The organism is Streptomyces sp. NBC_00271 (assembly GCF_036178845.1).
In the GTDB taxonomy this organism is placed as follows: domain Bacteria; phylum Actinomycetota; class Actinomycetes; order Streptomycetales; family Streptomycetaceae; genus Streptomyces.
This window is the reverse complement of record NZ_CP108070.1, coordinates 7,119,690-7,175,626: the sequence shown is the minus strand read 5'-3', so window position 1 is coordinate 7,175,626 and position 55,937 is coordinate 7,119,690. Positions and strand designations below refer to the sequence as shown.

58 protein-coding genes and 1 riboswitch (2 of these 59 cut by a window edge) are annotated in these 55,937 nt (G+C 70.7%); of the genes, 33 read left to right on the top strand and 25 right to left on the bottom strand.

Going from position 1 to position 55,937, the window contains the following annotated elements; all coding sequences use genetic code 11:
• The 5 genes from OG798_RS32755 to OG798_RS32735 form a co-directional block, all read right to left on the bottom strand.
• Positions 1–267, bottom strand: the 5' portion of a protein-coding gene (locus OG798_RS32755; protein WP_095852970.1) for a hypothetical protein. Its footprint begins 129 nt before the window's first position; only the first 267 of its 396 coding nucleotides appear in the window; its start codon is at positions 265–267; the stop codon falls past the left edge of the window.
• Between the two features lie 120 nt (positions 268–387).
• Entirely contained in the window at positions 388–993 is a 606-nt protein-coding gene (locus OG798_RS32750) for a hypothetical protein (protein WP_121415235.1), read from the bottom strand.
• A 75-nt stretch (positions 994–1,068) separates the two neighbouring features.
• Positions 1,069–1,572, bottom strand: a complete 504-nt coding sequence (locus OG798_RS32745; protein WP_121415237.1) for a hypothetical protein — start codon at positions 1,570–1,572, stop codon at positions 1,069–1,071.
• Positions 1,573–1,695: 123 nt separating this feature from the next.
• Positions 1,696–2,436: a DUF4328 domain-containing protein gene (locus OG798_RS32740; RefSeq protein ID WP_267062664.1), complete on the bottom strand. Its 741-nt coding sequence runs from the start codon at positions 2,434–2,436 to the stop codon at positions 1,696–1,698.
• 104 nt (positions 2,437–2,540) lie between these two features.
• Positions 2,541–4,193 carry a beta-N-acetylhexosaminidase gene (locus tag OG798_RS32735; RefSeq protein ID WP_257016609.1) on the bottom strand — a complete coding sequence of 551 codons (1,653 nt, stop codon included), beginning with the start codon at positions 4,191–4,193 and terminating at the stop codon, positions 2,541–2,543.
• 357 nt (positions 4,194–4,550) lie between these two features.
• On the opposite strand from OG798_RS32735, the gene OG798_RS32730 reads away from it, so the two are divergent.
• From OG798_RS32730 to OG798_RS32695, 8 genes are all read left to right on the top strand, one after another.
• Positions 4,551–5,063 carry a 2-oxo-4-hydroxy-4-carboxy-5-ureidoimidazoline decarboxylase gene (locus OG798_RS32730; RefSeq protein WP_267062663.1) on the top strand — a complete coding sequence of 171 codons (513 nt, stop codon included), beginning with the start codon at positions 4,551–4,553 and terminating at the stop codon, positions 5,061–5,063.
• Positions 5,064–5,209: 146 nt separating this feature from the next.
• A complete protein-coding gene (sdhC, locus tag OG798_RS32725) occupies positions 5,210–5,590 on the top strand; it encodes a succinate dehydrogenase, cytochrome b556 subunit (protein ID WP_075028381.1) in 381 nt (126 codons plus the stop codon).
• 5 nt (positions 5,591–5,595) lie between these two features.
• Positions 5,596–6,087: a succinate dehydrogenase hydrophobic membrane anchor subunit gene (locus OG798_RS32720; protein ID WP_095852974.1), complete on the top strand. Its 492-nt coding sequence runs from the start codon at positions 5,596–5,598 to the stop codon at positions 6,085–6,087.
• 24 nt (positions 6,088–6,111) lie between these two features.
• Entirely contained in the window at positions 6,112–7,866 is a 1,755-nt protein-coding gene (gene sdhA / locus OG798_RS32715) for a succinate dehydrogenase flavoprotein subunit (protein WP_095852975.1), read from the top strand.
• Positions 7,866–8,645, top strand: a complete 780-nt coding sequence (locus tag OG798_RS32710) for a succinate dehydrogenase iron-sulfur subunit (protein ID WP_121415241.1) — start codon at positions 7,866–7,868, stop codon at positions 8,643–8,645. The genes sdhA and OG798_RS32710 overlap by 1 nt, the downstream gene beginning before the upstream one ends.
• A gap of 147 nt (positions 8,646–8,792) precedes the next feature.
• Positions 8,793–9,407 (top strand): hypothetical protein, encoded by a 615-nt coding sequence (locus OG798_RS32705; protein ID WP_097224992.1) that lies wholly within the window; start codon positions 8,793–8,795, stop codon positions 9,405–9,407.
• Positions 9,404–9,709 carry a hypothetical protein gene (locus tag OG798_RS32700; protein ID WP_143670763.1) on the top strand — a complete coding sequence of 102 codons (306 nt, stop codon included), beginning with the start codon at positions 9,404–9,406 and terminating at the stop codon, positions 9,707–9,709. Before OG798_RS32705 ends, OG798_RS32700 begins: the two co-directional genes overlap by 4 nt.
• 80 nt (positions 9,710–9,789) lie before the next feature.
• On the top strand, positions 9,790–10,479 hold the full coding sequence (locus OG798_RS32695; RefSeq protein ID WP_143670764.1) for a hypothetical protein: 690 nt from the start codon (positions 9,790–9,792) through the stop codon (positions 10,477–10,479).
• On the opposite strand, the gene OG798_RS32690 is transcribed toward OG798_RS32695, so the two are convergent.
• A complete protein-coding gene (locus tag OG798_RS32690; protein ID WP_183127203.1) occupies positions 10,441–11,343 on the bottom strand; it encodes a hypothetical protein in 903 nt (300 codons plus the stop codon). The two genes, OG798_RS32695 and OG798_RS32690, sit on opposite strands and share 39 nt — an antisense overlap.
• Before the next feature lie 202 nt (positions 11,344–11,545).
• Between OG798_RS32690 and OG798_RS32685 the strand changes: the two genes are divergently transcribed.
• The 8 genes from OG798_RS32685 (at position 11,546) to OG798_RS32650 (ending at position 16,185) form a co-directional block, all read left to right on the top strand.
• Positions 11,546–11,815 (top strand): hypothetical protein, encoded by a 270-nt coding sequence (locus tag OG798_RS32685; RefSeq protein ID WP_328758116.1) that lies wholly within the window; start codon positions 11,546–11,548, stop codon positions 11,813–11,815.
• The gene (locus OG798_RS32680; RefSeq protein WP_267062660.1) at positions 11,808–12,986 is read left to right on the top strand and encodes a M23 family metallopeptidase; all 1,179 of its coding nucleotides are present in this window, start codon (positions 11,808–11,810) and stop codon (positions 12,984–12,986) included. Before OG798_RS32685 ends, OG798_RS32680 begins: the two co-directional genes overlap by 8 nt.
• 48 nt (positions 12,987–13,034) lie before the next feature.
• Entirely contained in the window at positions 13,035–13,268 is a 234-nt protein-coding gene (locus tag OG798_RS32675; RefSeq protein ID WP_413253577.1) for a hypothetical protein, read from the top strand.
• A 4-nt stretch (positions 13,269–13,272) separates the two neighbouring features.
• Positions 13,273–13,686, top strand: a complete 414-nt coding sequence (locus OG798_RS32670) for a VOC family protein (protein WP_120985354.1) — start codon at positions 13,273–13,275, stop codon at positions 13,684–13,686.
• A gap of 109 nt (positions 13,687–13,795) precedes the next feature.
• Positions 13,796–14,206: a hypothetical protein gene (locus OG798_RS32665; protein ID WP_067366694.1), complete on the top strand. Its 411-nt coding sequence runs from the start codon at positions 13,796–13,798 to the stop codon at positions 14,204–14,206.
• Between the two features lie 5 nt (positions 14,207–14,211).
• Positions 14,212–14,718, top strand: coding sequence for a thiol-disulfide oxidoreductase DCC family protein (locus tag OG798_RS32660; RefSeq protein WP_095857836.1), 507 nt, complete (start codon positions 14,212–14,214; stop codon positions 14,716–14,718).
• A gap of 11 nt (positions 14,719–14,729) precedes the next feature.
• Positions 14,730–15,500 carry a TetR/AcrR family transcriptional regulator gene (locus OG798_RS32655; protein ID WP_267062659.1) on the top strand — a complete coding sequence of 257 codons (771 nt, stop codon included), beginning with the start codon at positions 14,730–14,732 and terminating at the stop codon, positions 15,498–15,500.
• Between the two features lie 76 nt (positions 15,501–15,576).
• Entirely contained in the window at positions 15,577–16,185 is a 609-nt protein-coding gene (locus OG798_RS32650) for a Uma2 family endonuclease (RefSeq protein ID WP_097224999.1), read from the top strand.
• On the opposite strand, the gene OG798_RS32645 is transcribed toward OG798_RS32650, so the two are convergent.
• A complete protein-coding gene (locus tag OG798_RS32645) occupies positions 16,178–18,586 on the bottom strand; it encodes an MMPL family transporter (RefSeq protein WP_267063904.1) in 2,409 nt (802 codons plus the stop codon). The genes OG798_RS32650 and OG798_RS32645 overlap by 8 nt on opposite strands.
• A 187-nt stretch (positions 18,587–18,773) precedes the next feature.
• Between OG798_RS32645 and OG798_RS32640 the strand changes: the two genes are divergently transcribed.
• The 3 genes from OG798_RS32640 to OG798_RS32630 all read left to right on the top strand — a co-directional run bounded on the left by OG798_RS32640 (position 18,774) and on the right by OG798_RS32630 (position 23,330).
• Positions 18,774–19,463 (top strand): response regulator transcription factor, encoded by a 690-nt coding sequence (locus OG798_RS32640; protein ID WP_054233711.1) that lies wholly within the window; start codon positions 18,774–18,776, stop codon positions 19,461–19,463.
• Positions 19,460–21,010: a sensor histidine kinase gene (locus OG798_RS32635; RefSeq protein WP_328758114.1), complete on the top strand. Its 1,551-nt coding sequence runs from the start codon at positions 19,460–19,462 to the stop codon at positions 21,008–21,010. The genes OG798_RS32640 and OG798_RS32635 overlap by 4 nt, the downstream gene beginning before the upstream one ends.
• Positions 21,011–21,188: 178 nt before the next feature.
• Positions 21,189–23,330 (top strand): sulfatase-like hydrolase/transferase, encoded by a 2,142-nt coding sequence (locus tag OG798_RS32630; protein ID WP_328758113.1) that lies wholly within the window; start codon positions 21,189–21,191, stop codon positions 23,328–23,330.
• 1 nt (position 23,331) lies between these two features.
• Here the strand turns inward: OG798_RS32630 and OG798_RS32625 are convergent, their stop codons facing one another.
• The 4 genes from OG798_RS32625 to OG798_RS32610 all read right to left on the bottom strand — a co-directional run bounded on the left by OG798_RS32625 (position 23,332) and on the right by OG798_RS32610 (position 27,148).
• The gene (locus OG798_RS32625) at positions 23,332–23,745 is read right to left on the bottom strand and encodes an ATP-binding protein (protein ID WP_328758112.1); all 414 of its coding nucleotides are present in this window, start codon (positions 23,743–23,745) and stop codon (positions 23,332–23,334) included.
• A gap of 130 nt (positions 23,746–23,875) precedes the next feature.
• On the bottom strand, positions 23,876–25,432 hold the full coding sequence (locus OG798_RS32620) for an ABC transporter substrate-binding protein (protein WP_121415249.1): 1,557 nt from the start codon (positions 25,430–25,432) through the stop codon (positions 23,876–23,878).
• A gap of 147 nt (positions 25,433–25,579) precedes the next feature.
• The gene (locus OG798_RS32615; RefSeq protein ID WP_267062656.1) at positions 25,580–26,845 is read right to left on the bottom strand and encodes a metallophosphoesterase; all 1,266 of its coding nucleotides are present in this window, start codon (positions 26,843–26,845) and stop codon (positions 25,580–25,582) included.
• 60 nt (positions 26,846–26,905) lie between these two features.
• The gene (locus OG798_RS32610; RefSeq protein ID WP_054233715.1) at positions 26,906–27,148 is read right to left on the bottom strand and encodes an SCO4848 family membrane protein; all 243 of its coding nucleotides are present in this window, start codon (positions 27,146–27,148) and stop codon (positions 26,906–26,908) included.
• 112 nt (positions 27,149–27,260) lie between these two features.
• On the opposite strand from OG798_RS32610, the gene OG798_RS32605 reads away from it, so the two are divergent.
• Positions 27,261–28,571 carry a D-alanyl-D-alanine carboxypeptidase family protein gene (locus OG798_RS32605; RefSeq protein WP_323138748.1) on the top strand — a complete coding sequence of 437 codons (1,311 nt, stop codon included), beginning with the start codon at positions 27,261–27,263 and terminating at the stop codon, positions 28,569–28,571.
• Here the strand turns inward: OG798_RS32605 and OG798_RS32600 are convergent.
• Genes OG798_RS32600 through OG798_RS32585 form a run of 4 tightly spaced genes read right to left on the bottom strand, consistent with a single transcriptional unit; the run spans position 28,525 to position 31,400 of the window.
• A complete protein-coding gene (locus OG798_RS32600) occupies positions 28,525–29,502 on the bottom strand; it encodes a YihY/virulence factor BrkB family protein (RefSeq protein WP_095852988.1) in 978 nt (325 codons plus the stop codon). The genes OG798_RS32605 and OG798_RS32600 overlap by 47 nt on opposite strands.
• Positions 29,490–29,936, bottom strand: coding sequence for a GtrA family protein (locus OG798_RS32595; protein ID WP_267062655.1), 447 nt, complete (start codon positions 29,934–29,936; stop codon positions 29,490–29,492). Before OG798_RS32595 ends, OG798_RS32600 begins: the two co-directional genes overlap by 13 nt.
• Complete coding sequence (locus OG798_RS32590; RefSeq protein WP_267062654.1) at positions 29,933–30,877, bottom strand: decaprenyl-phosphate phosphoribosyltransferase; 945 nt, start codon at positions 30,875–30,877, stop codon at positions 29,933–29,935. Before OG798_RS32590 ends, OG798_RS32595 begins: the two co-directional genes overlap by 4 nt.
• Complete coding sequence (locus OG798_RS32585) at positions 30,870–31,400, bottom strand: phosphatase PAP2 family protein (RefSeq protein ID WP_095852991.1); 531 nt, start codon at positions 31,398–31,400, stop codon at positions 30,870–30,872. The genes OG798_RS32590 and OG798_RS32585 overlap by 8 nt, the downstream gene beginning before the upstream one ends.
• Positions 31,401–31,542: 142 nt before the next feature.
• Here OG798_RS32585 and OG798_RS32580 point away from each other — a divergent pair, with 142 nt between their 5' ends.
• Both OG798_RS32580 and OG798_RS32575 read left to right on the top strand, forming a co-directional pair.
• On the top strand, positions 31,543–32,934 hold the full coding sequence (locus OG798_RS32580; protein ID WP_328758110.1) for an FAD-binding oxidoreductase: 1,392 nt from the start codon (positions 31,543–31,545) through the stop codon (positions 32,932–32,934).
• Positions 32,935–32,977: 43 nt separating this feature from the next.
• Complete coding sequence (locus OG798_RS32575; RefSeq protein ID WP_097225003.1) at positions 32,978–33,733, top strand: decaprenylphospho-beta-D-erythro-pentofuranosid-2-ulose 2-reductase; 756 nt, start codon at positions 32,978–32,980, stop codon at positions 33,731–33,733.
• A gap of 30 nt (positions 33,734–33,763) precedes the next feature.
• On the opposite strand, the gene OG798_RS32570 is transcribed toward OG798_RS32575, so the two are convergent.
• Together OG798_RS32570 and trpS are read right to left on the bottom strand one after the other, a co-directional pair.
• On the bottom strand, positions 33,764–34,348 hold the full coding sequence (locus OG798_RS32570) for a 2'-5' RNA ligase family protein (protein ID WP_097225004.1): 585 nt from the start codon (positions 34,346–34,348) through the stop codon (positions 33,764–33,766).
• Between the two features lie 198 nt (positions 34,349–34,546).
• Positions 34,547–35,560: a tryptophan--tRNA ligase gene (gene trpS, locus OG798_RS32565; RefSeq protein ID WP_095857838.1), complete on the bottom strand. Its 1,014-nt coding sequence runs from the start codon at positions 35,558–35,560 to the stop codon at positions 34,547–34,549.
• Between the two features lie 140 nt (positions 35,561–35,700).
• On the opposite strand from trpS, the gene OG798_RS32560 reads away from it, so the two are divergent.
• Entirely contained in the window at positions 35,701–36,369 is a 669-nt protein-coding gene (locus OG798_RS32560; RefSeq protein WP_328758109.1) for a hypothetical protein, read from the top strand.
• A gap of 13 nt (positions 36,370–36,382) precedes the next feature.
• On the opposite strand, the gene OG798_RS32555 is transcribed toward OG798_RS32560, so the two are convergent.
• Positions 36,383–37,879 (bottom strand): glycine hydroxymethyltransferase, encoded by a 1,497-nt coding sequence (locus OG798_RS32555; protein WP_121415258.1) that lies wholly within the window; start codon positions 37,877–37,879, stop codon positions 36,383–36,385.
• Positions 37,861–37,947: riboswitch (ZMP/ZTP riboswitch) on the bottom strand. Its footprint overlaps the gene before it by 19 nt.
• Before the next feature lie 124 nt (positions 37,948–38,071).
• Between OG798_RS32555 and rocD the strand changes: the two genes are divergently transcribed.
• Positions 38,072–39,280, top strand: a complete 1,209-nt coding sequence (rocD, locus tag OG798_RS32550) for an ornithine--oxo-acid transaminase (RefSeq protein ID WP_328758108.1) — start codon at positions 38,072–38,074, stop codon at positions 39,278–39,280.
• A gap of 34 nt (positions 39,281–39,314) precedes the next feature.
• On the opposite strand, the gene OG798_RS32545 is transcribed toward rocD, so the two are convergent.
• Together OG798_RS32545 and OG798_RS32540 are read right to left on the bottom strand one after the other, a co-directional pair.
• Complete coding sequence (locus tag OG798_RS32545; RefSeq protein ID WP_121415262.1) at positions 39,315–40,502, bottom strand: glutathionylspermidine synthase family protein; 1,188 nt, start codon at positions 40,500–40,502, stop codon at positions 39,315–39,317.
• Positions 40,503–40,578: 76 nt separating this feature from the next.
• Positions 40,579–40,938 carry a hypothetical protein gene (locus OG798_RS32540; RefSeq protein ID WP_095852999.1) on the bottom strand — a complete coding sequence of 120 codons (360 nt, stop codon included), beginning with the start codon at positions 40,936–40,938 and terminating at the stop codon, positions 40,579–40,581.
• Between the two features lie 142 nt (positions 40,939–41,080).
• Here OG798_RS32540 and OG798_RS32535 point away from each other — a divergent pair, with 142 nt between their 5' ends.
• Positions 41,081–41,932, top strand: a complete 852-nt coding sequence (locus OG798_RS32535; protein ID WP_095857839.1) for a DMT family transporter — start codon at positions 41,081–41,083, stop codon at positions 41,930–41,932.
• Positions 41,929–42,537 carry a hypothetical protein gene (locus tag OG798_RS32530; RefSeq protein WP_328758107.1) on the top strand — a complete coding sequence of 203 codons (609 nt, stop codon included), beginning with the start codon at positions 41,929–41,931 and terminating at the stop codon, positions 42,535–42,537. The genes OG798_RS32535 and OG798_RS32530 overlap by 4 nt, the downstream gene beginning before the upstream one ends.
• An 84-nt stretch (positions 42,538–42,621) precedes the next feature.
• Here OG798_RS32530 and OG798_RS32525 read toward each other — a convergent pair whose 3' ends face one another.
• Complete coding sequence (locus OG798_RS32525) at positions 42,622–43,401, bottom strand: DUF3050 domain-containing protein (RefSeq protein WP_328758106.1); 780 nt, start codon at positions 43,399–43,401, stop codon at positions 42,622–42,624.
• A 234-nt stretch (positions 43,402–43,635) separates the two neighbouring features.
• Here OG798_RS32525 and OG798_RS32520 point away from each other — a divergent pair, with 234 nt between their 5' ends.
• The 6 genes from OG798_RS32520 to OG798_RS32495 all read left to right on the top strand — a co-directional run bounded on the left by OG798_RS32520 (position 43,636) and on the right by OG798_RS32495 (position 51,685).
• The gene (locus OG798_RS32520; RefSeq protein ID WP_095857840.1) at positions 43,636–44,223 is read left to right on the top strand and encodes a hypothetical protein; all 588 of its coding nucleotides are present in this window, start codon (positions 43,636–43,638) and stop codon (positions 44,221–44,223) included.
• A 30-nt stretch (positions 44,224–44,253) separates the two neighbouring features.
• Positions 44,254–46,449 (top strand): aminodeoxychorismate synthase component I, encoded by a 2,196-nt coding sequence (gene pabB / locus OG798_RS32515; RefSeq protein ID WP_328758105.1) that lies wholly within the window; start codon positions 44,254–44,256, stop codon positions 46,447–46,449.
• A 2-nt stretch (positions 46,450–46,451) separates the two neighbouring features.
• Positions 46,452–48,017: an AMP-binding protein gene (locus OG798_RS32510; RefSeq protein ID WP_121418346.1), complete on the top strand. Its 1,566-nt coding sequence runs from the start codon at positions 46,452–46,454 to the stop codon at positions 48,015–48,017.
• Positions 48,018–48,092: 75 nt separating this feature from the next.
• Positions 48,093–49,664 (top strand): class I adenylate-forming enzyme family protein, encoded by a 1,572-nt coding sequence (locus tag OG798_RS32505; protein ID WP_328758104.1) that lies wholly within the window; start codon positions 48,093–48,095, stop codon positions 49,662–49,664.
• Positions 49,661–50,860, top strand: a complete 1,200-nt coding sequence (locus tag OG798_RS32500) for an FAD-dependent monooxygenase (RefSeq protein WP_121415274.1) — start codon at positions 49,661–49,663, stop codon at positions 50,858–50,860. The genes OG798_RS32505 and OG798_RS32500 overlap by 4 nt, the downstream gene beginning before the upstream one ends.
• A gap of 18 nt (positions 50,861–50,878) precedes the next feature.
• Positions 50,879–51,685 (top strand): aminotransferase class IV, encoded by an 807-nt coding sequence (locus OG798_RS32495; protein ID WP_328758103.1) that lies wholly within the window; start codon positions 50,879–50,881, stop codon positions 51,683–51,685.
• Between the two features lie 101 nt (positions 51,686–51,786).
• On the opposite strand, the gene OG798_RS32490 is transcribed toward OG798_RS32495, so the two are convergent.
• Together OG798_RS32490 and pdxR are read right to left on the bottom strand one after the other, a co-directional pair.
• Positions 51,787–52,278, bottom strand: a complete 492-nt coding sequence (locus OG798_RS32490) for a carboxymuconolactone decarboxylase family protein (RefSeq protein ID WP_267062646.1) — start codon at positions 52,276–52,278, stop codon at positions 51,787–51,789.
• Positions 52,271–53,794 carry a MocR-like pyridoxine biosynthesis transcription factor PdxR gene (pdxR, locus tag OG798_RS32485; protein ID WP_328758102.1) on the bottom strand — a complete coding sequence of 508 codons (1,524 nt, stop codon included), beginning with the start codon at positions 53,792–53,794 and terminating at the stop codon, positions 52,271–52,273. Before pdxR ends, OG798_RS32490 begins: the two co-directional genes overlap by 8 nt.
• A gap of 47 nt (positions 53,795–53,841) precedes the next feature.
• Here pdxR and OG798_RS32480 point away from each other — a divergent pair, with 47 nt between their 5' ends.
• Complete coding sequence (locus tag OG798_RS32480; RefSeq protein ID WP_097225014.1) at positions 53,842–54,372, top strand: carboxymuconolactone decarboxylase family protein; 531 nt, start codon at positions 53,842–53,844, stop codon at positions 54,370–54,372.
• Positions 54,373–54,412: 40 nt separating this feature from the next.
• Here OG798_RS32480 and OG798_RS32475 read toward each other — a convergent pair whose 3' ends face one another.
• Together OG798_RS32475 and OG798_RS32470 are read right to left on the bottom strand one after the other, a co-directional pair.
• Positions 54,413–55,369, bottom strand: coding sequence for an ABC transporter substrate-binding protein (locus tag OG798_RS32475; protein ID WP_095853007.1), 957 nt, complete (start codon positions 55,367–55,369; stop codon positions 54,413–54,415).
• Position 55,370: 1 nt separating this feature from the next.
• On the bottom strand, positions 55,371–55,937 hold the final stretch of the coding sequence (locus OG798_RS32470) for an ABC transporter permease (protein ID WP_328758101.1). 1,392 nt of this gene lie beyond the right edge of the window; 567 of the gene's 1,959 nt are visible here — the last part of the coding sequence; its start codon lies beyond the right edge, outside the window; the stop codon is at positions 55,371–55,373.

Genomic DNA, 55,937 nt, shown 5'->3' with positions numbered 1-55,937 from the left:
CCACTCGGCGCCGGTGCGCCGGACGACGACCTCACCGGCGTACGCGCCGAAGCCGCGCAGCACGGTGTGGACGGCGGCGTACGGCGCCCCCTCCCGGCGTATCTCCTCGATCAGCCGGTCGACGCGCCACAGGCTCTGCGCCGAGTAGTCGAGGCGCAGCCGGGCGCCCTCGCGCATCGTCGCGACGGTGTCCGCGGCCCAGCGCACGGGCTTGGTCGCGGCGGAGGGCCTGGTCGCCCGGATCGGGTTCGCACTCGTTGCGTTCACACTCGGAAGAGCGCCTTCCGGACGGGATTCGTCACGCGTCCCGGGCGCCTTCGCGACACCGGCCCAGGACCCCCATCTCCGGCCCCAGGACGGTCACAGGAACCCCTCAGGGAAACAGGTTTACGACCGTCCGCGCGCCCGGCGCGACACCACCGCGCGCAGGACGCGCCGCCCCTCCGTCGACACCTCCAGGGCGGGGCGCAGGCCGCCCGCGCCACGGCCCGCGAGCAGTTCCAGGACGGCGACCTGGCGGCGGAGTTCGGCCGCGACGAGGGGGCCGTCGGCGGCGACATCGAGGAGCCGGTGGATCTGCAGGGCCGCCGCCGAACAGGCGTCGGCCCAGGCGCGCAGGGCGGAGACGCAGGGGTCGTCGGGGGCGGTGCCGAGCATGCGGCGGGCGAGTGCGGCGGCGCGGTCCTCGTCACTCACGGAGGCCTCGGTCTCGGTCTCGGCCTCGGTCTCGGCTCCTGGGCCGGATCCGGGAGCGGATCCAGGGGCGGGGCCGGGGGCTGCGGAGGGGTCGGCGGAGTCCAGTTCCGCCCGTGCCTTGGCGAGCCGTTCGCCCCAGGCGTCGCCGTCCGCGCCGCCGTCCGCGAGGCTCGACCAGAGCGGCCGCAGGACCTCGTCGTCGCCGCCCAGCAGGGGCACGCACCGATCCAAACAAGCCAGCCCGCTCGCTGCCAGACCACGCTCGTCGGCCTGAGCGATCAGGTCCACCAGGCTCATCACGCCTCCCTCGACAGGGCGCTCCCGCTTACGGAGCCCGCACTTTCCCTTACTGCGTGCTCCGGAGCGTGAGTGTCACAGGGGCACCACTCCGAGCCGGTCGAGGAACCGGAAGAGCAGGTTTTCGGCCAAGGGGTCGGCGTCCGCGGTCAGCACGGCGAGCAGCGGCTCGGCGACCACCGTGTGCCCGGCCTCCGCGGCCCAGGCGACGGCCCGTGCGGCGGCGTCGGAGGGCTCCAGGAAGTAGTCGTCGACGGTGAGCCCCTCCTCGTTCTGCCCGAGGTGCGCGGCCATCGCCGTGCGCGCCAGACAGGTCGTCCACGCGCCGCTCCCGGGCCCGGCCGCCTCGACGACCACACAGTCGCTGTTCATGACGTACCCGAAGAGCGCGGGCGCGCCGGTCTCCCGGGCGAGCGTGTTCATGCTCCCGACGTCGCCGTCACCGCTCGGGTACTCCCAGACCTGCCAGCCGTCGGGCGCCGTGGTCCGCAGCACCATCCCGTGCGCCGCGCCCAGCGCGTCCAGCTCCGCGAGCGGCCGCTCGCTTCTGCCCACGACGTAGTAGCCCCAGTAGCCCATGCCGGTTTCCCCCCGGTGGTGTTTCGGTTCGGCCGCGCCGAATACACCACAGGGACAAGTGAATTGGCCAGGGAATCAGCCGAACCGGCGCGCCGCCTGCCTCCAACGACCCAACGCCGACGGTCAGCGGTGGTCCCGGACGACCGCCGGGACCGGCTCTCCGGGCGGCACCGGGCCGCGCAGGGCCTTCTCGTTCTGCATCCGGGTCAGGCGCAGGACGACGAGGATGGCGAGCACGGCGGCCACCACGCCGGTGACGTCCGCGAACAACACGTCGCCCGCGGCGACGTAGAGCTCTGTGGCGGTCTCGGCCTTGCGGTAACTCTCGAACCCGGCCCGGCCGGCAACCAGCGTGATGATCCACATCGCCCACCAGGCGTTGACGAGCCCGTGCGAGGTGCGGGAGCCGGCGGGACGGCTCGCGTCCCAGGTGTTCAGCATGATCCGGCGCGGGAACCAGAGGCTCACCACCGGCACGAACCAGCCCCAGCCCACCCAGGCGCGCCCCAATTCATGCCCGAACGGGTCGAACACCTCGGCGTTGATCCGCGTCCGGTAGAACCAGACGAGGTAGAAGACGACCGTGGCGGCCAGGGAGGCCAGCTGCACGACCCCGGCCGCGGCCATGACCGAGTCCGCGTGGTCCGCGTCCCGCTGGAGGGCCTCGCCGGCCCCGCCGTCCAGGATGGTGCCCGTGACGTCGTACACCTTGACGCCCGCCCGGATCGCGAAGAGATCCACGGCGACGACCACACCGAGCAGCACCGCGACCGCTCGCCCGAGGCCCACCGGCGAGCGCAGCCGGGCAACCCCGTGCGGGGGCACCATCGTGCCCCCGGGCACGGGCATGGGCGTACTGGACATGAAAACCCCCCGAATCACCGGCGCGTGAGACCGCGCCGGCACAAAAAGCCGGGCGCGCCCTCCCCAAGGCACACCCGGCACACGAATCACAGAGAAGATACGCCTCAGCCCAGCCGGTTCGCCAGATTCTTGAAGTCCGTCCAGGACAGCGCCGGCCGGCCCGGGTCCCAGAGTTTCTGGATCGTGGCGCGCAGCGGCATCCTGATCCCCGCCGCCACCTGGTCCTGGGTCTGGGAGTTCGCGCGGTCGGACCAGACGGCGAAGCTCCCGCCGAGGATCTGGCCGTCGTACTTGGCGGGGACCGGTGTGGTGCCGCGGACGACGAGCGGGGTCCACTGCTCGTAGATGCGCTGCCCGGTCGGGTAGACGAAGGTCTGCGGCTCACCGAGGACGTAGTAGAGGTACTCGTCGTTGTAGTTGATGAGTTCCCGGCCCGCGCTCAGGTACTCGACGGGCGGGCGCGCGCCGAGTTCCTTGCCCGTCCAGTACGCGACCTCCAGGTCCTTGTCCGCCTGGACCGTGCCGCCGCGGAAGAACCCGTCGTTCCAGGCCCGTGCGGTCCGGTCGTGGCCGCGCACCACCTGGGCGCGGGCGTTGAGCCAGCCGGTGGTGAGGTCCGCGACGGTGGCGCCGGGGCCGTAGGCCTGCTTGGCGGCGGCTGCGAGCTGAGGGTAGGAGGTCGACGGGCTGGCCACGGTCAGGGCCTGGTACTCGTCGCCGCCGAGGTGCCAGTACGGGCGGGGGAAGAGACCGGTGTACTCGCCCAGCAGGTCGTCGACGATGGAGGCCGCGGCGGGCTTGGAGATGTCGACGGTGCCGCGCGGGGCGGTTCCCGCGACGCTGCGCAGCTGGAGGTCGGGGTGGGCGGCGATCACGGCGCCGAGGTGGCCCGGCGAGTCGATCTCGGGGACCACATGGATGTGGCGGCTCTCCGCGAGGGCGACGATGTCGCGAACGTCCGTCTTGCTGAGGTGGTCCTTCGACACGATCTCCGGGTGGGTGTCCGACTGGATGCGGAAGCCCTGGTCGTCGGAGAAGTGCAGCCCCAGCTCGTTGTACTTCAGATCGCCCAGTTCCCGGATCCGGTCCTCTATCCAGGCCGCGGAGTAGGGCTTGCGCGCGATGTCGAGCATGAACCCGCGGCGCGGCTTGGCGGGCTGGTCGCGCACGACGCCCTCGGGCGCCGTACCGCCGCCGTGCACCTCCTGCTTGAGGGTGCGGGTGCCGTAGAAGACGCCCGCCTCGCCGGGCGCGGAGATGGTGACCCGGCGGTTCTTGACGGTCAGGGTGTACGACTCCGGGTCGGCGCCGCCGGTGTTCAGGCCGAGTTCGACGTCACCGTCCTTGGCCGCCGTCTGTCCGGCGTACGACATTTTCAGCTCGTCGGCGAGCAGCTTTCCCTCGTCGGCGAGGCCGGCGTCGCCGACGACCACGCGGGCGCCCGCCGCGGGACGCCAGCCGGGGCCGCGCGCCGGGGTGTGCTCGCGTACGGCGGGGATGGTGCGCGGGGTCTGGGAGAGGGGGTAGGTCCGGGTCGGCGTGGGAGACGGTGGGGGCGCGGTCCCGGTCCGGTTCGCCGACCCGGCCGCCGTCCGGCCGGGATCGACGCTCGCCCCGGTCGGCGCGCCGGCGTCACCGGACGGCCACAGCGTGACGGTCGCCACCACGGCACCCGTCACCACCGCCACGCCGACCGCTATCAGTACCGGTCGCTTCCCGTCCTGCACCGGCGCCCGTCGTCGCCTGCCCGTGCTCACCGCACCACGCCCTTCGCTTCGGTAACCGAGGCCTACGCCCTGACGTACGCATCGAGCGCCCCGTACACCTCACGTCGTACACCCCCGGACGTTCCACGGTCCCCCTCTCCACATCACCCGTCCACCGCAGGTTCCGAAACTCTCCCGTCCGGGTGAAATTCGGGCATCCGTCGGACACGTCCCGTCAATCGTGGATAACGTGGCGGCACAACTCTCACTTCTTCCCCTGCCACACCACACGTGACGTTCACAGGACATCACGGCATCCCGTCGACATCCCACCGCCGAGGACCCACGCTGCCTTCGCACCGTCTTCCACGCCTCCCCGGCCAGGTCGCCCCACCCGAGCAGAAGAGCGTGCCGTCGTCCCCGGCGCGCCTGGAGCCGTTCAACTCAGCGCCCGCCGACTCCGTCGTGCGCGCGCTCCTGAGTTGCTGCCGCAGCCTGCGCTGGGCCCACCGGCTGGCCGATCACCGGCCCTACCCGGACCTGGACGCCTTCCTCGCCGCGGCCGACGAGGCGGCCTACGACCTCACCCCGGCCGACCTGACCGAGGCCCTCGCGGGCGAGTCCCTCACACTGCTCCCGGACGGCGCCTACTCCGCCGCCCACACGGCCCTGAGCGCGGCCCACGCGGCCTACGAAAGCCGATTCGGGCACGTGTTCGTCATCTGTCTGGATGACTTCTCCCCAGAGGAATCACTGGATCAGGTGCTGGCCGGAATCCGATCACGATTGACAAACGATCCCGAAGAGGAGCGGCTCGTCACGGCGGAGGAGCTGCGCCGTCTGGCCAGGGGGCGCCTGACGCGCCTCCTCGGGGACAAGGGGCCCTGGGCCGTCCGGAATAGCCCGAACGTGCCTGATTGATTGCCAGTTTGATCACATAGATAGGGCCGCTGTAAACGTTCCGACAAGTCGTCGCTACGATGGCCGGGGCCGGTGGACCGTACCCGGCCGGGCCGACCGACACAGAAGCCGGCAGGCCCCAATCCCCGCTCCCGGAGGGTTCTTCCGTGCCGGCTGGAACGCTGTACCGCGGCCGGGAAGGAATGTGGTCCTGGGTGGCTCATCGAGTCACCGGCGTCCTCATCTTCTTCTTCCTGTTCGTACACGTGCTGGACACCGCTCTCGTCCGTGTCTCCCCCGAGGACTACGACAGGGTCGTGTCCACGTACAAGAATCCGATCGTCGCGCTGCTGGAGTACGGCCTCGTCGCCGCCATCCTCTTCCACGCGCTCAACGGCCTGCGCATCATCGCCGTCGACTTCTGGTCGAAGGGCCCGCGCTACCAGAAGCAGATGCTCTGGTCCGTCGTCGGTATCTGGGTCGTGCTGATGGTCGGGGCCCTCTACCCCGTCCTCGGTCACGCATTCCGCGAAGTCTTCGGGAGCTGACGCAGATGTCCACTACTGAGACCGCCGCTTCCGGTATCGGCCCCGTCGAGGGCGCGGGTGAGTTCTCCGCGTACAGCGTCGACAACCCGGCGCCGTTCATCGAGGCCCCGCGCAAGCGCACCAAGAAGACCCCGAAGTCCACCCGTGGCAACTTCGAGATGTACGGCTGGCTCTTCATGCGCCTGTCCGGCATCGTCCTGGTCGTCCTGGTGATCGGCCACCTGCTCATCCAGCTCGTCCTCGACGGCGGTGTCTCCAAGATCGGCTTCGCGTTCGTCGCGGGCCGCTGGGCCTCCCCGTGGTGGCAGGTCTGGGACCTCGCGATGCTGTGGCTCGCGATGCTGCACGGCGCCAACGGCCTGCGCACGGTCATCAACGACTACGCGGAGCGCGCGAACACCCGGCTGTGGCTCAAGGGCCTGCTCTACACCGCCACGGTGTTCACCATCCTGCTGGGCACGCTGGTGATCTTCACCTTCGACCCGAACATCCGCTAGGCACGGGGCTGAGGTAACCGACTCATGCAGATCCACAAGTACGACACCGTCATCGTGGGCGCCGGCGGCGCCGGCATGCGCGCCGCCATCGAGGCGACGAAGCGCAGCCGCACCGCCGTGCTGACGAAGCTCTACCCCACCCGCTCCCACACGGGCGCGGCGCAGGGCGGCATGGCCGCCGCGCTCGCCAACGTGGAGGAGGACAACTGGGAGTGGCACACCTTCGACACGGTCAAGGGCGGTGACTACCTGGTCGACCAGGACGCCGCCGAGATCCTGGCGAAGGAGGCCATCGACTCGGTCCTCGACCTGGAGAAGATGGGCCTTCCCTTCAACCGGACGCCCGAGGGCCGGATCGACCAGCGCCGCTTCGGCGGTCACTCCCGCAACCACGGCGAGGCCCCGGTCCGCCGGTCCTGCTACGCCGCGGACCGCACCGGCCACATGATCCTCCAGACGCTGTACCAGAACTGCGTCAAGGAGGGCGTGGAGTTCTTCAACGAGTTCTACGTCCTCGACCAGCTGATCACCGAGGTCGACGGCGTCAAGCACTCGGCCGGTGTGGTCGCCTACGAACTGGCGACCGGCGAGATCCACGTCTTCCAGGCGAAGGCCGTGATCTACGCGTCCGGCGGCACCGGCAAGTTCTTCAAGGTGACCTCCAACGCGCACACCCTGACGGGTGACGGCCAGGCGGCCGTCTACCGTCGCGGACTGCCGCTGGAGGACATGGAGTTCTTCCAGTTCCACCCGACCGGCATCTGGCGCATGGGCATCCTGCTGACGGAGGGCGCCCGCGGTGAGGGCGGCATCCTCCGCAACAAGGACGGCGAGCGCTTCATGGAGAAGTACGCGCCGGTCATGAAGGACCTCGCGTCCCGTGACGTCGTCTCGCGCTCCATCTACACGGAGATCCGTGAGGGCCGCGGCTGCGGTCCCGAGGGCGACCACGTCTACCTCGACCTCACGCACCTCCCGCCGGAGCAGCTGGACGCCAAGCTCCCGGACATCACGGAGTTCGCGCGCACCTACCTCGGCATCGAGCCCTACACGGACCCGATTCCGATCCAGCCCACCGCGCACTACGCCATGGGCGGCATCCCGACGAACGTCCAGGGTGAGGTGCTCCGCGACAACACGACCGTCGTGCCGGGCCTGTACGCCGCCGGCGAGGTCGCCTGTGTGTCCGTGCACGGCGCCAACCGTCTCGGCACCAACTCGCTCCTGGACATCAACGTGTTCGGGCGCCGCGCCGGCATCGCCGCCGCCGAGTACTCCGCGAAGGCCGACTACGTCGAGCTGCCCGAGGACCCGGCCTCGCAGGTCGTCTCGCAGGTCGAGCACCTGCGCAACTCCACGGGCACGGAGCGGGTCGCCGCGCTGCGCCTGGAGCTGCAGGAGTGCATGGACGCCAACGTGATGGTGTTCCGCACCGAGCAGACGATCAAGACGGCGGTCGAGAAGATCGCGGAGCTGCGCGAGCGCTACCGGAACGTCTCGATCCAGGACAAGGGCAAGCGGTTCAACACGGACCTCCTCGAGGCCATCGAGCTGGGCAACCTGCTCGACCTGGCCGAGGTCATGGCCGTCTCCGCGCTCGCCCGCAAGGAGTCCCGCGGCGGTCACTACCGCGAGGACTACCCGAACCGAGACGACGTCAACTTCATGCGCCACACCATGGCGTACCGCGAGGTCGGCGACGACGGCACCGAGTCCATCCGTCTCGACTACAAGCCGGTCGTCCAGACCCGCTACCAGCCGATGGAGCGTAAGTACTGATGGCTACCCCGACCCTCGACAAGGCGGACAGCGCCGGCCAGCCCGAGGCGGGCTTCGCCGACTCGCCGTACATCACCGCCACCTTCCGCATCCGCCGCTTCAACCCCGAGGTCGGGGCGGAGGCGGTCTGGGAAGACTTCCAGCTGGAGATCGACCCGAAGGAGCGCGTCCTCGACGCCCTCCACAAGATCAAGTGGGACCAGGACGGAACCCTCACCTTCCGTCGCTCCTGCGCGCACGGCATCTGCGGCTCGGACGCCATGCGGATCAACGGCAAGAACCGCCTCGCCTGCAAGACGCTGATCAAGGACATCAACCCCGCCAAGCCGATCACGGTCGAGCCCATCAAGGGTCTGACGGTCCTCAAGGACCTCGTGGTCGACATGGAGCCGTTCTTCCAGGCGTACCGCGATGTGATGCCCTTCCTGATCACGAAGGACACCAACGAGCCGACGCGCGAGCGTCTGCAGTCCGCCGAGGACCGCGAGCGCTTCGACGACACCACCAAGTGCATCCTGTGCGCGGCGTGCACGTCGTCCTGCCCGGTCTTCTGGAACGACGGCCAGTACTTCGGTCCGGCCGCCATCGTCAACGCGCACCGCTTCATCTTCGACAGCCGTGACGAAGCGGGCGAGCAGCGCCTGGAGATCCTCAACGACAAGGACGGCGTGTGGCGTTGCCGCACCACGTTCAACTGCACGGACGCCTGCCCGCGCGGTATCGAGGTCACGAAGGCGATCCAGGAAGTGAAGCGCGCGCTGATCACGCGTCGCTTCTGACGCCTCTGTCAGCTTTCGCACCAAGAACCCCGCCTCCGTACAAGCTACGTACGGAGGCGGGTTTTTCTTTCCACATTTGACCGTATACCGTCAATCCGATCCCTCTGCCACACTTCGAACCCCGATGTCCACATCAACGGGGGCGGCATGGACAAAGCGAAGTTCGACCCTGCCCTGCACGTCGGATATCCAAAGCCACTCGGGCTCGTTCACGCCGCGGATGTGGCTCTCACCATCGCCGCCCCGCTGCTCACCGCGGGTGCGCTGTCGCTGATCGGCGTCGTCTGCGCGGACGCGGACAAGTTCCGCTGGCCGGGCCCCACGCTGCTGCTCCTCGTCCTCACCGTGCTCAGCCTCATCACGAGCATCCAACTCGGCTATCAGGCACGGCAGTACCTCTACTCGTACCAGGACCTCAAGGACTGGCGCGCCGAGGATCCCGAACAGAAGTTCGTGGAGAACCAGCACACGGACTACCTCACGTGGCTGGACAAGACGTTCCTCGCGAGCATCGTGTACAACCTCGGAACGGTACTCCTCCTCCTGAGCGTAGCCGCCGCACTCACCCCTGAAGGGACGGGCCCGCTGGCGTTGTGGCGGTGGATCACCGCCGGGCTGATCCTCGCCGCCACCGGGGGCGAAGCCCTCTGGTCGTACTCGGTCTACTTCCCCCTGCGCCTCGCTCGCCGACAGGCCTTGGAGAGCAGGAACAAGAAGCAGTCGAAGGAGCAGGCAGCAGTCGAGAGGAGTACGGCACCATGATGTACGACGTCCAACTGCCCGGCTTTGACCTCCTGTTGATCGAATGCGTACTGTGCGGCGCACGCCCCGACCACGCCTACTCGGTCGCGGATCCCCCGCACTGGACTCGGCTGTGGGAAACCCGCGACAAGGACGCCATCACCCGCTACCTGGTGAAGGACGGGGACCGCTTCCAGCACGGCACCCGGCGCGACGGGCCCTGCCCGGCGATTCCCTTGCCCGGACCAGCCCTGCACAAGCTCTCGGGCCAGGAGGCCATCGACCTGGCCGTGGATCTCAAGGATCTGCTCTGCCAGGACTGACCGCTCCCTGACCCCCTCGGTACGATGTGCGCCGCGGCGCCGTCCCCCGGCCCGTCGGAACCGGGAGACGGCGCACAGCGATGGCAGACGGTGGCGGGAGCGGTGGCCGTTCGTCCCGCGCCCGCACGTGGGTGGGGCTCCTCGCCGTCGCCCTGGGATGCTATGCCGTCGGCGACACCGCCGACCGGGTCCGCAGCGCGGCCCAAGTGACCGGTCGGTGGTGGCCCTGGGTACTGCTCGGGCTGGCGTTGGTCAATCTGCTCCGGTCGGCCGTAGCGGCGGAGGCACTGATCGGACCGCTGATCCTCGGATCGGTCGCACTGGGCGGTCTCGCCCTGTCACGACAGGGCGGCGAGCGGACCGTGGAGGACTGGATCGTCCCCGTCGGGCTGACCCTGGCCGGTGCGGTGTTGGTAGTGTCCACCGGCCGGGGCGGGCGGACGACGCGATGGTCCAGAGTGCTCTCGACCGGACGGGTCGTGGCACCGGCGGGCTCAGGGCCGTTGCTGACGGTACGGGCCGTGCTCGGGGAGTTGCGAGCGGATCTGTCGCGGATCGACGCTACGGAGGACCAGGTGACGGTGCACGTCACGGCGGTCGGCGGGCATGTGCGATTGATGGTGCCCAAGGAGTGTCCCGTGTCGGTACACCGAACAGGCGCCGCACTCACACGGGTGACGGACAACGGACCCGAAACGCCCCGCGGCAAGGGTCGGTTCACGATCCATGTACTAGGTCTCTGCGCGGCCGTCAGCATCGCGCGGGTCTGAGACGCCCCTGCCGTGCTCGTACGGCAGGTCGGGTACGCGCAGTCCCACCAAGCGCTTCGAGACTCTCTCGAACACCTCCTGTTCCTGCTCCTGTTCCGCGGGCAGGCGATGGTGCAGCGCCTCCAGCAGATCGAAGCGATGCAGGTCGAAGACCACATGCATCAACCCGGAGTACGCCTGGGCGGCGATGACCGCCCCTTTGTAGGCGACAGCTGCGAGGGCCAGAGCCACCAGCGGAAGCCAGCGCACACGGGACTCGTCGTACAGCCCGGCAGCCAGAACGGCAGCGAGAGCCAGGAAGGACCAGCACAGGTTCACCGCTGTGTCGAGCGCGTCTCGCGTGGAGCGCAGGGACTGCGACAGCCGGTCGGACACCTGCATGTAAATGCGTGGCCAGGCGGACAGGGTGGCCAGGCCGTAGCGCTCACCCGCGCTCAACTCGCCGGCACGCAGGGCATTGCCCAGCTCAGTGGGCAGCAGAACCTCGACGGGCGGCCGGGCGGCCAAGCGCCGTAGGGCATCGGCAGAGGCCGCACCGGGGCGGGTCGCCTTGTCGCGCAGCGCCAGGTGGCGACGTCGCTGTATCTCCACAAGCACGCCGGCCACTCGGGCGGTTGCCGGCCAGCGGTCCCAGTACCCCTCCAGCACGCGTACGGCCCGGACCTGAAAGGGCTGGAGGAGCAGGGCCAGGAGCCATGCGCACGCAGTCGGCGCCAGCAGCGCGACGACCGTGGCGCCAGGGGCGACAGGAAGCACCCGGGCCCAGTCACTGTGCCCCGTGAAGCTTCCGGCGCGCACAAGGCTCCAGAAACCGCCGACGAGAAGCCCGCACGGCACGAAACCGACCATGAGCAGCCGCCGCACGAAGCCGCCTCCCCATACGCCCCGAACGCCCCTGAGTCCTCACCAGTATGGACACAACCGCCCGTCTGTACAGACGATCAGCCCGGCACGGTAGCGGAATGCGGATCGACGGCGAGCGCGCGGTCGCCCTCGAAGGAGACACTGCGCGCTCGGCTTCGCCGAACTGGCTCTCCCGTTCGCGATCCTGTCCGCTCGCACCTGGGTGCGGAAGGCCAACACCCTCGCCCTGGAGAGCATGCGCCGCCCGGGCATCATGGTCTGCATGGGACTGGTGTGCTTCGGGCTACTGATGATCGGCACGGACTGCACGTGCGTGCGGCACGAGGACTACCGGGAGCTCAGGGGGCGCGCCGTCTGCGTCACTTCGCGCCTCGCCCAACGGCTCCGCCCCGCCGGGACCGTCGGCGCCGGACCCGCCACGGTCTCCGCGTTCGCCGCCCTCGCGCCTCGGGACGGGGCGGCCGATGCCTAGGCACGACAGCGCCGAAGCCGCCCGCGCCCTGGAGCGCTTCCTCCTGGCCGACCCCGGGCAGTGGAGCGAGCTGGCGCCGCGCGTCGTCGACGCCGTGGGCGACCGGCGGCTGCACGAAGTGGTCGGGGCGACACTCGCCCACGTGGGAGACGTGCGCTCGGTCACGGACGGCCCGGACGGGCTGGTGGTCCAGGGGACGGCGGGACGGACCCTGGCCTTCGCCGCCGCGGACGCCGGCGGGCGGCTCACCAACCTGCGCCTCGCCCCCGGCCCCTACCGGCCGCCCCGGCTGCGCGTCCCGGCCGGGGCACGCGCCGCGGGGGGCTGGGCCCTGTGGTGCGTGCTGCTGGCCGTGCGCGTCGCGGCCTGCTGGACCGCCTCGTCGGTGACCGGCTGGTGCGGCGACGTCCTGATCGTGGCCGCCGCCTATCTCCTCATGGAGGGGCGTCTCACGCCCGCCCGGCTGCCCTGGTGGCTGCGCCGGGCCATGGAAGCGGGCGGCCCCGTGGCACTCGTCTCGGCCTGGCGGCTGCCCTCGCTGCCCGCCGGTCACCTGGGCACGGAGCTCGTGACCGGTGTCGTCCTGCTGGGCGGTGTCGCCGGGTATCTGGTGTGGGCGCGACGCCACCGCTGGGGGGCGGAGCTGTCGGCGCCCCTGCGCTTCCCGCTGCGCGACGGCACCTGGCTCATCGCCCAGGGCGGCGGCCCCGGCCTGAACCACCACACGCCCCACCCCGAACAGCGCGGGGCGATCGACGTCATCGGCGTCGGCGCGCGCGGCGCCCGGCTGCGCCCCGGTGCGTCGCCGGACGCCTACCTGATCTACGGCGCGAAGCTGTACGCCCCGTGCGACGGGGACGTGGTCTCCGCCGCCGACGACTACGCGGACCAGGTCCCCGGCACCATCCGCTACGAACCCCCCTACGGCAACCACGTGTTCATCGACACCGGCAGTGAGCTGGTCAAACTCGCGCATCTGCGGCCGGGCACCGTGACCGTGACCACCGGCGACCGGGTGCGCGCGGGCCAACTCCTCGGCGAGGTCGGCAACTCGGGCAACACCACCGAGCCCCATCTGCACCTGCACGCCGAGCGCGACGGACTCGGCCTCGACCTCCGCTTCACCGGCATCACCGGATCGCTGCACCGGGGACGCACGCTGCGTACCTGAAGGGCCCTCTGAAGGTCCCTCACATCGGAGACCACCCGGAACCACTCCTTGCGACATCCTCACCGCGCCAACACCCCGCGCCAACTGCTCCTGCGCCCCCGCGCGGCCCTCGATCCCTACGACACCGGCATCCCCGGCGTCTTCCTGTGCTCGGCGGCGACCCCGCCCGACCCCGGCGTGCACGGCATGTGCGGCTACCACGCGGCGCGCTCGGCCTTGCACCACCTGGGGGACCCGCACGGTCAGCCATCGGTCTCCCGGCGCGGCCCGTACCTAATCTGATGGCATGTCAGATGATGTGTCGTACGAGCTGCTCGGCTTCGACAACGTACTGCTGCCCGTCGGGAACCTCGGCGCCGCGGTGGAGTTCTACGGGCGGGCCGGCATTCCGGTGGCGTTCCGGCTCGACGAGGCCGGGATCGCACTCTTGAAGGTGGGCAAGGAGACGCCGGGGCTGCTGCTGCGACTCGAGGAGGAGCTCGGCCTCCGGCCGCCACTGTGGGCCTCGGCGCGGGTGTGGCTGGAGGTCAGGGACGCGCGGGCCACGGCCGACGCGCTGGCCTCGGCGGGCATCCAGCCGCTCGCCCCCGTCTTCCCGGTCGCCACCGGTTGGACCGTCGAGATCGCCGACCCCTGGGGCAACGTCATCGGCTTCACGGACTACGGCAAGCGGCCCGAGCTGGGCCGCCGTCAGGCGTGACCCCCCTCACTCCGTCACACCTCGCTCCATCCTGACTTGAACATGTTCAAAAGCAGGTCTACATTCCTTCTCGACAGCGTTTTGAACGCGTTCAAGAAGGGGTGGGGACATGGACCTCACGGTCGTCGCGTACGTCATCTATCTGCTGGTCAGCATCGCGCTGACGGTCTGGGTTGCACGCACGCTCAGCCACAACGGGCGGATCTTCCTCGCCGACGTGCTGCACGGGAACGAGAAGCTCGCCGACGCCGTCAACCACCTCCTGGTGGTGGGCTTCTACCTCGTCAACCTGGGCTTCGTCGCGCTCTATCTGAACGGCGACGACGGCGAGATCACCGACACCCGCGGGATCTTCGAAGCCCTGTCGACCAAGCTCGGCGTCGTCCTGCTCGTCCTCGGGGTCATGCACCTCGGCAACGTGTACGTGCTCAACAAGATCCGGCGGCGGGGCGTCATGGAGCGGGAGCAGCTGCCGCCCGTCGCGCCCACGGACTGGGTCGCGCCGGCGGCCGGGGCGTGAGCACCATGACCGGCCTCGAGGCCACCCGTGACCGGGACGCGGTACGCGTCCCGGTCCTCGGGCTCACCGTCCTCTACGACGCCTCGTGCTCGCTGTGCACCTTCCTGCGCGACTGGCTGGGCAAGCAGCCCCAGCTGGTGCCGCTGCGGCTGGTGCCGGCCGGTTCCGAGCAGGCCAGGGCGCTCTTCCCCGCCCTCGACCACGGCGCCACCCTCGACGAGATCACCGTCGTCGGGGACGGCGGTCAGGTCTACCGCGGGGCCGCCGCCTGGGTCGTCTGCCTGTGGGCGCTGCGCGAGCACCGGCCGCTCGCCCACCGGCTGAGCACCCCGGCCGGGGCCCGGCTCGCCAAGGGCGCGATGCTCGCCGCCGCGAAGTGGCGCTCCGCGCACGCCCAGCATGGGTGGGGCGGGGGCGCCTACCGGCGGGGCGACGGGTGGGTGTACGAACCGAGTGTCGGGTGGACGTACCAGCCTCCCGGCTGTGACAGCGGCTCCTGTTCGACTCGTTAGGCTCTGTTCCCGTGCCAGCACCGACAGACAGCCCCGGCCCGGACGACACGAGCGCGCCCGGAAAGGCCCAGGAAAAGGGCCCCGCCAAGAGCGAGCAGACCCGCGCCCTGATCCTGGAGACCGCGCTGCGGCTGTTCCAGGAGCGGGGGTACGACAAGACGACCATGCGGGCGATCGCCCAGGAGGCCGGGGTCTCCGTCGGCAACGCGTACTACTACTTCGCCGGCAAGGAGCACCTCATCCAGGGCTTCTACGACCGGATCGGCGCCGAGCACCAGGCGGCGATCCGGCCGGTCCTGGAGCGCGAGAAGGATCTCGAGGCGCGGATCGCGGGCGTGCTGAAGGCGTGGCTGGACGTGGCGGAGCCGTACCACGAGTTCGCGGCGCAGTTCTTCAAGAACGCCGCCGACCCGGAGAGCCCGCTCAGCCCCTTCTCCCCCGAGTCGGCGGGTCCGCGCGAGGAGTCCATCGCCATACACCGCGAGGTGCTCGCCGGGTCGAAGGCGAAGGTTCCGGAGGAGCTGAAGGACGTCCTGCCCGAGCTGATGTGGCTGTCGCAGATGGGGCTCGTCCTGTACTGGGTCTTCGACCGCACGGAGGGGCGCGAACGCAGCTACCGGCTCGCCGAGCGCGGCGCCCGCCTCACCACGCGGGGCGTCTCACTGGCCCGCTTCCGCGTGCTGCGCCCGCTCGTCCACGAGGTGCACGAGCTGTTCACGGACTTCCTGCCGGGGATGACGAAGATGCTCCCGGATCCGGGGCGGGGCTCCACGCTGGGGTGAAGCCGGTGATACGGGACATGGGGGAGACGTCCGGCCTACGATGATGTTCTCGACACCAGCCCATGGGAGGCACGTGATGTCCGCAGCAGCTGTCGAGCGACCGCACGAGGACCGGCCGCTGATCGCCGAGGCGAACCGGCTCATGGACCGCAATCCGGGGTACCGCGTCGAGATCATCGGAGGCTCGATCACCGTGACCCCACCTGCCAACGGTTCCCACGCCCGCGCTCTGTCCAGGTTGAGGCGCCCCTTCGTCGCCGCCGGTCTGGATGGCGACAAGACCGAAGTACTCGAAGGACTCGGGCTCTGGCTCCCCACCGGTGCCGAGGACTATGCGATCCCCGACCTCGCGGTCGTCGACGTCGACTTTGAAGATCACCTCGTCGAGAACAACTGCTACGACCCGATCGCGTTCCGTCTCGTCCTGGAGGTCACCTCCAGCAACTACGAGAACGACCTCCGCGCCAAGGTCGGCGCATACGCCAAGGCAAAGATCCCGGTCTACGTGATCGTCGACCGTAAGCACCAGCGTCTCCACGTGCTCACCGACCTCTCCGCAGACATGTACGCGAGCCACCGCGTCCACGCCCCCGGAGAGGTCGTCGCCCTGCCCGACTCCATCGGCGCCAAGGTCACCCTCGACGTCGATGAAATCCTCAAGGCCGGGCAGCCGAAGGCTAATTGACGGCGTCCACCTCCCCCTCCGTCAACTCCAGGTCGTGCACCAGCGGTTCGTCGGTCACGACGATGTGCCGGGCGCGGGCGCCGTACGACGAGGCCGTCGCCGACAGCAGATACGTGCCGGGCGCCGGTACCGAGACGATGTACGAGCCGTCCGCCAGTGAGGTCACCCGGTCCAGTTGACGCCCGCCCTTGCTGAGCAGGGTGAGGACCGCTCCGTCGACCGGCGCGCCCTCCGCGTCGCGGACGAAGCCGTGCACGACCGTCGGTCCTCCCGCCGAAGCGCGCGGCAGCGACTCCGGCTCCTCGGCCGGCTCCACCGCCAGGTGCGGCAACCGCTTCTCCAGACCCGCCGGCAGCCACCAGTTGGACTTGCCCAGCAGATGCATCGCGGCCGGCACCAGCGCCGTACGGAGAATGAACGCGTCGAGCGCGACCGCCGCCGCGAGGCCCACGCCCGCCATCGCCGCCCCCGAGTCGCCGCTGAGGACGAAGGCGAGGAAGACGCAGACCATGATCAGGGCGGCGGAGTTGATGACACGGCTGGTCTCCGCGAGGCCGACCCGGACCGCCCGCGCGTTGTCCTTCGTGTGCACCCACTCCTCGTGCATCCGGCTCACCAGGAACACCTGGTAGTCCATGGAGAGGCCGAAGAGGAGGGAGAGCATGATGACGGGCAGGAAGGCGTTGATCGGGCCCTCCTTGCCGAGGCCCAGCAGGCTCAGACCCCAGCCCCACTGGAAGATCGCGACGAGGACGCCGAAGGACGCGGCGGCCGCGATCAGGTTCATCAGGGCGGCGGTCAGGGGCACCACCAGGGAGCGGAAGGCGACCATCAGCAGCAGGAAGCCCAGGCCGATGATGGTGGCGATGAAGAGCGGCAGCCGGTCACCCGTGACGGTCGAGAAGTCCTTGGAGATCGCCGTCACACCGCCGACATGGGCCTGCGCCCCCGCGTCCGGGATCACCTTGTCCCGCAGGGTGTCGATGAGCTGGTCCGTCTTCTCGGACTGCGGTGACGTGGTCGGTACGACCTGGATCACCGTGACGCCCTGCGCGGGCGGCAGCGCCGCGACCTGGGCGACGCCGTCGGTCGCGCGGATGCCCTGCACCAGCTTGTTCGTGTCGCCGCTGGTGGAGACCACCTGGAGGGGGCCGTTGAAGCCGGGTCCGAAGCCCTCCGCGAGAAGGTCGTACGCCTGCCGGGTCGTCGTCGACGCGTCGTCGTTGCCCTGGTCGGTCGCGCCGAGCCGCAGCGACAGCACCGGGATCGCGAGGATCGCCATGACGACGACGGCCATCACGGCGATCGAGCGCGGGCGCTTCTGGACGCTCGCCGACCAGCGTGCCGCGAAGCCGCTGGCCCGCTCCGGCTCGGGGCCCTCGGCGGCCAGCTTGCGCCGCTGGCGGCGGCTGAGCACCCGGGAGCCGAGGAATCCGAGCAGCGCGGGCAGCAGCGTGACCGCCGCGAGCACGCTGAACACGACGGTGAGCGAGGTGCCGATGACCACGCCGTCCAGGAAGCGCAGGTTCGTCACGAGCATCCCGGCGAGCGCGATGCACACCGTGCCGCCCGCGAACAGCACCGCGCGGCCGGAGGTGTTGAGGGCGGTGACCGCTGAGTCCTCCGGGTCCATGCCGCGCAGGATGCCGCGCCGGTGCCGGGTGACGATGAACAGCGCGTAGTCGATGCCGACACCGAGGCCGATCAGCGTGGCGAGCAGCGGAGCCAGGTCGGGCACCGACGTCACATGGCTGAGCAGCTGGGTGGAGAACAGGCCCGTGCCCACCCCGAAGATCGCGATGCCGATCGGGAGCAGCATCGCGAAGAGCGAGCCGAAGGCGAGGAAGAGGACGACCGCCGCGGCCAGGATGCCGATCATCTCGGCCAGTCCGGTGGGCGGTTCCTGGACGCGCTGGATCGCCTGACCGCCCAGCTCGACGTGCAGACCGCCACCTCGGGCGCCCTGCGCGGTGTCGACCACGTCCTGCACCAGTTCCTTGGGCACCGCGTTCGCCTGCTCGGCGAAGGTGATCTGGGCGTACGCGATCTTGCCGTTGGCGCTGATCTGTGCCGCGCCCCGGTCGCCCGCGTACGGGCTGGTGACGCCGCCGACCCCCGCCATCTTGCCGATCTTCTCCAGCGCGGGCTGGATCCGGGACTGTACGGACTGGTCCCGGACGGTTCCCGTGTCGACCTTCCACACCACCGTGTCGGTGTCGCCCGCGCGCTCCGGGAAGGCCTTCTCCATCTGGTCGTACGCGCGCTTGGAGTCCGTGTTCGGAAGGGAGAAGACGTTCGCGTAATCCGTGCCCGCGGTCGAGGCCGCGGCCCCGAGCCCGAGCAGTGCCCCCACCCACAGCAACAGGACCACCAGCCGGTGCCGATAGCACCACCGTGCCAATGTCGCCACGCTCAACGCTCCTTAGTCGACCGGTCATCCGGTCGTTCGGTTGTCGGTTGGTCCCCCAGGTCCTGGTACCAACCATCGACCGGCACGCTCGAGCGACGACACAGACCGCCCATGACTCTCAAGGAACTCCAAAGGGGGAGCCGCCCCCTGGCGCGACCCGCGTGCGGATACTGGGGGCATGACCGCTCACGAGGGGGCCACCGTTCTCGTCGTCGAGGACGAGCCGAGCATCGCGGACGTCCTGGCCATCGCGCTGCGCTACCACCGCTTCGAGGTGATGACCGCGGGCACCGTCCGTCAGGCGCTCACGCTCGCCGAACGCACCCGCCCCGACGCGGCGCTGCTCGACGTGATGCTGCCGGACGGCGACGGGCGGGCGCTGGGCCGTGAACTGCGCCTGCGCCGGCCCGACCTGGCGATCGTCTTCCTCACCGCGCGGGACGCGCCCGCCGAGATCGTCGGCGCGCTCGGTTTCGGCGACGACTACATCACCAAGCCGTTCAACATCGACGAGGTCGTCGCCCGGATCACGGCCGTACTGCGCCGCACACGCCCCGACGACGTCCTTCCCCAGCGCCCGCCCCTTCGCTACGGCGAACTCGAACTGGACGAGACGACGTACTCCGTGCACCGCGGGGACCGCACGGTGGAGCTCACCCCCACCGAGTACGCCCTGCTGCGCTTCCTCGTCCGCAACGGCGGCCGGATCGTACCCAAGGAGCAACTCCTGCGGCACGTCTGGCAGTACGAACACTCCGCCGAGTCGACCGTCGTCGAGACGTACATCAGCTATCTGCGCCGCAAACTCGAACCCCTCGGCCCACCGGTGATCCAGACCCGCCGGGGCGTCGGATACGGCCTCGCATGACCCCGGCAGCCCCGGACCCGGGAGTCGCCGCGGCGCATGCGGAGCCCTCCCCCCGCGCGGAAGCCGCAGCCCGGACCGAACTCGCCCTCTGTGCGGGGATTCCCGCGTACGTGAGTGTGCGGCGCCCCCGGCGTCACCACGGGGTCCACTCCTTGCGCGGCAAGCTGACGCTCGCGAACGTGGCGTTGCTGGCCCTGGGCATCATCGTGGCGACCGCCGTCAGTCTGATGGGCATGCGGCACTACCTGCTCGACCAGGTCGACACGGAACTGTTCAAGACACGGGAGTCGCTGACCGGTTCGCGGCTCACCCTCCACCAGATCGACTCGCTCACCGCGCTCGCCTTCGTACGCGAGCGGATGGTCCCCGGCGCGGACCGGTCCGACAAGCCCGACTCGATCTTCGCGGCGGTGGACGGCCACGGGACCCCGCTCGGCGTCGGCGGTTTCAAGCCCACCGACATCCAGCGCGCGCTGGCCGCCGAGGTGGACGACCCGAGCGCCCTCGCGCACGACCCCGCCCTGCACGACACCACCGTGCACGGCGCCTCCTACCGGGTCACCGGGGCCCGGCTCGCCGACGGCACGTACGTGCTGCTCGCCGCCTCCACCGACGCCCTGCACAAGGGCATCGCCAAGGCCCTCAAGCTCGATCTGGGCGTCGGCACCCTGCTGTTGTCGCTGCTCGCGGTGCTGACCATGATCAGCGTGAGCCGCCGGATGCGGCCGCTGGAGGACATGGTGGAGACCTCGTCCGCCATCGCCGAGGGCGACCTCACCCGGCGCGTGCCCTCCAGCCACCATCCGACCCAGGAGGTCGAACAGCTGCGGCTCGCCCTCAACTCCATGCTCCACCAGGTGGAATCGGCGTACCGGACCCGCGAGCGCAGCGCGGCGCAGCTGCGCCGGTTCGTCGCGGACGCCTCGCACGAGCTGCGCACCCCGCTGTCGGCGATCCGCGGCTACCTCCAGCTGTACGAGAAGGGGATGCTGCGCGAGCCGGGTGAACGCCGGCGGGCCTGGGACCGGATGAACGCCGAGGCCGACCGCATGGGACGCCTCGTGGACGAACTGCTCATCCTGGCCCGCCTCGACCAGAGCCCCGAGCTGCGTTTCAAGAACGTCGACCTGAGCCGTCTTGTACGGGACGCGGCCGAGGATCTGCGGGCCCAGCAGCCCGGGCGTCCGGTGACCGTGGGCGCCGACGGGACACTGCTGGTGCACGCCGACGAGTCGGGGCTGCGGCAGGTGCTGGGCAACCTGGTGGCCAACGTACGCACCCACACGCCCGCCGACGTGCCGGTGCGGCTCGGTCTCGAACGGGAGGACGGGACCGTACGGCTGTGTGTCGCGGACCAGGGGCCCGGGCTGGCGGAGGAGGACGCGGCGCGCATCTTCGACCGGTTCTTCCGGGCGGGCGGTGGTGCGGGCAGCGGGCTGGGGATGGCGATCGTGCAGGGAGTGGTGGCCGCGCACGGGGGTGACGTGGCGGTACGGACGGCGCCGGGAGCGGGGCTCGAGGTCACGGTGACGCTTCCGACGCGGTGAGCTGCTTTAACAAGCACAGTGAGGTGCTTGAACAAGCTCGGTGACTCGCTTGAACATAAGCAAACCCGGATGATTGAACACCGGCCAGTACGACCTCGTACCCAACAGAAGAAGGCGGCCCCGACCCCAGCCTGGTCCGCCGCGCCACCACCGCGCTTCGCACGGAAGGACCGCCGGGTTGTCGTTCAACACGAGCTCTCGACAGCTGTCGAAAACGGACGAGGCGCCGGAGGGCGTGCCCTCGCAGGAAGTCACGCCCCTGGACTCCCCGGAGGCGGGAACCCCCGAGGCCGAGACCGCGGAGACCGAGACCCCGGAGACCGAGACCGCGGGGGCAAGCGTTCCAGAGGCGGAAGCGCCGGAGGCGGACGCCGCAGAGGCGGAAGCTCCGGAGGTCGAGGTCGAGGTCGAGGCAGAAGCAGAAGCCGACCCCGAGCCGGAAGCCGCAGAAGCTCCGGAAGTCCCGGACGTCCCGGAAGCGAAGGCTCCGGAGACGGAGACTCCCGAGGCCCAGCCATCCGAGGCGACGACATCCGAGACCGAGACTCCTGAGGCGGAGAATCCTGGGGCCGAGACACCTGAGGCGGAAGGCCCCGGGGCGGAAGCCTCGGACGTCGACGCTCCGGAGGGCGCGGTCACCCCCCGCCCACGCCGGTGGCGGCGGGTCTGGGGCGGGTGGCGGGAGAAGTACCCGGTCGCGGCCCGCGTTCTCTGGTGGACCACCACCGCCGTGGCCCTCGCTGTCGTGGTCGTCGCGCTGCTCATGCCGACCCAGGCGGACAAGGTCCGGGTGGCCGCTTTCGTGCGTCTCCCGGTGGAGGCGATCTTCGGCGCCGCCCTGCTGATCGTCCTGCCCCGCAGGCCGCGGATCGCCGTGGCGGTGCTCGCCGGGCTCGGCCTGGGCGCCCTGACCGTCGTGAACTTCCTCGACATCGGTTTCAACGAATACCTCGGGCGAGGCTTCAACGTCGTCCTCGACTGGTCCCTCTTCAGTGATGCGCAGGGATACCTCCAGGACACGTTCGGCAAGGGTGGCGCGCTCGGCATCGCGGCCCTGGCCGTGACGCTCGTGATCGCCGTACTGGCCCTCACGACGATGTCGGTGATCCGACTGGGCAACCTGGCGGCCCGGAACACCGAGACGGCGACCCGCACGACGCTGGTGCTGGCCATCGTCTGGGTCACCTGCGCGGCGCTGGGCGTGCAGTACGCCCCGGGGATACCCATCGCTTCGGAGCACACCATGCAGGCCCTCCAGTTCAAGACGGAGCAGGTGCGGCGGACGCTGCGGGACGAAGCCGAGTTCGCCAAGATCGCGAAGAAGGACGACTTCGCTGACACGCCGCCCGACCAGCTGCTCACCGGGCTGCGCGGCAAGGACATGATGATCACCTTCATCGAGAGCTACGGCCGCAGCGCGATCGAGGACCCGGTCATGGCACCCGGGGTCGACGCCACGCTCACCGCCGAGAACAAGAAGCTGACCGACGCCGGGTTCGCGGCCAAGAGCGGCTGGCTGACCTCGGCGACGTACGGCGGAGGCAGCTGGCTCGGCCACTCCACCTTCATGTCGGGCCTGTGGATCAGCAACCAGCAGCGCTACCGCACCGTCACAGCGGGCGAGCGCCTGACCCTCCCCGGCGCCTTCAAGAAGACGGGCGCCTGGGACACGGTCGGTGTCATGCCGGGCATCCAGAAGGCCTGGCCGGAGCAGAAGTTCTACGGCATCGACAAGCTCTACGACTCCCACAACCTCGGCTACAAGGGCCCGAAGTTCAGCTGGTCGACCATGCCCGACCAGTACGCCCTGACCGCGTTCGAGCGCCTGGTGCACAGCAAGAAGCACGACAAGCCGCTGATGTCGACGATCATCCTGACCTCCAGCCACCAGCCCTGGGCGCCGATCCCCGAGCTGGTCCCGCAGGACCAGGTCGGCGACGGCTCGATCTACAACGCGATCGAGAAGGCCGGCAAGAAGCCCGGGGACATCATCACCGACTCCGCCAAGTCGAAGCAGGAGTACGGCAAGTCCATCCAGTACTCGGTGTCGAGCCTCATCAACTACCTGGTGAAGTACGGCAACAAGAACACCGTGCTGATCTTCCTCGGCGACCACCAGCCCATCGCCCGGGTCAGCGGCAACCACGCCAGCCGTGACGTGCCGGTCTCGATCGTCGCCAAGGACCCGAAGGTCCTGGACAAGATCGCCGACTGGAACTGGGCGGACGGCCTGCAGCCGCAGCAGGACACCCCGGTCTGGAAGATGAACGACTTCCGCGACCGCTTCCTGACGGCGTACGGCTCGACCCCGGCGCCGTGATTCACGGGGCCGCGGACGCCACGAGCGCCCACACGGTCTTGCCGTGGCGGCCCCGGCTCCACACCCCCCACGCCACGGCGACGCCCTCCACCAGGTGCAGGCCCCGGCCGGTCTCCTCCCCCACGGAGACCGGCCGCAGCCGTGGTGCGGCCAGGCCCTCGTCGGAGACCTCGACGAAGCAGGAGCCGTCGGCGAGGGCGGTCACCGCGACCTCGAACTCCCCTTCGTGACCTTCGCGAAGGGGTCCGTGGCGTACGGCGTTGGTCACGAGCTCGGAGACGATCAGGACGACGTCCGCGAGAGCCGGGTCGTCGGTGCTGTGGCCCCAGTCCCGCAGATGGTCGCGTACCCGGCGCCGGGCGAGTCCGACGGACGCCGGATGCCGGGGCAGCCGGAACGCGTTGCGTCTCAACACCTCAGCTCCTCACCCCGCACACACCTCCGGCACATAGTGTGCACACGGTGCCGCGTTGGGCGAGAGCGCGATGTCACCGGGGTGGGGGGCCACCCCGCGAGATCACGTCACGTGTCGTATCCGGCCCGGCTCATATCCAGCCCAGCCGCCAGAGGCGGAAGACACCGGTCCCGTCCGACAGATACTGGCCGCCTCCGACGTCCTCACTGCTGAGTACATACTCCTTGCGCTGCCACAGGGGAATCAGAGGGACATCGCGGGCCACGATTTCCTGCAGTGTCTGGAAGTCGTCGGACGTGCGGCTGCGGTCCTCGTACTGCTGACTGTCCTGAATCAGCCGGTCCACGTCCTTGTCGCTGTACCCGTTCTTCATGCTGTTGCCGGTGCCGACGAGCGGGGTGCTGAAGGTGTCCGGGTCGGGGAAGTCGGCGACCCAGCCGACCGCCCAGGCGTCCAACCGGCCCTCGGCGTACCGCTTCTGGAAGTCGGTCCACTCGTAGCCCTTGATGTCCACCTTGAACAGGCCGCTCGCCTCCAGCTGCCGCTTGAGCTCGGTGGCCTCCTCTCCGGCGGCGCCCCGCCCCTCGGCGTACCCGTAGGTGAAGCGCACCGGCGTCGACACCCCGGCCTCGGTCAGCAGTGCCTTCGCCTTCTTCGCGTCGGGCTTGGGGTAGGTGTCGAAGAACGACGTCGAGTGCCCTGTGATGCCCGCCGGGATCAGCCCGTACAGCGGATCGGTCGTCCCCTTGTAGGTCTGGCTGACCAGTTGCTCGCGGTTGATCAGCACGGCGACGGCCTGCCGTACGAGGCGGTTGTGCAGAGGCGAGTTCGCACGGACGTTGAGGACGAGGTTGCGGGTCTCGGCGCTGTCGGACTCGGTGACGTGCTGGTCCGGGTCGCTCGGCGAGAGGGTGGCCAGCGTCGCGGGCGGCAGCTGACGCGTCGCGACGTCGACCTGCTTCGCCTTCCAGGCGCTCTCCAGCGCCTTGGGGGTAGCGTAGTAGCGCAGCACGGTGGGCGTGCCGCTCCCCTCGACGGCGCCCTTGTACTGCTTGTTGGGCGCGAGGACGGCCCGCTTGTCCTTCGTATACGACTTCAGTACGTACACTCCGGTGCCGTCGGCGCCCGCGTCCTTGCGCAGGGCGTGCTTCGGGTAGCGGGTGCGGTCGACGATCGACCCGGCTCCGGTGGCCACCTTGAAGGGGAAGGTGGCGTCCGGCGAGGACAGGTGGAAGGTGACCTTGAGGCCCTGGGCGTCCACCGAGCCGAGGGTGGAGAGCAGGGACGCGGGCCCCACCTCGGAGTTGATGGCCTTGACCCGGTCGAAGGAGAACTTCACGTCCTCGGCGGTCACCTTGCTCCCGCTCGGGAACGTCAGGTCGTCGCGCAGGGTGCAGACATAGGTTTGCAGTCCCGCGCCCACGAACCCGCAGCTCTTCGCCGCGTCCGGCACGGGGGCGGCGCCACCGGGCTCGAACGTCAGCAGCGACTGGAACACGTTGCTGAACAGGGCCCAGGAGCCGGCGTCGTACGCGCCCGCCGGGTCGAGTGACGTGACGGCGTCCGTCGTCCCGACCGTGAGGGTCCTGTTGTGGTTCTCCTTGGACGGCAGTAACTGCCAGCCGCCCACACCCACGGCCGCCAGTACCACCAGCACCGCGAGAATCCGTATGCGAACCGATCGCATCGGCGCCCCTCCCCAGGCCACGCCCCGTGCCACTCCCCAGTGACGCGGATCACCCAACCACAGGTGTTTCGTCCGAGGGAAGAGGTGTCCGAAGAATCAGACGGGGTATTGAGGAAGACCGTTTCGCCCCTGTTTCACAGCCGGTTCTCAGGCTTGCAGGGACGCCAGCTCCACGACGGTGATGTCCGACGGCGCGTCCACCCGGGTCGGCGGCCCCCAGGCGCCCGCGCCCCGGCTGACGTACAGCTGCGTGTCGCCGTACCGCTCCAGACCCGCGACCGTGGGATTGGCCAGTTCCGCGATGTAGTTGCCCGGCCAGAGCTGTCCGCCGTGGGTGTGCCCGGAGAGCTGGAGGTCGACACCGTGCTTGACGGCGTCGTGGATCTGGACCGGCTGGTGGGCGAGCAGCACCACGGCCCGCGCGGTGTCCCGGTCCCCCAGCGCCCTCCCGAAGTCGGGCCCGTGCCCCTCGCTCTCCCCCGCGACGTCATTGACGCCCGCGAGATCGAATCCGGCCATTTCCGTCCGGGCGTTCTCGAGCGGGTGCAGACCCAGTTCCCGTACTTCCCGGACCCATTGCGCGGCGCCGGAGTAGTACTCGTGGTTGCCCGTGACGAAGTACGAGCCGTGCCGTGCCCGCAGCCGCGCGAGAGGCGCCGCGGCGGGTCCGAGGTCCTTCACACTCCCGTCGACGAGGTCCCCGACCACCGCGATCAGGTCGGGCTGCGTCGCGTTGATCGTGTCGACGACCCGCCGGCAGAAGTCCCGCCCGAGCGTGGGCCCGAGGTGGATGTCACTGACGACGGCGATCCGGTAACCGTGCGCGGACCGGGGCAGTTTGGCCAGCGGCACGGTGACCCGCTTCACCCGGGGCCCGCGCAGCACCCCGTACGTCCCGTACCCCACGGTCCCCAAGGCGACGGCCGCGGCGGCCCCGCCGACGGCACGCGAGACGAAGAGCCGCCGCGAGGGGGTGGTGACGGGCCGTGGCGGTTCGGCGGGTGAGGGCTCCTGGGGAGCCGCCGCTCCCGTCGGCACCGACTCCGGGTGCGGTACGGGTGCCGGGTGCGGTACGGCCACGGAGGGAGCCGCGCGCCGCTCCATGACCCGGCGCAGCAGCGGTCGTACGACCTCCCCCGCCACCACCCCCAGCAGCAGATAGATGGACAGCGCCATCCACAGGAACCCGGGCCAGGCCAGCGCCTGCTGGAGCCGGAAGGGCGCACCGGCGCGCTCCGCGGCGACCGCGGCGATCATCAGCACCGGCCCGGCGACGAAGACCACCGTGCCCGCGCGCCGGGCGAGCCCCGGACCGGACGTCGTGTCACGCACCAGACGGCGCCACACGTACCCGTACAGCCCCGCGACCGTGGCGAGGGCGAGCAGTCCCACCAGTACGAAGACGATGACCAAGACGCCGTATCCCCCGTTGCGTGCCGTTATGTTCGGTTGTCCCCCGTTTGCCCCCTGTTGTTATGACGTCTGGCGCAATGCGCGCAGTCCGCGGAACCCGATGCCGCCGACGACCGTCCCCAAGACAAAGGAGACGACGGCGAGCGTCAGGTGCACCCAGAAGTACGCCGTCGGATCCCCCGCGTCGTTGAACGCGAGCCCGCTGCCGTCCTTCCACAAATTCTTGACGAAAGTGACCCAGATGATCCAGCTCCACACTCCGAAGGCGAGCAGGAACCAGGAGACGGGGCGGCTGAGCTTCATGGGTCCAGTATCGCCGTCGCCGGCCGGGACCGGGCGCCGGGGTGGCCGGGACCAGGGGACTCCAGCATCGGGTGAGGGGACTTCCCGGCCCGCGCCCTGTAATTTCTCGACCGTGTCCGCCACCAAGAAGACCATCCGGCGATCGCTGCTGGTCACTTCCGCCACCCTGTTGACCCTTTCGCTGACGACGACGGTCCCCGTCTTCGCGGCCGACAAGCCGTCGTCGTCACCGTCACCGACGGCGAGCCCGAGCGCGACTCCCCCGGCGAACATGTCGACGGTGGGCGGAGCGCGGCTGGGACAGGCGGGGACCCAGGTCGATCTCGGCGCGGGCGCCCCGGTGCTGCCCAAGGATGTGAGCGCACGCTCCTGGATCGTCACCGACGCCGAGTCGGGCGACGTGCTGGCCGCCCACAACGCGCACTGGCGGCTGCCCCCGGCGAGCACGCTGAAGATGCTCTTCGCCGACACCGTGCTGCCGAAGTTCCCCAGGACCGAGCAGCACAAGGTCGCCGTCACCGACCTCTCGGGCATCGGCGCGGGCTCCAGCATGGTGGGGATAAAGGAGGAGGAGACGTACAGCGTGCACGATCTGTGGCTCGGTGTCTTCCTGCGCTCCGGCAACGACGCGGTGCACGTGCTGTCGGCGATGAACGGCGGCGTCGAGCAGACGGTCAAGGACATGCAGGCGCACGCCGAGGACCTGCAGGCTCTCGACACGCATGTGGTCAGCCCCGACGGCTACGACCAGCCGGGCCAGGTGTCGTCGGCGTACGACCTGACGCTGTTCGCCCGCTCCGGGCTGCAGAAGAAGGACTTCCGGGAGTACTGCTCGACGGTGCGGGCGAAGTTCCCGGGCGAGACGAAGAAGAACGACAAGGGGAAGACGACCCGCGAGACCTTCGAGATCCAGAACACCAACCGGCTGCTGACCGGTGACGCCGACGTCTCCACGTACCAGGGCATCGCGGGGGTGAAGAACGGCAACACCACCAACGCGGGCGCCACCTTCACCGGTGTCGCCGAGCGGAACGGCAAGGTGCTGCTGGTCACCGTGATGAACCCGGACAAGGACGAGCACAACGAGGTCTACAAGGAGGCCGCGCGGCTGCTCGACTGGGGCTTCAGCGCGGCCGGCAAGGTCACACCGGTGGGTGAGCTGGTGCCGCCGAAGGGCGTCGACACCGGCGCGCAGGCAGGTGCGACCGCGTCCGCCGGGTCCAACACGCCGGTGTCGTCCGGAGACCGGGGGACCAAGGCCTCGTCGTCGCCGGTGGCCGCCTCCGCGGCGGCGAAGGACGGTTCCAGCGGGATCGGGACCGCCCTGGCCATCACGGGCGGCCTGCTCGCCCTGGTCGCCGGCGCCGCCTTCCTCGTCAACCGCCGCTGGCCCCTGCCCGACCTGATGCGCCGCCGCCGCTGACCTCCCCGAAGTCCCCGGGCCCCGCGGGCTCGTCGGCGTCGTCGGGGTCGCAGGGGTCGTCGTCGCGTTGCTTCGGACCGGAGTCGGCATGTCCCGTGGCCGTCCAGGCGGCGCAGAACAGGACCAGTCTCGAGGTGAAGTTGATCCACAGCAGCAGCGCGACGGGCACACCGAAGGCGCCGTACATGCTCTTCGACGCCACGCCCCGCATATAGCTGCTCAGCAGCAGCTTGAGCAGTTCGAAGCCGACGGCGCCCATCAGCGCGGCGACGACGAGCCGGTGGCGCGGCGGCTCGACGCCCGGCAGCAGGGTCAGGACGTACAGGAGCACCAGGAAGTCGGTGAGTACGGCGACGGCGAACGCGGCGGACTGCAGCAGCACGCTCCCCCAGTCGTGTTCGCCGATGCCGAGCTGCCGGGCCGTCCAGCCGACCAGTGAGGTGGCGACGGTGGAGATGGCGATGGTGACGAGTACGGCACCGCCGAGTCCGACGAGGATCCCGGCGTCCAGGAGCTTGCGCAGGAGGGGGTTCTCCTCCCTGTCGGGCAGCTCCCAGACCGCGCGCAGACAGTCCCGCATGGAGCCGACCCAGCCGATGCCGGTGAACAGCAGTACGGCGCCCGCGATGAGCCCGATGGTGCCGGCGTTCTGCACCAGCGCGTTGATGTCGAGCTGGTCGGAGATGCCCGGCACCTGCTCGACGATCTTGTCCTGAAGCTCCTTCTGCCGCTGGCTGGTGAGGGTGGCCGCGGCGATCGCGGCACCGACGGTCAGCAGCGGGAAGAGCGCCACGAAGCTGATGAAGGTCATCGCGGCGGCGAGCCGCGTCCACTTCACCCGGTCCAGACGCTCGTACGACCGCCACCCGTGCGTGGCCATCAGACGGGCGACCAACGGCCCCACGCCGGGGAGCTTTTTCAGCCAGTCCATGATCCGACTCTGCCCTCACCTCGGAAAACCCATGTCCGGGTACCCCAAAAACGCAGGACCGTGGCGAATGCCATACCGATCCCCGCACCGGAGACCGTGTCGTCGCGTCGCGAGGTGAGCCCGAGGCCGTAGTGACTGACGGCGACGCACAGCAGCTGGACGAGGGCGCCCGCGAGGTTCACGGCGAGGAACACGAGAAAGTCGGGGCACCGCCGGGGCCGACGCACGGGGTGGTGCCGGTACGTGCCGAGCGCGTTGCCGGTGTACGCGACCGAGCAGCCCGCCACGAACGACAGCGCCTTGGCGGTGAGCGGGTCGAGGCCCACCGGGCCGCGCAGCCAGAGGAAGAGTCCGAGGTCGGCGGCGTAGGCCAGGACGCCGACGGTGGCGAAGCCCAGGAGCTCCTGGGTCAGGGGCCGCTGGGCGAGGCTCACCAGTTCACGACCGCGAGCGCGTACATCGCGAGCCACACCAGTCCGATCAGGGCGAGCGCGCGGTCGCGCAGGACGACGTCCTCGGGCTCGCCCGCCGCGCCCCGGTCGGCGAAGACGGCGTACCGCAGGACGGCCAGGATGAAGGCGACCATGGACAGCTGGCGCCAGGGCAGCACTCCGGCGCTGGGCACGCCGCCCTCCTCCAGGGCCCACAGGCAGTAGGCGAGCACGGCGACCCCGGCGGCCAGCTGCCAGACGAAGCGCAGATAGCCGGTGGTGTACTCGGTGAGCAGCGCGCGGGTGGCACCGGCGTTCCCGGCCAGCTGGAGGGCCTCGGAGTACCGTTTCGCCGCCACCATGAAGAGCGCGCCGAAGCCCGTGGTGATCAGGAACCAGCGGGAGAGCGGGATGCCGAGGGCGAGCCCGCCGATCATCGCCCGCATCAGGAATCCGGTCGTCACCACGGCGAGGTCGACGACCAGGACGTGCTTGAGGCTGACGCAGTACGCCAGTTGCATGCCGAGGTAGGCGGTCAGCAGTGCCGCGGTGACCGGGGAGGACAGCAGGGCGGCGGCGGTCGGGGCGAGGACGGCGAGGACGCCTCCCGCGGCGTAAGCGAGGGGGACGGGGACCTGGCCCGTGGCGACCGGGCGGTGGCGCTTGACCGGGTGGGCGCGATCGGCTTCGGCGTCCCGGGCGTCGTTGATCAGGTAGACGGCGGCGGCGCAGGCCGTGAACAGGACGAAGACGAGCGCGAGTTGGATCACCGCGTGCCGGGAGAAGAGCTGGCCGGCCGCCGCCGGGGCCGCCACGACCAGCAGGTTCTTCACCCACTGGCGGGGACGGGTGGTTCTGAGCAGACCCCGGGCGAGGCCGGTGAGGGTCCGTACGGGAACCGGGGCGGTCGGCGTGGAGTCCAGGAGCACCGTGCGTTCAGCCATGGCCGGCCTCGATCCAGCGGGCGCCCAGACGGGCCGTCAGGGCGCCCAGGGCGGCGCCCGCGAGCACGTCCGAGGGGTAGTGGACGCCGGCCACCAGCCGGGAGAGGCACATCGCGGCGGCGAGCGGCAGCAGCGGGCGGACTCCGAGCGCGCCGAAGGCGACCGCCGCGGCCGTCGCGGAGGCCGCGTGGGAGCTGGGGAACGAGTGACGTCCGGCCGTGCGTACCAGCGGGACGATGTGCGCGGGGCGTGGACGGCGCACGATCTGCTTCACGCCCATGCTGGCGAGGTGCGCGGTGGCGGTGAGCGCCGTGCCGCGCAGCCACGCGCCGCGCCGCCCGCGGTCGACCACCGCGCCCGTGAGCCCGGCCGCGAGCCACAGCACGCCGTGCTCCCCGCTCCAGGACAGGGCGCGCGCGACGGCCGCCACGCGTGGATCCGTGCCGCGCTCGTGGAGGGCCGACAGCAGCCGACGGTCCATGCCGTCCCACCGTCGGCGGTCCATGTCGTCAAGGTCGTCCATGTGATCTCACTCTTCTAGGGAGTGGCCGCAGAATTACGGCAATCTCGTACGACATCCCATTAATCACCCATTTCGGTGAGGAGCCGCGAAGACGGGAGAGGTGAGGGCTTTACGCACCTTTTTCGCCGATACGGTCACGGTCATGCCTGCCCACACCGCCTCCGACCCGGCCGGATCCGCCTCCGACCCGGCCGAACCCGTCTCCGTCACGGGCTGGGGCCGCACCGCGCCGACCACCGCCCGTGTGGTCCGCCCGCGCACCTACGAGGAAGCGGCGGCCGCCGTCCGCGCCTGCGGGGTCCGCGGAGGCATCGCCCGGGGCCTGGGGCGGGCGTACGGGGACGCGGCGCAGAACGCGGGCGGGGCCGTGCTCGACATGACCGGCCTCGACCGCGTCCACGCGATCGACGTCGCCGGCGGGACCGTGCTCTGCGACGCGGGCGTGAGCCTGCACCGGCTGATGGAGGTCCTGCTCCCGCTCGGCTGGTTCGTACCGGTCACCCCCGGGACCCGCCAGGTGACCGTCGGCGGCGCGATCGGCGCGGACATCCACGGCAAGAACCACCACGTGTCCGGCTCGTTCGCCCGCCATGTCCTCTCCTTCGAGCTGCTGACCGCGGACGGCGCGATCCGCACGGTGGGCCGGGGCACCCCCCTCTTCGACGCCACCGCGGGCGGCATGGGCCTGACCGGGGTGATCCTCACGGCGACCGTCCGGCTCCAGCCCGTCGAGACCTCGCTGATGTGCGTCGACACCGAACGCGCGGCGGACCTGGACGACTTGATGGCCCGTCTCACCGCCACGGACCACCGCTACCGGTACTCGGTCGCCTGGATCGACCTGCTCGCGCGCGGCCGCTCGACGGGACGCGCGGTGCTCACCCGCGGGGAACACGCCCCCCTGGACGCGCTCCCCCCACGCGCGCGCCGGCGCCCGCTGGCGTTCCGACCGCCGCGGTTCCCGTCCGCGCCCGCCTTCGTACCGGAGGGACTGCTCGGCCGCGGATCGGTGGGCCTCTTCAATGAGCTCTGGTACCGGAAGGCACCCCGCGCGCGTACAGGTGAGCTACAGCGGATCCCGGCCTTCTTCCACCCGCTCGACGGGGTGCCGCACTGGAACCGGATCTACGGGCGCGGTGGCTTCGTGCAGTACCAGTTCGTCGTCGGACACGGGCGCGAGGAGGCCCTGCGGCGCATCGTGCGGCGCATCGCCGAACGCCGGTGCCCGTCCTTCCTCGCCGTCCTGAAGCGTTTCGGCGAGGGCGATCCGGGCTGGCTCTCCTTCCCGATGCCGGGCTGGACCCTCGCCCTGGACATCCCCGCGAACCTGCCGGGCCTCGGCGCCTTCCTCGACGAGCTGGACGAGGAGGTGGCCGGGGCGGGCGGACGCGTGTACCTGGCGAAGGACGCGCGGCTGCGGCCGGAACTGCTGGCCGACATGTATCCACGGCTGACCGAATTCCGGGAGCTGCGGGCCGAGTTCGACCCGCGCGGGGTGTTCACCTCCGACCTGTCCCGCCGCCTCGACCTCTAGAACCGGTCGACCGTCCCGCCTCCTCACCCCTCAAGGAGTTGTCATGAAGGACGCCTTCGGAGCCCCCCAGTCCCTGCTGATCCTCGGCGGCACGTCCGAGATCGCGCTGGCCACGGCACGCCGTCTGATCGCCCGGCGCACCCGCACGGTGTGGCTCGCCGGACGGCCCTCACCGGCCCTGGAACGGGACGCCGAGCACCTGCGCGGACTCGGCGCGGACGTCCGTACCCTCGCCTTCGACGCGCTCGACCCCGAGTCCCACGAGACGGTCCTCGGCAAGGTCTTCACCGAGGGCGACCTCGACATGGTGCTGCTCGCCTTCGGGGTCCTCGGCGACCAGGCCCGGGACGAGCGGGAGCCGGTGGCCGCCGCCCGGATCGCGCAGACCAACTACACGGGGGCTGTGTCGGCCCTGCTGGTGTGCGCGCGGGCCCTCCAGACGCAGGGGCACGGCTCCCTGGTGGTGCTCTCCTCGGTCGCGGGCGAGCGCGCCCGCCGCTCCAACTTCATCTACGGGTCGAGCAAGGCGGGCCTGGACGCCTTCGCCCAGGGTCTGGGCGACGCGCTGCACGGCACCGGCGTCCACGTGATGGTCGTACGCCCGGGGTTCGTCCGTACGAAGATGACCGCGGGGCGCGCGGAGGGACCCATGGCCACCACACCGGAGGCGGTCGCGACGGCCGTCGAGGTGGGGCTGCGACGGCGCTCGGAGACGGTGTGGGTGCCGGGGGCGCTGCGGCTGGTGATGGCGGCGCTGCGGCACGTACCGCGAGCGGTGTTCCGCCGCCTGCCGATCTAGCTCGACGGCGGCTGCCCGGCTCGACCGCCGCTAGCGGCTGGCGATGGTCCCGCGCTCCACGTCCACGTGGCCCGCCTGCGGTGGCACCACGGATCCGCCGAAGGCGAACTCCCGCAGCTTGCGCCACACACTGTCGGAGCCCTGCTCGTAGAGCGCGAACCCCGTGCAGGGCCACTCGGCGTCGTAGTCGGCGAGTTCATGGAACGCGCGGTCCATCGCCGCGTCGTCGATGCCGTGCGCCACCGTGACGTGCGGGTGGTACGGGAACTGCAGTTCGCGCGCCACGGGACCGGAGGCGTCGCGGACCCGCTGCTGGAGCCAGGTGCAGGCCTCGGCGCCCTGGACGACCTTCACGAACACCACCGGTGACAGGGGCCGGAAGGTGCCGGTGCCCGACAGCCGCATCGGGAAGGGCCGGCCGACCACGGCGACCTCGGTCAGATGCGCCTCGACGGCCGGCAGGTCGGCGGCGTGGACCTCCGTCGGCGGCAGCAGGGTGACGTGCGTGGGGATGCCACAAGCCGCGGGGTCGCCGAAGCCCGCGCGCCGCTCCTGGAGCAGGCTGCCGTAAGGCTCCGGGACCGCGATCGACACGCCGATCGTTACGGTCCCCACGTCGTCTCCTGTCGTCGTGTCCGGTGCGTCGTCGGTCGCGTCACCGGTTGCGTTGTCCTTCGCGTCGCCGGGCGCGTTGTCTGGTTCGTACTCAGCCGTCCGGCTATCGACTGTAAGGCCACGGCTGTGCTGTGGGCAGGCGCAGCCGTAGTGATGTGCAGCGCTCTGCCCAGTGGTACGTGTGTGCGGTCGTACGCCTCAGTGCTTGGCGGGCAGGAAGCCCACCCGGTCGTACGCCTGCGCGAGCGTCTCCGCGGCGACGGCGCGCGCCTTCTCGGCTCCCTTGGCCAGGATCGAGTCGAGCGTCTCCGGGTCGTCCAGGTACTGCTGGGTGCGCTCACGGAACGGGGTCACGAAGTCGACCATGACCTCGGCGAGGTCCGTCTTGAGCGCACCGTAGCCCTTGCCCGTGTACTTCTCCTCCAGTTCCGCGATACCGGTACCGGTGAGGGTCGAGTAGATGGTCAGCAGATTGCTGATACCCGGTTTCTGCTCGCTGTCATACCTGATGACGGTGTCCGTGTCGGTGACCGCGCTCTTGACCTTCTTGGCGGTGGTCTTCGGCTCGTCGAGCAGGTTGATGAGGCCCTTCGGCGTGGACGCCGACTTGCTCATCTTGATCGACGGGTCCTGGAGGTCGTAGATCTTCGCCGTTTCCTTGAGGATGTACGGCTTCGGGATCGTGAAGGTCTCGCCGAAGCGGCCGTTGAAGCGCTCGGCGAGGTCGCGGGTGAGCTCGACGTGCTGGCGCTGGTCCTCGCCGACCGGGACCTCGTTCGCCTGGTACAGCAGGATGTCGGCGACCTGGAGGATCGGGTACGTGAACAGGCCGACGGACGCGCGGTCCGAGCCCTGCTTGGCGGACTTGTCCTTGAACTGGGTCATGCGGGAGGCCTCGCCGAAGCCGGTGAGGCAGTTCATGATCCAGGCGAGCTGGGCGTGCTCGGGGACATGGCTCTGCACGAAGAGCGTGCAGCGGTCCGCGTCGAGACCCGCGGCGAGCAGCTGCGCGGTGGCGAGCCGGGTGTTCGCGCGCAGGTCCGCCGGGTCCTGCGGAACGGTGATCGCGTGCAGGTCGACGACCATGTAGAAGGCGTCGTGGGACTCCTGCAGGGCCACCCACTGGCGGACGGCGCCGAGGTAGTTGCCGAGGTGGAACGAGCCTGCTGTGGGCTGGATTCCGGAGAGCACGCGGGGACGTTCAGAGGCCATGTTCACCATTCTCTCAGGTGCACCCGGGAGCTCGGGAACAGGTGGGAACAGAGCTCTCCCCGGAAGGAGGACCCGGGCGGATACTCGAGGCACGTGCTGGCGGCGGACGGGGGACACGCATGGCGGGCCGAGGCGGACGGGTGAGATCGGGGATCGCGGTGTTCTCGGGTGTGGTGCTCGCCGTGCTGGCGGCGCACCCGGCGGGGGCTTTGGCACCGGCCGCGGGGCACAGAGGGCCGGACATGGCCCTGGTCATCGAGGGCGGCACGGGGCGCACGACCGCACTGCACTCCGGGGAGCGGGACTTCACACGGCTGTGGGACCTGCTGACTCCCACCTACATGGGGACGGTCCGGGTGCCGGACGCGTGGACGGCGGGCGACTTCCCGCGGGTACGGGCCACCGTGATGTGGGGCCTGAGCGGGGTCGGGGGCTGGCCGCAGACCGACAGCGCGCCGGGGGGCGATGTCGCCATGGGGCGCCAGGACCAGCTGTTCCTGGCCGCGGACGGCACGCCCTGGGTGCGCACGGACCCCTCGCCCGACGTCGTGGACGACGACATCCGCTGGCACCGCGCGTCACGCTCGGTGTACGAGCGGGTGGTCGGGCGGGGGCAGCTGCTCGACGCCGCCGCAGGCGCACCGGCCTCGAAGCGGGGTGTCGAGGAGCGTGCGCGGTGGGTGCTGCCCGGCCTTGGCGCGGGTCTGCTCCTCGGGGTCGGCGGCGCCTTCCTGGTACGCCGCGCGGCGGCCCGGCGGGATGGAGCCGGACCGCCGCGGGAACCACGACAGGAGCTGATCGACCTCTGATCCAGCAGGTGGGTCAGCCGAGGTCGATCTCCGGGTAGAGCGGGAACGGGGCCAGCAGGTCGGTGGCGCGGTGGGAGATCTCGTCGGAGATCTTCGCGTCCAGGACGTGCTGGGCCTTGGACGGGGCGCCCTTGGCGGTGGTGCCGGGCTCGGCGGCGGTGAGGACGCGGTCGATGAGACCGGCGATCTCGTCCATCTCGGTGGTGCCCAGACCACGGGTGGTCAGCGCGGGCGTGCCGATGCGGATGCCGGAGGTGTACCAGGCGCCGTTCGGGTCGGCGGGGATGGCGTTGCGGTTGGTGACGATGCCCGAGTCGAGCAGCGCGGACTCGGCCTGGCGGCCGGTGAGGCCGTAGGAGGAGGCGACGTCGATCAGGTTGAGGTGGTTGTCCGTGCCGCCGGTGACCAGGGTGGCGCCGCGCCGCATCAGGCCCTCGGCGAGGGCGCGGGCGTTGTCGACGACGGCCTGGGCGTAGTCGCGGAACTCGGGGCGGCGGGCCTCGGCGAGCGCGACGGCCTTGGCGGCCATGACGTGCGGGAGGGGGCCGCCGAGGACCATCGGGCAGCCGCGGTCGACCTGCTCGGCGAGGCTCTCGTCGCACAGGACCATGCCGCCGCGCGGGCCGCGCAGCGACTTGTGCGTGGTGGTGGTGACGATCTGGGCGTGCGGGACGGGGTCGAAGTCGCCGGTGAGGACCTTGCCCGCGACCAGACCGGCGAAGTGCGCCATGTCGACCATCAGGGTCGCGCCGACCTCGTCGGCGATCTCCCGCATGATCCGGAAGTTCACCAGGCGGGGGTAGGCGGAGTAGCCGGCGACGATGATCAGCGGCTTGAACTCACGGGCCGATGTCCGCAGCGCCTCGTAGTCGATGAGGCCGGTGGCGGGATCGGTGCCGTAGGAACGCTGGTCGAACATCTTTCCTGAGATGTTCGGGCGGAAGCCGTGGGTGAGGTGGCCGCCCGCGTCCAGGGACATGCCGAGCATGCGCTGGTTGCCGAAGGCCTGGCGCAGCTCCGCCCAGTCGGCCTCGCTGAGGTCGTTGACGTTGCGGACGCCCGCCTTGGCGAGGGCCGGGGCCTCGACGCGGGCGGCGAGGACGGCCCAGAAGGCGACCAGGTTGGCGTCGATGCCGGAGTGCGGCTGGGCGTAGGCGTGCTCGGCGCCGAAGAGCTCGCGGGCGTGCTCGGCGGCGAGGGCCTCGACGGTGTCGACGTTGCGGCAGCCGGCGTAGAAGCGGCGGCCGACGGTGCCCTCGGCGTACTTGTCGCTGAACCAGTTGCCCATGGCCAGCAGGGTGGCCGGGGAGGCGTAGTTCTCCGACGCGATCAGCTTGAGCATCTCGCGCTGGTCGGCGATTTCCTGACCGATGGCGTCGGCGACGCGGGGCTCCACGGCCCGGATCACGTCGAGGGCGCTGCGGAAGGCGGTGGACTCGGTGGAGAGGGGCTCGGGCATGGACGGCCTCCGGACGTGGCGTTCAGCGTTCACGGGTCGGCCCAGGCGCACGGCACACAGTTCACGGGCCGCTCCCCGATGGTCGATCCCATCCCAGCGCGCCAGTCACGGCCCGTCGCCAGCCTACCGGGCGCGCCGGATCGCCGGGTTCCCTCGTCCACCATGCGAGCGACGATATGAAGGGAGCCACGAGCCAGACCCCCGTGCGGCAGCGATCCCTGGGCTGCAGGAAACGGAGATTCCGTGACCACCACCGAACGACTCATCGCCTCGGCCGACGCGCACGGCGCGCACAACTACCACCCGCTGCCGGTCGTCGTGGCGACGGCGGACGGGGCCTGGATGACGGACGTCGAGGGCCGCCGCTTCCTCGACCTGCTGGCCGGCTACTCGGCGCTGAACTTCGGCCACGGCAACCGAAGGCTGCTCGACGCGGCGAAGGCGCAGCTGGAGCGGGTGACGCTGACCTCGCGGGCCTTCCACCACGACCGGTTCGCCGACTTCTGCGCGCAGCTCGCGCAGCTGTGCGGCATGGAGATGGTGCTGCCGATGAACACGGGTGCGGAGGCGGTGGAGACCGCCGTGAAGACGGCCAGGAAGTGGGGGTACCGCGTCAAGGGCGTCCCCGACGGCCGCGCGAGGATCGTCGTGGCGAGCGACAACTTCCACGGCCGTACGACGACACTCATCAGCTTCTCCACGGACGCGGAGGCGCGGACGGACTTCGGGCCGTTCACGCCGGGCTTCGACATCGTGCCGTACGGGGACCTGGCCGCGCTGCGGGCGGCGGTCACCGAGGAGACGGTCGCGGTGCTGCTGGAGCCGATCCAAGGCGAGGCGGGCGTGCTGGTGCCGCCGCCCGGCTACCTCGCCGGGGTGCGGGACGTGACGCGCGAGCGGAACGTCCTCTTCGTCGCGGACGAGATCCAGTCCGGGCTGGGCCGCACGGGCCGCACCTTCGCGTGCGAGCACGAGGGCGTGGTGCCGGACGTGTACGTACTGGGCAAGGCGCTCGGGGGCGGGGTCGTACCGGTGTCGGCGGTGGTGGCGAGCAGGGAGGTGCTCGGGGTGTTCCGGCCCGGTGAGCACGGGTCGACGTTCGGCGGGAACCCGCTGGCCTGCGCGGTGGCGCTCGAGGTGATCGCGATGCTGCGGTCGGGCGAGTACCAGCGGCGCGCCGCGGAACTGGGTGACCACCTACACCGGGAGCTGGGGCTGCTGACGGGCTCGGGGCATGTCACGGCGGTGCGCGGGCGGGGGCTGTGGGCGGGCGTCGACATCGCCCCCGAGTACGGCACGGGACGCGAGATCTCCGAGCGGCTGATGGACCGGGGTGTCCTGGTCAAGGACACCCACGGGGTCACGGTCCGGATCGCCCCGCCGCTGGTCATCAGCAAGGAGGACCTGGACTGGGGGCTGGCTCAGCTGCGTGCGGTGCTCGGCGCCGACTGAGCGCCCAGGGGCTGTCCGGCCGGACAGGCCCTGGCTAGAGGATCACGTGGGGCAAAAAGCGGGCGTACTCGTCCGTGATCAGCCCGGACGACTCGCGGATGCCGAGCCCCGCCGACTCGCCGTCCACGACCCAGGCGCCGAGGACGACATGGTTGCCGTCGAAGGAGGGAAGGGGGGCCAGTTCCTGGTAGCAGCAGGGCTCGTCCTCGCGTACGACGGGGGCGGCGCCGGGCGCGTGCACCGTCACCCCGGCGCCCTCGCGGCCGAGGAGCGGCTTGGCGACGTACCCCTGGGTGGTGGCCAGCTCCCGGGGTCCGTCGAGGTGGGCGGGGAGGAGGTTGGGGTGGCCCGGGTACAGCTCCCAGAGCACGGCGAGGAGGGCCTTGTTGCTGAGGAGCATCTTCCAGGCGGGCTCGATCCACAGGGTCGTGCCCGTACCGCCGCCGTTGTCGAGGGTGTCCAGGACGTGGTCGGCGAAGCGGTCGGTGGTGAGCCACTCCCAGGGGTAGAGCTTGAAGCAGCTGCGGATGAAACGGAGCTGGTTGTCGACGAAGCGGTCGGAGAGGGGGTCCCAGCCGATCTCCTCCACCGAGATCCAGTCGGTGTCGAGCCCTGCCTGTTCCGCCGTCTCTTTCAGGTACGCGACGGTCATCAGGTCCTCGCCGAGTTCGTCGTCGGCGGAGTGCGCGAAGTAGAGGGGGCTGCCCGGCGGGAGGAGGGCGGCCTGCTTCTTCCAGGCGGCGACGAGGCGTTCGTGCAGGGAGTTCCACTGGTCGGCGCCGGGGAAACGGTCCTCCATCCAGAACCACTGGGGGCTCGCCGCCTCGACGAGGGACGTCGGGGTGTCGGCGTTGTACTCCAGCATCTTGGCGGGGCCCGTGCCGTCGTAGCGCAGGTCGAAACGGCCGTAGACGGACGGGAGTTCGGCGCGGCGCCGCCAGGCCTCGGCGACCGCCCGCACGACGCGCGGGTCGGTGATGCCGAGGTCGGCGAAACGGTTCTCCGTGACGATGTACTCGGCCGCCGCCAGGCACATGCGGTGCAGTTCCTCGACGACCTCCTCCAGCGCCTCCACCTCCGGGAGCGAGAAGGCGTAGTACGCGCTCTCGTCCCAGTAGGGGCGCAGGGAGTCGTCCGGGTAGCGGGTCAGGGGGTAGATGAGGCCCTGTTGCTCGACGATCTGCTGCCAGCCGACGCGGGGCTCGATGGTGCGGCGTTCCATGGCGTACGGGTCCGATCGGTGCTGGGCGCGCGGCCTACGGCTACGGGTGAGGTGAGGTGACGTGGTGTCGCGTCGCTCAGCCGCCGGAGCTGCCCTTGCCGCTGCCGAAGCCGCCGCGGTCGACGGAGTGGTGGCTGCCGCCGCTGGTGCTGCTGCCGGATCCCTTGCTCGCCTTGGTGAAGGAGCCGCCGTCGATCCAGCTGCCCTTCTTCTTGCCGCCGTAGTACCAGCCGCTGCTGACCGAGGTCTTGGTGGTTTTGGTGGTCTTGCAGTTCTTGTCGGCGACGACCTTGTAGCCCTTGAGCGAGGTGTAGCTGTCGCGGTCGACACAGCGCTTGTCCGGATCCGAGGAGCAGGCGGTGAGGGCCGCCGCGAGGAGTCCCATGCCGCCGAGTACGACCGTGCCCGAGCGCAGTTGCCGTCGTGTGTCCGCCATTTTCGATCCCCCGTTGTTGTCACAGTGCGTCCTGCTGAGCACCCTGCTGGGCGCAAGCGATCAGATTAGAGAACGGCTGAGACAGGTGGGCGGCAACCCCCTCCTTTTCGGCGTCCCCTACAGTCACTTCGTGCTCTTTGGAATGGTGTGCGCACTTGGTGCGGCGGTCTGCTTCGGTACGGCGACGGTGTTGCAGGCGATCGCCGCGCGGGCGGCGGCCGACAGTGGCGGCTCGGGCGGGGACGCGGCGCTGCTGCTGCGCGCGCTGCGGCAGTGGAGGTATCTCGCGGGCCTCGCGCTGGACGGGCTGGGCTTCCTGTTGCAGATCGCGGCACTTCGCTCCATCCCCATCTACGCGGTCGGGGCGGCGCTGGCGGCGAGCCTCGCGGTGACGGCGGTGGTCGCCGCGCGGCTGCTGCAGGTGCGGTTGAGCGGGGTGGAGTGGGCCGCGGTGGGGGTGGTGTGCGCGGGGCTGGCGATGCTCGGGCTGGCGTCCGGGACGGAGGGCGGCGAGGCCGGGTCCATGACGCTGAAGTACTGGATGCTGGGGACCGCGGTGGTGGTGCTGCTGCTCGGTCTGGTGGGCGGGCGGATGTCCGGGCGGGGCCGGGCGTTGGTCCTCGGGCTCGGGGCCGGGTTCGGTTTCGGGGTCGTAGAGGTCTCGGTACGACTGATCGACGACCTCGCGCCCGCCACGCTGCTGACCAACCCGGCGACGTACGCGCTGCTCATCGGCGGAGGCGCCGCGTTCATCCTGCTGACCTCGGCGCTGCAGCGCGGCTCGGTGACGACGGCCACGGCCGGTCTGATCATCGGCGAGACCGTCGGACCGGCCCTGGTGGGGGTGATCTGGCTGGGCGACCGCACCCGCGAGGGCCTGGCCTGGCTGGCGGTACTGGGGTTCGCGGTGGCGGTGGCGGGCGCGTTGGCACTGGCACGGTTCGGGGAGGCGCCGGTGGAAGAACCGGCGAAGGAGCCGGTGGAGGAGGGGTGACGGGGCGGGCCGGGAAGTTCGTCGCCCTGACGTGGGACGACGCGGGCCTGTCCGATCTACATGCGCAGCCGGCACATGAAATGCCGGGCCGCGTCACGGCGTTCGCGATCGAGCAGGAAGTTCGGCTCGTACGGGGTGTCGTGAATGCCCCGGATCGACGCGGCGTCGGCCGGGTCGTTCTGTGGGACGGGCAGCAACTGGACTCGTCCGTCGCCTTCGACCTGCCACTCACGGACGCATACGGCGCGAACATCCCGCCAGGAGACCTCGCGGCCGCCCTGCGCGACGTACTGGCCGACTGCCCCGAACGCGAGGTCGGGGAGGAGTCGCGCGACGCCTTCGGAATCCCCGTGATCGACGCCTCCGCCGCTGTCCACGACTTCGTCGGCCGGCCGCGGTTCCACCTCTCGGACGCACTGCAGGCCGCAGCGGCGGCCTTCGCCCGCCGAGACGATGAAGGCTCTGTTGTCGTTGGCGTCACAGGAACGCACGCCGTACTTCCGATCCTCCTGGAAACGGGGGAGTTGGAGCGCATGCGGAAGAACGCCGACGATCCCTACTGTCGTGCGGTCTACGACTTGGCGGACTGGCTTACGGGGCGCTGACTGAGCGCTTCACCGAGTTGGAGTCCCGTCGCCACCACCTGTGCCCCCGCCCCCCGGTCGGGGGCACAACCGTTGTCCGGGGCCTCAGGCCATCGCCTCCACGATCCCGTCCCACAACCGGACCCTCGCCTCGAGGGCCAGCGTCGCCGTTTCGACCGCCTCCTGCCAGCGCGTGTCGTCCGTGCCGCAGAGGTCGGCCACCATTTGCATGGCCATGGGGGTGTGTTCCTCGCCGTCGACCTCGATATGTCGGGCCAGGTAGTCGCAGAAGAGCGGGAAGCGGTCGGTGCCCTCCTTCTTGATGACCTGGTCGAACATGTCGGGGATGAGGTCCTCCCGGGAGAGGGCGAACGCGGCCGCCCGGCAGTGCAGCGGCCGGTCCGAGATGATCTCGAAGGTGGTGCGGACGAACTCGGCGGCCGGCGCGGGGACTTGGGAGACGCGGAGTGCCGAGGGCACGTCGTGGCCCTCGGTGACCAGGGCGAGGAAGGTGTCGATCCTGGTCGCGTCGGCGTCCGCCTCGGTCATGCCCGCGCGGTACAGCTCGAAATGGCTGGTGAAGCCGCCGTTCAGTTCGTCGCTCTCCTCGACCAGGACGATGTCGTTGATCAGGCGCCGGCTCACCTCCGTGCCGCGCGGCACCCAGGGGACGTCGACGCAGGTCAGTTCCCGTTGGAGGGACTTCAGGAGCGACATGAAGTCCCATACCGCGAACACATGGTGCGCCATGAACGTCGCCATGTCCTCCCGGCTGTTTATCCGCTGGTAAATCGGGTGGGTGGTGACCTCCTTCCGTGCGGGTTCGATCACGGAACGCGCCCGCTCGATTCCCTCGTGGTTCATATTCCAGTCGTACCTGGACATGGGATCTCCTTCTTGGTGGCAGATGGGGGCCACAACGCGCGGCGGATGGCGATCGTGCAGCTTTATCGAAGGGTCTCGCAAGCACTTTCTGAAATTACGGGAGAGTTACCAGGAGTATCGATCGACAGAATGTGTCAAGATAACCAAAAGATAAACAAACGGTCACGATCCGGACACTCAAGAAACTTCGTTGAAGATTTGAACGCGCTGTATGCGCTTTCCGTACTCGGTGGCGTGACCAGGAATCCCGTAACCGTCACCGTGGCGTATCACGTGATCCCGGGCCGCGAGACCGACTTCCACTCCTGGGGGTGGGCCGTGCTGCGGGCGAGCTCGCGCGAACCGGGCTTCCTGGGGGGTGGTGTACTTGCCGACGGAGAGGCGGAGTGGCATGTGGTCTACCGCTTCGACAGCGAAGGGTCAGCCCTGGCCTGGGAAGACTCGATCATCCGGGCGCAGTGGGCCACCCGGGCGGACCCGTTCGCCCGGGAGACGGGCCGGCGGAGCGTGCGAGGTTCCAAGAGCTGGTTCGACGCCCAGACCGGCGCGCCGAAACCGCCGCCGGCACCGATCCCGCCCGCGAAATGGAAGCTGTGGTTCATTAATATGAGCGCGGTTTTCCCACCGGTGCTCTTATTCAATCTGCTCGTGATTCCGTATCTCGGCGGTCTCAATCCGCTCATCCGAACGCTGCTGCTGTGTCTGTGTGTGACGGCCCTCGTCACCTGGATTCTCATGCCGCGCCTTCAGCGATTCTTCAAGAAATGGCTGTACCCACCGCTCCAGGCGCTCCGCGGACGCCACAAAAGACGGACCGCGTAGGCCCGAGAACGATCAAAGGGAGGTGGGCGGGTGAAGACCCTGCTCATCGACAATTACGACTCGTACACGTACAACCTGTTCCAACTGATCGCCGAGGTCAACGGCGAGGAGCCGGTGGTGATCCTCAACGACGCCGCCCCCGACGGAACAGGCGGAAGAATTCCGGATCTCTCGGAATTCGACAATGTGGTGGTGTCGCCGGGCCCGGGGCACCCGGCCGAATCCCGTGACTTCGGGATCAGCGCCAGAGTGCTCGCGGAGTCCACGATCCCGGTGCTCGGTGTCTGCCTGGGCCACCAGGGCATCGCACTCGGGGAGCGGGGCCGGGTGCTGCCCGCCCCGGAGCCCCGGCACGGGCATCTGTCGAGAATCCGGCACGACGAGCGGGACCTGTTCCAGGGGCTGCCGCAGCACTTCACCGCGGTCCGCTACCACTCACTGTCCGTGCGCGAGCCGCTGCCCGGGACGCTGGAAGCCACGGCCTGGTCCGAGGACGGCGTCCTGATGGGACTGCGGCACCGCACCCGGCCGCTGTGGGGGGTGCAGTTCCACCCGGAGTCCGTCCTGACCGAGTACGGCCACCGGATGCTCGTGAACTTCCGCAACCTCACGGCGCAACGCGCCCGCAAGACCCGTACGAAGAACACCGCGGTCACCCCGTCCGCGGCGGCCATCCCCGCCCCCGCCGCGCCCTCCCGCACCGCGCGGACCGTCCGCCCCGCCCACCGGCTGCACACCCGCCGCATCGCCACCGCCGTCGACGCGGAGGCCGCCTTCACCCGCATGTACGCCGCCTCCCCGCGGGCGTTCTGGCTGGACAGCGCGCGCGTCGAGGAGGGGCGGTCACGGTTCTCGTTCTTCGGTGACGGCTCCGGGCCGCTGTCGGAGTTCGTCCGGTACGACGTCACGAGCGGCCGTTGCGAGATCGAGCGGGCGGGCCGGCCGCCGCGCAAGGTCCGGGCGAGCGTCTTCGACTACCTCAAGCGGCAGTTGGCGAACCGCCGCGTGGACGCCACCGGGCTGCCCTTCGACTTCACCGGCGGATACGTCGGCTACTTCGGGTACGAGACCAAGGCCGACTGCGGCTCCCCCAACCGCCACCGGGCCGAAACCCCCGACGCCTGCTGGCTGTTCGCCGACCGGCTGATCGCGGTGGACCACCAGGAGGGCTTCACCTACGCCGTCTGTGTGGCCGAGGACACCCCCCAGGCCACCCGGGAGGCCACCGACTGGCTCGACGGCGCACTCGCCCAGCTCACCTTCGTCGGCCCCGACCCGCAGCCGTTACCGCCCGCTCCCGTGTCGGCCGAGCCGGACCTCGCCGCCGAACCATGGCTCGTCCGCGACCGGGCCACCTACCTCGCGGACATCGAGGCCTGCGCGCGCGAACTCCGTGCGGGCACCAGCTACGAGATCTGTCTGACCAACGCGGCCCGGCTGCCCGCGCCGCCCGACGCGTACGACTTCTACCGGGTGCTGCGCCGCGTCAACCCGGCGCCGTACGCGGCCTTCCTGCGGTTCGGCGACCTCGACGTGGCGGGCGCCTCCCCCGAGCGCTTCCTGCGGATCACCCGCGGCGGCGTCGCCGAGGCCCGGCCCATCAAGGGCACCGCGCCCCGGGGCGACACCCCGGAGGAGGACACGCGCCTGCGGGACGCGCTCGCCGCCGACGCCAAGACCCGCGCCGAGAACCTGATGATCGTCGACCTGCTCCGCAACGACCTGGGCCGGGTCTGCCGGACCGGGACGGTACGCGTCTCCCGGCTCATGGCCACCGAGACCTACGCCACCGTGCACCAGCTCGTCTCCACCGTCGGGGGCCGGCTGCGCCCGGACACGGACGCGGTGGACTGCGTCCGCGCCTGCTTCCCCGGCGGCTCGATGACCGGCGCGCCGAAGCTGCGCACCATGGAGATCATCGACACGCTGGAGACCGAGGCGCGCGGGGTGTACTCCGGGGCCCTCGGCTACCTGGGGTGCAGTGGCGGCGCCGACCTCAGCATCGTCATCCGTACCGCCGTACTCGCGGACGGGCTGACGCACCTGGGCGCGGGCGGCGCGATCGTCCTCGACTCCGATCCGGCCGCGGAGTACGACGAGATGCTGCTGAAGACGGCGGCGCAGATGCGGGCCCTGCGGGAGCACCAGGAAGCCACCCCGGCAGGAGTGAGCGCCCGTCGGGCGGACACCCCCCGCCGAGCCGCCGTAGAGGAGCCCGCCCGGTGACGATCCCCACCTCCACGCCGACTCCGCGGTCGCCGACCGGCACCCACGCCGACGCCGACGCCCCCGGCAACCTCGCCACCCATCTCGCCGCGCTCGCCGAGCGGCGCGGCTGGGGCGACCGGATCGCCTTCCACCAGGGTCACCGGGCCTGGACGCACCGCGAGGTGCACGAGCTCACGGGCCGCGCGGCCGGTGTGCTCGCCGCGCACGGCGTGGGCGCGGGCGACCGGGTGCTGCTCGCGCTGCCCGATGGGATCACCTGGGTGGCGGCCTTCCTCGCCGCCGCCCGGCTGGGCGCCGTCGCGGTCCTGGTCAACCCCGAACTGCCCCCGGCCGAGCACGCGTTCATGGCCGAGGACGCCAAGGCCGTGCTCTGCGTGACCGGGCCGGGCCTGGAGGACCGCTTCACCGACCGTGTGCGCCTCGGCGCCGATCAGCTGATGGCGCTCACCGCCGACGCCGAGCCGGCCGCCGCGCACCCGGTCGACGCGCACACCCCGCTCTACGTCCAGTACACCTCCGGCACCACGGGCCGGCCCAAGGGTGTCGTGCACTGTCACGGCGACCCGAAGACGTACCACGACCTCATCGGCCGGCGGCTGCTGCGGATCACCCCGGACGACGTCACCCTGTCGGTGTCGAAGCTGTACTTCGCGTACGGCTTCGGCAACGCCTTCGTCTTCCCGCTCTTCTCCGGCTCCTCCGCCGTCCTGGTGGACCGGCGTCCGAACCCGGCCGCCGTGGACGAGTTGGTCGCCCGGCACCGGGTCACCCTGCTCTACTCCGTGCCTTCCGCGTACGCCGCCCTCGTCGCCGACCGGGGCAGCGGCCACGCGACCTGCTTCGCCTCCGTACGCGCCGCCGTGTCGGCCGGGGAGGGCCTGCCCGAGGGGCTCGAGAAGCAGGTCGCCGATCTGCTGGGCGCGCCGGTCCTGGAGCAGATCGGCTCCACCGAGGCCGGTCACGCGTTCTGCGCCAACAGCTTCGAGCACCACCACCCGGGCACGGTCGGCCGCCCGGTCCCCGGCTTCGAGGTGGAGCTGCGCGACGGCGCCGGTGTGCCGGTGGAGGACGGCGCGGAGGGCGAACTCTGGGTACGCGGGCCGACGTTGACGCCCGGCTATCTGAACCGGCCCGAGGAGACGGAACGCACCCTGGTCGGCGGCTGGCTGGCCACCCACGACCGGGCGCGCCGGGAGCCGGACGGCAGCTACCGGCACCTGGGACGCACCGACGACCTGGAGATGGTCGGCGGGATCACCATCTCCCCGCTGGAGGTGGAGGCCGTGCTGCGGGCCCATCCGGCGGTGAAGGAGGTCGTGGTCGCGGCCATGACCGACTGGCGCGGCTTCAGCCGGCTGCGGGCCTTCGTCGTCCCCGTCTCGCCCCTGCCGCCCGGTCTCTCCGGACTGTCCGGGCCGTCCGGTCTCGAGGCCGAACTCGTGGGCCTGGCACGCGAGCACCTCGCCGCGTTCAAGGTCCCCAGAGCCATCAGCTTCGTCCCGTCCCTGCCCCGCACCCCGACCGGAAAACTCCGCCGCCACCTCGTCCGCCAGGGCGCCTGGTGACCACCGCGGCACCACGACCACACACCACGACCGCAGACCACAGCCACAGACCACAGGACAGAAGGGAACGGGCACATGCGACAGCAGCAGCCCCTGCTCGCCGACCGCGGTTTCTACCTGGGCCCGATGTTCCGGCGCGCGGCGGACCGCCACGGAGCCGTCTTCGTCACCCTGGACCGGCCGCTGGACGTCCGTCCCGGCCTCGGGGTCGACCTCAGCTATCCGGTGCTGGCCGAGGTGGTCGAGGAGCTCTCCGGACGGCTGTGGCAGGCCGGGGTCCGGCCCTCGGAGGAGGTGGTCGTCCACAAGACGGACAACGTCGACATCGTCCTGCTGACCTGTGCCGTCTCCCGTATCGGGGCCGTTCCCGTCCTCCTGTCGCCCGCGCTCACAGGCCCGGTGGTGGGCCGGCTTCTCGAACGGCTCCACACACCCTGGCTGATCACCGACAGAGCCAAGCTGGCAGGCCCGCTGGCGGACGTCGACCTCTCCACCCTCGTACGACGGACGCTCTCCGTGGACGACGCGCCCGGGGCCGAACCCCTGGAGAAGTACGCCGGGTCGCAGACGCCTTCTCCCGTCCGGCTGCATCCGCGCGAGCCCGCCCTGATCACCCACAGCTCGGGCACCACCGGCCTGCCCAAGCTCGCCGTGCACTGCGCGAACACCATGTGGAACCGGCTCGTCCCGCAGAAGGCGATGGGCTGGCCCACCCGCGGCGAGACCGCCGCGCTGCACATGTCGTTCGTGCACTCGCGCTTCTACCATCTGCTCGGCGTCCTGCTGCACTTCGGCAGCCCGCTCGTGCTCATCACCGACCCGGACCCCGCCAGGGTGGGACCGCTGCTGAGCCGGCACCGCCCCGGCATCGTCGAGACCCACCCCAACACCTTCGTGCTGTGGGAGGAGCTGGCCGACGCGCCCGGAGCGCCGCTGTCCCGGGTCCGCTCGTACGGCTCCACGTTCGACGCGATCCATCCGCGCACCGTACGGCGGCTGCTGGACGCCTCGAAGCGGCGCACGCCGTGGCTGATCCAGCTGTACGGGCAGAGCGAGACGGGTCCGGTGGCCTTCCAGTGGTTCACCCGGCGCAGCGCCGCCCGCGCGGACGGGCGCCGGGTCGGGATCGGGATCCCCGGCTTCACCCGGGTCCGGGTCACGGACGAATCCGGCGGGCGGGCCAGGCCCGGCACGCCCGGCCGCATCGAGGCCCGCACCCGGGGGCGGATCCTCACCTATCTCGGCGCCCGGGAGCGGTACCTGCGCCAGCTGGACGGCGACGGCTGGTGGCAGATGGGCGACATGGGATACCAGGGCCGGCTGGGCGGGCTGTATCTGATCGACCGTGAGATCGATCAGATCGACTCGGTGCACAGCAATCTCGAGGTCGAGGACGCCCTGATGGACCGGCTGGAGGAGCTGCGTGAGGTGGTCATCGTGCCCGGCGCGGACCGGGAACCGGTGCCGGTGGTGTGCGTACGGGGCGAAGAGCCGCTGGACCCGGCGCGCTGGCGGGAGGCCACGGCCGATCTGCCGCCCCTGGCCGAGCCCCGGCAGTGGCGCTTCGAGGAGCTGCCGATGACCGCGACCTGGAAGGTGAAGCGGGTGGAGATCACCCGCATGCTGGCCGAGGGCGCGCGCACGTGAGCGGCGCCCCCGGCCGACCGGTCCTCGTGGTGGGTGCCGGGCCCGTCGGGCTGTCGGCGGCGCTCGCGCTGCGCGCGCACGGGCTGCCGGTCGTGCTCCTGGAGGCGGACCCCGAGGAGCGCGAACGCCCGGGCAGCCGCGCTCTGTTCGTGCACCGGGAGACCCTGCGGCTGCTCGACGGGATGCACCCGGGGCTGGCCGCCGAGATCACGGCGTACGGGCGCACCTGGCACACCCGACGGACCCTGTACCGGGGCCGCGAGGTGTACGCCCGCACCTTCCCGCCACCGTCCACGCCCGGCCTGCCGCCCTTCACCAGCCTGCGTCAGGTGGACACCGAGCGTTTCCTGCGCACCGCGTGCGAGGCGGCCGGAGTGGAGTTCGCGTGGGGGGCGCGGGTGACGGGGGTGCGCGTCGCACCGACGGAGGTCGTGCTCACCGGCGAGGACGGCCGCGTCTGGACCGGCACGCACGCCGTCGCCGCCGACGGGGCGCGCTCGGCGGTCCGGGGCGAGCTGGGCATCCCGATGGAGGGGACACGCGCGGACGGCTTCCATGTCGTCGTGGACGTCGCCGATCTGCCGGGCGCCGAGCTGCCGTTGGAGCGGGTCTTCCACTACGAGCATCCGGGGGTGGGCGGCCGCAGTGTGATGCGGGTGCCGTTCACCGGGGGCTTCCAGGTCGACCTGCAGTGCCGGGACGACGACACGCAGGAGGCGTACGGGACCGAGGAGGCCGTACGGGAATGGCTGCCGGCGGTGGTGGGCGACGGGTACGCCGAGCGGATCCTGTGGGTGTCGACGTACCGTTTTCTGCGCAAGGTCGCCGCCTCGTTCAGCGACCCGCACCGGCGGGTGCTGCTCGTCGGCGAGGCCGCCCATCTGTTCCCGCCGTTCGGCGCGCGCGGGATGAACAGCGGGATCGCGGACGCGGCGGCCGCCGCGCGGGCGATCGCCGACGGGACGGCCGCCGCGGTCGCCGGGTTCGCCGAGGTCCGGCGGGCCGCGGCCCTGTTCAACAGCGCGGCCGCCGGCAGCGCGCTGGACCATCTGCGACCGCACCGCCGGATCGTCCGCGTCAAGCAACGGGCGGCGGCGGCGCTCGCGCCCGTGCTGCCGTGGTGCGGTTCCTGGCTGGAGCACGCACCGTACGGGCCACGGAACGGTTCGCCCGCTGTCGCGGGCCGCAAGTACTGAGACCGAGAGGGGTACGCAGTGACACAACCGGCCATCGCGGAGGAGCTGTTGGCGTGGTCGCCCGGCCGTGGGCTGACCTCAGGTCCGGCCCCCGGCAGGTTGCCGGGCGGGCGGCTGCTCGTCGCGGACTCGTGGCTGCTGCGCGAGGGCCGGATGCGCGGCTTCGACCGGCACCGGGAACGCTTCCTGCGGGCCTGCGGCGACTGCGGCGGCCCACCGCTGGAGCGGCTCGTCGCGTTCTGGCGGGACATGACCGCCGCGCTGCCGCGCACCGGGGAGTGGTTCCCCCGGGTCGAACTCGCCTCGGGCTCCATGGAGTTGCGGCTGCTGCTGCGGCACGCGCCGCCGCTCGGCACGGGCGTACGGGTCTGGGCGGCGGGGCAGAGCGATCCGCGGACCGTCCCGCGCCGCAAGGGGCCCGACCTGGACACCCTGGCCCGGGTGAGGCGGCGGGCGTCCGGGGAGGGCGCGGAGGAAGGGATGCTGATCGCGTCCTCCGGTGTGGTCCTCGAGGCGGCCACGGCCAGCGTGCTGTGGTGGGAGGACGACACCCTGTGCCTGCCCTCGCCGCAGCTGCCCGTCCTGGCCGGAGTGACGGCCGGCCTCATCCAGGAGCGGGCCCACCGGTCCGGGATCCGTGTCGCCCACCGCGAACGGACCGTGGCCGAGCTCGACGGCCGTGAGGTGTGGCTCGTGAACGCGCTGCACGGGATCCGTCCGGTGACCGCCTGGACGGCGCGGCCGATGAGCCCGGCGCCGGCCGTGCGCGCCCCGGAATGGCGGCAGTGGCTGGACGACGTCATGGAACCGCTGCCGGCCGACTGAATTCCGGACACGAAAGCCGAAGACGGACCGATGAGCGAAAAGCAGCGCCGGGACGAATTGAATTCGTCCCGGCGCTCTTTCTCGTACCCTCGTTCCCGAATTCAGCTTTTCTTCTGGGCGGGCTGATAGACGCCCGGCACCATACGGGTCGCGATCGCGATCCGGTTGTACGCGTTGATGACGGTGGCCGCCCAGATCAGCGCCGCGATCTGAGCCTCGTCGAAGACCTCCGCCGCCACGGCGTAGACCGCGTCCGGCACGTGTCCGTCGTGGACCAGCGTCACAGCCTCGGTCAACGCCAGTGCGGCACGCTCCCGTTCGGTGAAGAACGGGGTCTCCCGCCAGGCGTTCAGGGCGTAGATCCGCTGCTCGGTCTCGCCCCCGGCGCGGGCGTCCTTGGTGTGCATGTCGAGGCAGAACGCGCAGCCGTTGAGCTGCGAGGCGCGAATCCTGATCAGCTCCAGGAGTTCCGGTTCGACCTTGGCGTCCTGGGCCGCGGATACGGCGGCGCCGTGCAAGGCACCCATGGCACCGGACACCTCGGGGGTAATCTTCTTGAGGGCCACACGGGACAGGGCTTCACTATTACTCATGAGGCGACTCTATTCCATGAAAAGGGCCGTCGCCTCCCTCATTGTGGAAAGTGCCGTTGAAAGCGCTGTGGAAGGTTTCGTTGAAAGTTCCGTCGAAAGGCAGTGCCGCGCACAATGCGTCCAGCGCCCCCGACCACCCGTGGTCCGGCGGTGTCCCGTACCCCACCACCAGCGCGTCGGTCCGCTCGGCGGGCGACTCCGGGTGGCGGTAGCGGTCGAGCCCGTGCACCGCGAGCCCCTGCCAGGCCGCCGCCCGCAGCGTCTCCTGCTCGGTGCCGGGCGGCAGGCGCAGCACCACGTGCAGGCCCGCCGCGATGCCCGTGGCCCGGACCCCGGGGGCCTGTTCGGCGAGCCGCGCCACCAGGGAGTCCCGGCGGCGCCGATAGCGCAGCCGGGACGCGCGGATGTGGCGGTCGTAGGCGCCCGACGTGATGAACTCCGCCAGGGTGAGCTGGTCCAGCACCCCGCACGACCAGTCCACCCCGCCCTTCGCCGCGACCACCTCCGGGGCGAGCGACGGCGGCAGCACCAGCCAGCCCAGCCGCAGACCGGGGGCCAGGGACTTGCTGGCCGTGCCCACATGGACCACGTGGTCGGGGTCGAGGCCCTGGAGGGCGCCGACCGGCTGACGGTCGTAGCGGAACTCCCCGTCGTAGTCGTCCTCCAGGATCAGACCGCCGCCGCGCCGCGCCCAGTCCACCACCTGCGCCCGCCGGTCGGGGTGCAGCGGTACGCCCATCGGGAACTGGTGGGCGGGCGTCATCAGCACCGCCCGTACGCCTCCCCACGCGTCCCCGCCCCGCGGGCCGGCCGCCAACTCCTCCGTACGCGTGCCGAGTTCGTCGAATCCGAGCGGCACCGTCCGCAGCCCGGCCCGCTCCAGCAGCCGCCAGTGGACGTCGAGCCCGTAGGACTCCACGGCCAGCGAGTTCAGTCCCCGCCCGCGCAGCACCTGGCCGAGCAGCATCAGGCCGTGCACGAAGCCGGAGCAGATGACGATGTGCTCCGGGTCCGTGCGGACGCCCCGGGCACGGGCCAGATAGCCGGCCAGGGCGGTGCGCAGTTCCACCCGGCCGCGCGGGTCGCCGTAGTCGAGGGCCTCGTGCGGGGCGACGGTCAGGGCGCGGCGGGAGGCCTTCAGCCAGGCCGCGCGGGGGAAGGAGGACAGGTCGGGGGTGCCGGGGACCAGGTCGTACGCCGGGCGGGCGTGGGTCTGGCGGCCGGGTGCGGAGGTGGTGGAGGGGGCCTGCACCGGGCGGCGGGCGACGCTCGTGCCCGAGCCCTGGCGGGCGGTGAGCCAGCCCTCCGCCACCAGGTCCGCGTACGCCTCCGCGACCGTGTTGCGGGCGATGCCCAGGTCGGCGGCGAGGGAACGGGAGGAGGGCAGCCGGGTGCCGGGCGCGAGGCGGCCACTGCGGACCGCCTCGCGGAGGGCTTCCGTCAGACCTCTGCGGACACCGGGTCCGGTCGGCTCGACGTGGAGGTCGACCCCGAAAGTGGCCCAAGATTTCGCCATGTAAATGGACCATACTCCTGGGCTGCTTCGCTCGTAGGGTCGAGAACATGACGACGAACGACGCCACCAACGAGACGACCGCCACGACCGACACCACCGCCGAGTACGCACCCGAACACAGCCCCCGCCTGCACTGGGCCAAGCACGCCCCCGAGGTCTACAAGGCCATGCTCCGGCTGGAGACGGCCGCGCAGCAGGGGCTGGAGCCGAAGCTGCGCGAACTGGTGAAGATCCGCGCCTCGCAGCTCAACCACTGCGCGTTCTGCCTCGACATGCACACCAAGGACGCGCTGGCGGCCGGGGAGAGCCTGGAGCGGATCATCCAGCTCAGCGCGTGGGAGGAGTCGAAGCACTTCTACACGGCCAAGGAGCTGGCGGCGATCGAGCTGACCGAGGCCATCACCGTCCTCACCGACGGTTTCGTACCGGACGAGGTGTACGCGAAGGCGGCGCAGCACTTCGAGGACGCCGAGCTGGCCCAGCTGATCGCCGCGATCACGGTGATCAACGCCTGGAACCGGTTCGGCGTGAGCACCCGTATGGTCCCGGGCCACTACCAGGCGGGCCGGCCCCACTGACGGAGTACGCCGAAACCACGAACGCCTGCTGAGGCCGGGGTCACGACAGCCACGCGCGCCAGGTCGACGCGTGGCTGTCGACCCACTTCTTCGCCGCGTCCTGCGCCGACAGCTTGTCGTTCGCGATCATCAGGGAGACCTCGTTCTGGTCCTCGGTGGTCCATTTGAACTTCTTCAGGAAGGCGGCCGCCTTGCCCCCGCTCTTCGCGAAGTCGGCGTTCAGGTACTTCTGGAGCGGTGTGTGCGGGTAGGCGCAGGCGACCTTGGCCGCGTCGGCGTCGCAGCCCTCCTTGTACGGCGGCAGCTTCACCTCCGTCATCGGGACCTTCTTGAAGAGCCACTGGGGCGAGTACCAGTAGGTGAGGAAGGGCTTCTTCTCCTTGGCGAACTGCTTCATCTGGGTGATCTGCGCGGCCTCCGAACCGGCGAACACCACCTGGTAGTTCAGCTTCAGGTTGGCCACCAGGGCCTTGTCGTTGGTGACGTAGGAGGGCGAGCCGTCCATGAGCTGGCCCTTGCCGCCGCTCTCCGCGGTACGCAGCTGGTCGGCGTACTTGTTGAGGTTCTTCCAGTCGGTCACGTCGGGGTGCTGCTTGGCGAAGTACGTCGGGACGTACCAGCCGATGTGCCCGGTGACGCCCAGGTCCCCGCCGGGGGCGATGGTCTTCTTGTCCTCGACGTACCGCTTCTCCTGGTCGGGGTGGCCCCAGTCCTCCAGGATGGCGTCGACCCGGCCCTGGCTGAGCGCGTCCCACGCGGGGACCTCGTCGACCTGGACGGTGTCGACGCGGTAGCCGAGCTCGTGTTCCAGCAGGTACTGCGCGACGGCCACGTTGGCCTGCGCGCCCACCCAGGACTGGACGGAGAGGGTCAGGCTCTTCGCACCCCGCGCGTTCGCGAAGGGCGAGGCCTGCTTGGTCATGTCGACGGCGCCGCAACCGGTCAGCGTCAGCAGCGCGGCCGCACCGGCCATCACCGAAGTCGTACGTAGGCGCATGTCACGCTCCCTTCTTCGTGGTCCGCGCGGTCGGCTGGGTCACCCGGTCGAGCATCAGGCCGAGGCAGACGATCGCCGCGCCGGCGACGAGACCGGTCGCCAGGTCGCCCTGCGCGAGGCCGAACACGACGTCGTAGCCGAGCGCGCCACCGCCGACCAGACCGCCGATGATGACGACGGCCAGGACGAGCACGACGCCCTGGTTGACGGCGAGCAGCAGCGACTGGCGGGCCAGCGGCAGCTGGACCTGGCGCAGCTGCTGGGCGCCGGTCGCGCCGAGCGAGCGGGCCGCCTCCAGCGCGGCCGGGTCGACGGCGCGCAGGCCCTGGGTGGTGATGCGGACGACGGCGGGCAGCGCGTAGACGACCGCGGCGGCCACGGCGGGCGCGCGGCCCACGCCGAACAGCGCCACCACCGGGATCAGGTAGACGAACTGCGGCATCGTCTGGAAGACGTCAAGGACCGGGCGCAGCAGCCGCTCGACGCGCTCGCTGCGCGCCGCGGCGATACCGGTCGCGAAGCCGAGCACGAGGGTCACGGCGACCGCCGCGAGGACCTGCGACAGCGT

Coding starts and splice junctions, on each gene's coding strand:
- OG798_RS32635 (WP_328758114.1), top strand. CDS start 19,460: ATGACCCCGGCAGCCCCGGACCCGGGAGTCGCCGCGGCGCATGCGGAG.
- OG798_RS32480 (WP_097225014.1), top strand. CDS start 53,842: ATGACGACGAACGACGCCACCAACGAGACGACCGCCACGACCGACACC.
- OG798_RS32620 (WP_121415249.1), bottom strand. CDS start 25,432: ATGCGATCGGTTCGCATACGGATTCTCGCGGTGCTGGTGGTACTGGCG.
- OG798_RS32670 (WP_120985354.1), top strand. CDS start 13,273: ATGTCAGATGATGTGTCGTACGAGCTGCTCGGCTTCGACAACGTACTG.
- OG798_RS32660 (WP_095857836.1), top strand. CDS start 14,212: ATGACCGGCCTCGAGGCCACCCGTGACCGGGACGCGGTACGCGTCCCG.
- OG798_RS32745 (WP_121415237.1), bottom strand. CDS start 1,572: ATGGGCTACTGGGGCTACTACGTCGTGGGCAGAAGCGAGCGGCCGCTC.
- OG798_RS32610 (WP_054233715.1), bottom strand. CDS start 27,148: ATGAAGCTCAGCCGCCCCGTCTCCTGGTTCCTGCTCGCCTTCGGAGTG.
- OG798_RS32475 (WP_095853007.1), bottom strand. CDS start 55,369: ATGCGCCTACGTACGACTTCGGTGATGGCCGGTGCGGCCGCGCTGCTG.
- OG798_RS32575 (WP_097225003.1), top strand. CDS start 32,978: ATGAAGGACGCCTTCGGAGCCCCCCAGTCCCTGCTGATCCTCGGCGGC.
- OG798_RS32700 (WP_143670763.1), top strand. CDS start 9,404: ATGATGTACGACGTCCAACTGCCCGGCTTTGACCTCCTGTTGATCGAA.
- OG798_RS32600 (WP_095852988.1), bottom strand. CDS start 29,502: ATGGACTGGCTGAAAAAGCTCCCCGGCGTGGGGCCGTTGGTCGCCCGT.
- OG798_RS32705 (WP_097224992.1), top strand. CDS start 8,793: ATGGACAAAGCGAAGTTCGACCCTGCCCTGCACGTCGGATATCCAAAG.
- OG798_RS32590 (WP_267062654.1), bottom strand. CDS start 30,877: ATGGCTGAACGCACGGTGCTCCTGGACTCCACGCCGACCGCCCCGGTT.
- OG798_RS32545 (WP_121415262.1), bottom strand. CDS start 40,502: ATGGAACGCCGCACCATCGAGCCCCGCGTCGGCTGGCAGCAGATCGTC.
- OG798_RS32585 (WP_095852991.1), bottom strand. CDS start 31,400: ATGGACGACCTTGACGACATGGACCGCCGACGGTGGGACGGCATGGAC.
- OG798_RS32680 (WP_267062660.1), top strand. CDS start 11,808: ATGCCTAGGCACGACAGCGCCGAAGCCGCCCGCGCCCTGGAGCGCTTC.
- OG798_RS32490 (WP_267062646.1), bottom strand. CDS start 52,278: ATGAGTAATAGTGAAGCCCTGTCCCGTGTGGCCCTCAAGAAGATTACC.
- sdhA (WP_095852975.1), top strand. CDS start 6,112: ATGCAGATCCACAAGTACGACACCGTCATCGTGGGCGCCGGCGGCGCC.
- OG798_RS32535 (WP_095857839.1), top strand. CDS start 41,081: ATGGTGTGCGCACTTGGTGCGGCGGTCTGCTTCGGTACGGCGACGGTG.
- OG798_RS32650 (WP_097224999.1), top strand. CDS start 15,577: ATGTCCGCAGCAGCTGTCGAGCGACCGCACGAGGACCGGCCGCTGATC.
- OG798_RS32580 (WP_328758110.1), top strand. CDS start 31,543: ATGCCTGCCCACACCGCCTCCGACCCGGCCGGATCCGCCTCCGACCCG.
- OG798_RS32710 (WP_121415241.1), top strand. CDS start 7,866: ATGGCTACCCCGACCCTCGACAAGGCGGACAGCGCCGGCCAGCCCGAG.
- OG798_RS32740 (WP_267062664.1), bottom strand. CDS start 2,436: ATGTCCAGTACGCCCATGCCCGTGCCCGGGGGCACGATGGTGCCCCCG.
- OG798_RS32750 (WP_121415235.1), bottom strand. CDS start 993: ATGAGCCTGGTGGACCTGATCGCTCAGGCCGACGAGCGTGGTCTGGCA.
- OG798_RS32695 (WP_143670764.1), top strand. CDS start 9,790: ATGGCAGACGGTGGCGGGAGCGGTGGCCGTTCGTCCCGCGCCCGCACG.
- OG798_RS32525 (WP_328758106.1), bottom strand. CDS start 43,401: ATGTCCAGGTACGACTGGAATATGAACCACGAGGGAATCGAGCGGGCG.
- OG798_RS32640 (WP_054233711.1), top strand. CDS start 18,774: ATGACCGCTCACGAGGGGGCCACCGTTCTCGTCGTCGAGGACGAGCCG.
- OG798_RS32505 (WP_328758104.1), top strand. CDS start 48,093: ATGCGACAGCAGCAGCCCCTGCTCGCCGACCGCGGTTTCTACCTGGGC.
- OG798_RS32720 (WP_095852974.1), top strand. CDS start 5,596: ATGTCCACTACTGAGACCGCCGCTTCCGGTATCGGCCCCGTCGAGGGC.
- pdxR (WP_328758102.1), bottom strand. CDS start 53,794: ATGGCGAAATCTTGGGCCACTTTCGGGGTCGACCTCCACGTCGAGCCG.
- OG798_RS32665 (WP_067366694.1), top strand. CDS start 13,796: ATGGACCTCACGGTCGTCGCGTACGTCATCTATCTGCTGGTCAGCATC.
- OG798_RS32540 (WP_095852999.1), bottom strand. CDS start 40,938: ATGGCGGACACACGACGGCAACTGCGCTCGGGCACGGTCGTACTCGGC.
- trpS (WP_095857838.1), bottom strand. CDS start 35,560: ATGGCCTCTGAACGTCCCCGCGTGCTCTCCGGAATCCAGCCCACAGCA.